Origin of the sequence: Halorubrum sp. Hd13, assembly GCF_002252755.1 — an archaeon.
GTDB lineage: Archaea > Halobacteriota > Halobacteria > Halobacteriales > Haloferacaceae > Halorubrum.
This window is the reverse complement of the sequence record NZ_NHOY01000061.1, coordinates 1-57,671: the sequence shown is the minus strand read 5'-3', so window position 1 is coordinate 57,671 and position 57,671 is coordinate 1. Positions and strand designations below refer to the sequence as shown.

The following is a 57,671-nucleotide window of genomic DNA, read 5'->3' as shown; positions in this document are numbered from 1 at the left end:
CGCGGTGATCGACTCGATGGACGAGGTCACCCGCGCGGTCGCTCCGCACCTCCCTGTCGACGTCGTCATCGAGACCGACGCCTTCACCGAGGGCCGGCTCATCGAGCACCCGCACACGCTCGAGGTGGAGGCCGGCCTGCAGGGGTCCGACGGGGCCGCGGACAACGCCTACTGGCTGACGCGGGCGTTCCTGGCCGCCACCGGGGCGCTCCCGGCGCCGGGGGCCGAAGACGTGGTCGACGCGGGCGGCCGCGACGACGTCGAGGTGTTCCGGCTCCGCGACCGGATCCCGAAGCCGGACGCCGAGCGGTACGAGGTGTTCGCGCGCAACTTCGAGCGCGTCGAGGTCGGCGAGGCCTTCGCGGCCGCCGGCGACGAGCAACTCCGCGCCGACGAGCCCTTCTATCCCGTGTTGCTGTCGCCGTACGGCTACCGCGACCAGTTCGGCTACGTCGCCGACCGGGTCGGGACGATCGAGTGAGCGGCGAGGGAGCGACGGGTCACTCGACGAGTTCGATCGCGTCGTCGCCGTTCGGCACCGCGCAGATGAACGCCCCCGTCTCGTCGCCGTCGTTCCGGTACCAGTGCTCGACGCCGGCCGGGATGAGGAGCGCGTCACCCGGAGAAACGGCGTGCTCCGTCTCGCCGATCCCGACCACGTACTCGCCGGCGAGCACGTACTGCTCGTGTTCGACCGCGTTCGTGTGACGCGGGACCGCGGCGCCGGGCGCGATCTCGAACCGCCGCATCGCGAAGTGCGGGGCGCCGTCCGACTCGTCTAAGAGCACGCCCTTCCGGAGCCCGTCCGCGGCGTCGACCGCCTCGTACCCGACCTCGTCGCCGCGTTTCAGGACCGCGTCCGATGCGCTCGCCGCTGCGTCAGTGGAGTCTCCCATACCGACCGATCGGCGGCAAGGTGTTTATAAACGACGGCGGCGCGCGTCGGCGTCGGTCGGGCCGAGTCGCCGTCGCGGGTTCTCGGGAGCGTCGGCGTCAGGACGTTTAACCTCCCACCCGACGTATTCGGAGGCATGCGTGGACTCAAGATCGGGACGGCGCTGGGGATCCCGGTCAGGCTCAACTGGACGTTCCTGATCGTGTTGCCGCTGTTCGCCTACCTCATCGGCTCGCAGATCGAGATGATCGCCGACGTGATGAACGAGTCGCTCGGCGCCGGCATCGACCCGGCCGCGCTCGCCGGGGGGCTCACGCCGTGGGCCCTCGGGCTGGCGGCGGCGGTCGGGCTGTTCGCCGGCGTCCTCCTCCACGAGTTCGGCCACTCGATCGTCGCCATGCGGTACGGCTACGAGATCGAATCGATCACGCTGTGGCTGCTCGGCGGGCTCGCCAGCTTCAGCGAGTTCCCCGAGGACTGGAAACACGAGTTCTGGATCGCGATCGCGGGGCCGGTCGTCAGCATCGCGGTCGGCGCCGGCTGTTACGCCGTGTTCGTCCTGGCGCCGGTCGGGTCGAACGCGGTGTTGTTCGTGTTCGGCTACCTCGCGCTGTTGAACGTGGTGCTCGCCGTCTTCAACATGCTTCCGGCGTTCCCGATGGACGGCGGGCGCGTCCTCCGCGCGCTCCTGGCCCGGAACCAGCCGCACGCGCAGGCGACCCAGCGCGCCGCCGCGGTCGGGAAGGCGTTCGCGTTCGTCATGGGGATCGTCGGGCTGTTCAACTTCCAGCTGCTGTTGATCGTCCTCGCCTTCTTCATCTACATCGCCGCCTCCGGCGAGGCCCAGCAGACCACGCTGAAGGCCGCCTTCGAGGACGTCACCGTCGGCGACGTGATGACCGGCCGCGAGGACCTCCACACCGTGCGCGAGAACACCTCGGTCGCCGAGCTGATGAGCCGGATGTTCGAGGAGCGGCACACGGGGTACCCCGTGCTCCGCGGCGAGAGCCTCGTCGGGATGGTGACCCTGGAAGACGCGCGGTCGGTCCGGGAGGTGGAGCGCGACGCGTACACCGTCGGCGACGTGATGGCGACGAACGTCGTCGCGGTCGGCCCGGAGACCGACGCGATGACCGCCCTCCAGACGATGCAGGAGAACGGCGTCGGCCGTCTGCCCGTCGTCGACCGCCAGGAGCGGCTCGTCGGGATCATCTCCCGCTCGGACCTGATGACCGCGTTCAACATCATCCAGACGGGCGGCACCCCGAGCATCATCAGCGGGCGGCGACAGATCGGCGACGACCCCGACGTGTTCTGAGGCGGACCGAGTCCGCGTCGCGTCCACCGACGCGCGGCGGCGCCGATCGGCGACCGAAAGCGACTCGTCGTCGACGACACTACCGGCTCGCATGAGCGATACGGACGCGTCGGTCCCGGTCCCGGTCACGGTGTACACCCGCGAGGACTGCGCCCTCTGTGACGCCGCGCGGGAGGCGATCGAGGAGACCGCCGCCGGGCTCGACGTGGCGATCGACCTCGAGATGGTCGACGTCGACGAGGACCCCGAACTCGCCGACGAGTACGGCGAACGCGTCCCCTACGTGCTGGTCGACGGGCACCCGGCGTTCAAGTACGAAGTCGACGAGCGCGAGCTGCGGCTGAAGCTGCTCGCGGCGTCCTGAACGGCTGAAAAAAAACGGCTCGGCCGGCGACCGCTACGCGACCGTCTCCTCGCCGGCGCCCGGGGCGTTCGTCTTCAGGTTCGTGACGGCCTCGACCGCGTTCGACCGGGAGGCGTACCCCTGGCCGGAGTCGGCCACGATGTTCCCGTTGCGGTGCCGGAGCCGCCAGCGCCACTCCCCGCCTGCGTCCTCGAACAGCTCGAACGTCGCCGCGCTCTCGATCCCCTCGTCCTCGCTCGGAACCGCCACGGCCGGCTCGTCGGCGTCCTCGGGTTCCGGCCCGTCGTCGGCCGCGACGGCCTCCGCCTCCTCGACCGGCGTCTCGATCCGGAGGAGCCCGGCGCCGCGCGCGTTCCGCCGGACGCTGTGGAGCCCCTGCTGTGCCTTCCCGCGGCTGCTGTACCCCTGGCCCGACGTCGCGATCACGTTCCCGTTGCGGTGTCGGAGCCGCCAGCGCGGCTTCCCGCCCGCGTCCGTGAACAGCTCGAAGCGGGCCTTGCTCTCGCGGAGCGACGCCGCCTCGTCGCGCGCGACCGCGACCTCCGCGTCGAGGTCCTCCGCGCGCTCCTCGGCGGCGGCCAACTCCTCTCGCGTCGACGCCAGTTCGTCGCGGACCGACGCCAGGTCAGCCTCCGTCGACGAGAGCTCCTCGCGGGTGGCCTCCAGTTCGGCGCTCGTCTCGTCGCGCTCCGCCGTCGCGGCGGCCGTCTCGTCGCGCATCTGCTCGTAGTCCTCGTACACCGGATCGGAGAGCAGCGGGACGACCGTCCCCGCGAGCCCGATGAGGAGCAGCCCGACCCCGTACAGCGTGATCACGGTCGAATCGCCGGAGGCGGTGAACCACCTATCGGGGAAGATGTTCACGAACCACACGACACCGAGGACGCTCACCGCCGTCCCGAGGTAGCCGAGGTACGTTCCGGTCCGGCGTAGCGGGAAGCGTATCACCGCCCCGAGCATGACGAACGGCGGCGCCAGCGCGGTCAGCGCGTACGCGATGCCGCGGGTCGTCGTCGCCGACTCGGTGACGAAGAACAGCGCGACGCCGGCGGCCCCGAGCAGCACGCCGACCCCGAACAGCCAGTAACCGTTCACCTCGTCGCTCGTGGTCGGCTCGCCGATCCGTCGCGCGTACAGTCCGCCGCCACGGTCCGGGTTGTCAGGAGTTGGCATGGGTGCGGAGACTTTGACCGTCGGTTTATTACTGATGGTGTGTGACACGATAACAAGTGTAAATTCCGGACTACCGCGACCCGAGCGTTTACCCGTCGAACGGTCCCCCATATGGTATGTACGTACTCCGAGGCGGACGGGTCGTCGACGCGGCGGGGAGTCGCGAGGCAGACGTGGCAATCGCGGACGGCGAGATCGTCGCGGTCGGCGACGACGTCGACGACGCGGGTGACGTCGACGAGGAGATCGACGCCGCCCGGAAGACCGTCGCGCCCGGGCTGATCGACGCGCACGTCCACGTGATGATGGACGGCCGCCCGGACGTCTCGACCGCGGTGTCGGAGAGCGACTACGCCGCGAGCTACCGCGCCGCGAGCAACCTGCGGGCGGCGGTCGAGGCCGGAGTCACGACGGTCCGCGACCTCGGGAGCAGAGGGACGCTCGCGCTCGACGCGGGCGAGGCGGTCGCCGAGGGCGAACTCGACGGCGCGCGGGTGCTCGCGTGCGGTCGCAACGTCATCATGACCGGCGGCCACGGCAACTGGTTCGGGCGCGAGGCCGACGGGCCGGCGGAGGTCCGGAAGGCGGCCCGCGAGCAGCTGAAGGCGGGCGCGGACGTGCTCAAGTGCATGGCGACCGGCGGCGTCCTCACCGAGGGCGCGGTGACGGGCGCCCCCGAGCTGACGCCCGAGGAGCTGGCGGCGTTCACCGACGCGGCCGCGCCGACCGACACGCCGACCGCGGCCCACGCCCACGGCGAGGCGGGGATCAAGAACGCCGTCGAGGCCGGGATCACGAGCGTCGAACACGGCACCTTCATGGACCGTGAGGCCGCCGAGATGATGGCCGACCGGGGCACCTACTGGGTGCCGACCGCGAGCGCGCTCCGCGGCATCGTCGACAACGGGATCGAGGCCGGGATCCCCGAGGACGCCGTGGCGAAGGCCGAAGACGCCGCCGACCGCTTCGACGACGCGTGGGACCACGCGCTCGACGCCGACGTGCCGATCGCGATGGGCACCGACGCGGGCACGCCGTTCAATTTCTTCGAGGACATTCCCCAAGAGCTGGCGTACATGGTCGACTACGGCCTCTCCCCGGAGGCGGCGCTGGAGGCCGCCACCGTCAACGCCGCCGACCTGCTCGGGCTCGACGACGTCGGTCGGGTCGAAGAGGGATACCGCGCCGACCTCGTCCTCCTCGACGCGGACCCGACCGAAGACATCGAGGCGTGGCGGGAGCCGGCGGCGGTGTTCGCCGCCGGCGACCGGGTCGCGTAGGGCGGGGACCGGACCGCGACCGGGGGCGGTCGACTGGAGTCCGATCGCCCGCGAACGGTCGCTTTTAACCCGAGCCGCCGCAAGGATCGGTCGATGACGAGCGCGCAATCCGGGTCGTCGCCCCGGCACGCGGACCCGGACGAGAACCCCTACGTCGAGTCGCCGCCGACCGACTTCGAGCCGGTCGAGGAGCTCTCGACCGAGGACGCCGCCGGGCAGGCCTCCCTGCTCCGGGCGGCGGTCCGGGAGCACGACCACCGGTACTACGTCGAGGCGGACCCGCTGGTCTCCGACGAGACGTACGACCGGCTGTTCGCCCGGCTCAAAGAGCTGGAGGACGCGTTCGACCTCCCGACCGACGGCTCGCCTACCCGCCGCGTCGGCGGCGAGCCGCTCGACGAACTGGAGACCGTCGAGCACGTCGCGCCGATGCGCTCCATCGACAACGCGACGGAGGCGGAGGCGGTCCGCGAGTTCGACGAGCGCGTCCGGCGCGGGCTCGACGCCGAGGGGTTCGACCCCGACGACGTCGCGTACGTCTGCGAGCCGAAGTTCGACGGCCTCTCCGTCGAGGTGGTGTACGAGGACGGCGTCTACGCCCGCGCCGCGACTCGCGGCGACGGCCTCGAGGGCGACGACGTCACCGAGCAGGTGCGGACGATCCGCTCGGTTCCGGGCCGGCTCCGCGGTGACCCGCCGGGGACGCTGGCGGTCCGCGGCGAGGTGTACATGCCCCGCGACGCGTTCGACGCGTACAACGAGGAGCGGATCGAACGCGGCGAGGAACCGTTCGCGAACCCCCGCAACGCCGCGGCCGGGACCCTCCGACAGCTCGACCCCGCGGTCGTCGCCGAGCGCCCGCTCGACGTCTTCTTCTTCGACGTGTTGGCGTGGGAGGCCGGCGACGGGGCGGCGGAAGGGGCCGAGGGCGGCGACGACGCCGAGCCGCCGGAGCGCCCCGACACCCATTGGGCCGAGTTCGACGCGTTCGACGCGTTCGGGCTCCGCCGCGCCGACCGGGTCGAGCGCGTCGGCGACATCGAGGGCGCGCTCGACTACCGCGAGCGCCTCATGGCCGAGCGCGACGACCTCGACTACGAGATCGACGGCGTCGTGATCGCGGCCGACGACCGGGCGCACCGCGAGGCGCTCGGGTCGACCTCGCGGGCGCCGCGCTGGGCGTTCGCGTACAAGTTCCCGCCCCGAACCGCGACGACGACGGTGGAGGGTATCACCGTGCAGGTCGGGCGGACGGGCCGGCTCACCCCCGTCGCCGAGCTCGCCCCCGTCGACGTCGGCGGCGTCACCGTCTCGCGGGCGACCCTCCACAACCCCGCCGAGATCGAGACGCTCGGCGTGAACGTCGGCGACCGCGTGCGGATCTACCGCGCCGGCGACGTGATCCCGTACGTCCCCGAGGTCGTCGAGAAGCGCTCCGAGGGCGCGTACGAGTTCCCCGAGGCGTGTCCGGTCTGCGAGGCCCCCGTCGAGCGCGACGGCCCGCTCGCCTTCTGCACCGGCGGGCTCGGCTGCCCGGCGCAGCTGGAGCGGGCGGTCGAACACTGGGCGCGGCGGGACGCGCTCGACGTCGAGGGGCTGGGTCCCGAGCGCGTCGAGCAGCTCCGCGAGGCCGGGCTCGTGGAGTCGCTGCCGGACCTCTACGACCTGACCGTCGAGGAGCTCGCCGCGCTGGAGGGGTGGGGGGAGACGAGCGCCGAGAACCTCGTCGCGGAGCTGGAGGCGACGAAGGAGCCGCCGCTCGGCGACTTCCTCGCCGGGCTCGGGATCCCGGACGTGGGCGCGACGACCGCCCGCGCGCTCGCGGCGGCGTTCGGCGACCTCGACGCGGTCCTCGACGCCGACGAGGCGGCGCTTCGCGAGGTCGACGACGTCGGTCCAGAGGTGGCCGAGTCGATCCGGGCGTTCCTCGACAGCGACGAGAATCGGGCGGCCATCGAGGGGCTCCGCGAACGCGGCGTCGAGCCCGAGTCGGTCGAGGTCGAGGCCGGCGACGCGCTCGACGGGCTCACGTTCGTCTTCACCGGGTCGCTGTCGGCGACGCGGAGCGAGGCGCAGGCGCACGTGGAGGCGCACGGGGCGAACGCCACGTCGAGCGTGTCGGGCAACACAGACTACCTCGTCGCCGGCGAGAGCCCCGGGCGGTCGAAGCGAAGTGACGCCGACGCCGAGGGCGTCCCCGTGCTCGACGAGGACGCCTTCGCCGACCTCCTCGCCGAGCGCGGGGTCGCGTGGCCGCCCGAGGACGACGGGTAGCGCCGAGGGTCACCCGGTCGGCGTCGGCGGGAAAACGGACGCCGAGTCGGCCGCGTCAGGCCAGCGGGAGGACCGCGGAGACGATCAGCACGGTGACGAGCCCCGTCACCGAGATGATCGTCGTCAGCGCGGTCCAAGTCTTCAGCGTCTCCGTCTTGGTGAGCCCCCCGATCTCGCTGACGAGCCAGAACCCGGAGTCGTTGAACCACGAGAAGATGTTCCCGCCGGCGCCGATGACCATCACGAGGTAGGCCGGGTGGACGGTCAGCTGCCCGGTAAGCGGCGCCATGATCCCGGCGGCGGTGAGCATCGCGGCCGTGGCCGACCCCTGTGCGATGCGCACGATCGCGGCGATGAGCCACGCCGTGACGAGCAGACCGACCCCCACCTCTTGGAGCGCGCCGGCCAGGTAGTCACCGATGCCGGAGGCCGCGAGCAGCGCGCCGAACGCGCCGCCGGCCGCCGTGATCGCGGCGATGTTCCCGCCGCTTTTCAGGGCCTCGGTGAGCTCGTCGCTCCACTCGCTCCGGCTCATGGTGTCGTAGCGGTAGAACGTGTACGCGGCCGCGAGCGCGGCGACCGTCAGTGCGACGTTCTTGTTTCCGATGAAGTCCGTGATCGGCTGTACCGAGGCCAGGGCCGGAATCGCCTCCTGGAACGTGTTAACGAACGTCGACGACGCTATCAGCAGGACCGCCAGTAGGATCGGCGCCAGCGATTCGAGCATTCCCGGAAGCTCGCTGGTCGGCCGGTCCGCGACCGCCTGTAACTCCTCCGTCGAGGTCGCCATCGTGTCACGCAGCGGGATGTCGAGTCGGCTGTTGATCCAGCGTCCGTACACGAGCCCGGAGACGATCGCCGCCGGAATGGCTGTCACCAGTCCGATGACGATCGTCGTGAACAGGTTGCTTCCGATCTGGTCGGCGACCGCGAGCGGGCCGGGCGTGGGCGGGACGAACACGTGCGTCGTCGCGGCCCCCGCGCCGACGACGACGATGAACAGGGTGTAGTCGCGGCCGACTCGGGCGCGCATCGACCGTGCGAGCGGCGCCATCAGGTAGAACACGCTGTCGAAGAAGACCGGAACCGCGAGCACCGAACTGCTCCCGAGCAGCGCGATATCGGAATTACTCTCGCCGAGTACGCCCTGGAACCCGCGAACGACCCGCTGTGCCGCGCCGCTCTCCAGCATTCCCTTCCCGATGACCGCCGCCATGAGGATCGGTATCCCGATCCCAGCCATTCCGTTCCCGAACGCCGTCGCGACCTCACTCCCGGCGTCCGCGGCGGTGAAGTCCGCGACGAAGATCGTGTTTACCACGCCGACTAGGAACGCCGAGATGATCAGCCCGATGAACGCCGGGAGGTCCAGCCACACGAGCAGCGCGACGACAAGTATCAAACTAATTATAAATGTTAATAATGGACTGTGAGCGAACTGAACAGTCGACTGGAGTGGTACGGGAAGCATCCCGATCGACCTCCCGAAGAGTATTAATTAAAATTTGTGGACTCTACCCGCCGAGTCGGCCTAAAGGTCTCAAATTCTAAATGCGTTCGATCCGTCGTCGAAGCGTCGACGGTGAGGTACGAATAATAGTCATATTATGTAGATGTATTTTTTACTTCAATTGAGCAATCACTTTCGGTTTCCGAGTCCGAGCGTCGCGGGCGTCCGGCGCGTGCTGCACCGCTCGGCTTCGCGACGCCGCTACGCGCCGCTGCCTCGCCGACGAGACCCGCAACCCTTTATCGCGAGACGCGGGAACGGGAATGTATGACCGCCATCGAGCTGCGTGGCGTGCGGAAGGAGTTCGGCGACGTCACGGCCGTCCGTGACCTCGACCTCACCGTACAGGAGGGCGAGGTGTACGGGTTTCTCGGCCCGAACGGCGCCGGCAAGTCGACGACGATCGACATGCTGCTCGACCTCGTCCGCCCGACCGCGGGGACGGTGCGCGTCCTCGGACGCGACGCCACCGGCGACGGGGTCGCGATCCGGCGGCGGACCGGGGTGCTCCCGGACGGGTTCGCCGTGTACGACCGGCTCTCCGGGCGGAAGCACGTCGAGTTCGCGGTCCGATCGAAGGAGGCCGACGACGACCCAGACGCCCTGTTAGAGCGCGTGGGGCTGCTCGACGACGCCGACCGGAAGGCCGGCGGCTACTCGAAGGGGATGCGCCAGCGGCTCGCGCTCGCGATGGCGCTCGTCGGCGAGCCCGACCTGCTCGTCCTCGACGAGCCCTCCTCCGGGCTCGACCCCGCGGGCGCGAAGGAGATGCGAGAGATCGTCCAGCGCGAGGCCGACCGCGGCGCGACCGTCTTCTTCTCCTCGCACATCCTCGAACAGGTCGACGCCGTCTGCGACCGCGTCGGGATCCTCCGCGACGGCGAGCTCGTCGCCGAGGACTCCGTCGAGGGCCTCCGCGGGGCCGTCGGCGGCGAGGAGACGCTGGAGATATCGGTCGGCGACGCGAGCGGGACGGGCGGTGCGAGCGACGCGGCAGTCGAGGCGGTCCGCGCGGTCGACGGCGTCAGCCGCGTCGACCGCGACGGCGACGCGCTCGTCGTGAGCTGCGCCGACGGCGCGAAGACACGCGTCATCGCCGCGCTGGAGGACGCCGGCGTCGACGTCGCCGACTTCCACACCCGGGAGGCGTCGCTGGAAGACCTGTTCCTGGCGTACACGGAAGGCGACGCGGCGGAGGGCGACGCGGCGGAGGGCGACGCGGCTGAGGGCGACGCGGCGGGATCCGACGGCGGACGGCCCGGCTCGGTCGCTCCGGACGAGGAGGTGGCCGAATGACCCTCGCCGCCATCGCGGAGAAGGACTTCCAGGACGCGGTGCGCTCGCGGGGGATGATCGCTCTCGTGGCGCTGTTCTCGCTACTCGTCGCCGTCTTCGCGTTCGTGATCAGGCCGACGGGACAGGGCGAGCAGTTCGCGACGGAGCTCCTCCTCCGCTTCTTCGTCAGACCGTTCCTCGTGACGACGCTCGTCCCCCTCGTCGCGGTCGTGATCGGCTACAACGCCGTGAGCGGCGAGCGCGAGTCCGGCTCCCTGAAGCTGCTCCTCTCGCTGCCGCACTCGCGGGCCGACGTCGTCTTCGGGAAGGTCGTCGGCCGCGGCGCCGCGCTGTCGGTCGCGGTGTTCGTCGGGTTCCTGCTCCCCGCCGCCGTGCTGGCCGTGCTCGCGCAGACCGGGGGGATCGCGGCGTTCAACGTCGGCTCGTACTTCGGGTTCACCGTCTTCGCCGCGGTGCTCGGGGTCGTCTTCGTCGCGATCGCGGTCGGCTGCTCGGCCGCCGCGTCGACCCAGCGGCGCGCCCTGATCGGCGGCGTCTCGATCTACGTCCTGTTCGTGCTGCTGTGGGGTGCCGTCACCGGCCAGTTCCTCGGCGCCGCCGGCGGGATCGTCGACCCGCTCCCGGTGTCGACGGAGCAGGTCCGGACGTTCCTCCGGGTGTCGAACCCGACGACCGGCGTCGAGATCCTGTCGAACGCGTTCCTCGGCGGGCAGCTGTTCGCGGGCGAGACCGTCAACCGACAGATATCGGCGGCGTCGATGCTCGTGTTCTGGACGGTCGCGCCGCCGCTGGTCGGGCTCTGGAAGTTCGACGCCGACGACTTATAAACGAAGGCGGCCGTCTCGCGGCCGGTTACGCCGTCGCGCGCTCGATCGCCGCTTCGAGGTCGGCGACGATGTCGGCGGGGTCCTCGATGCCGACGGAGAGCCGCACCATGTCACCGGTGACGCCGGCGTCCTCCTGTTCTGCTTCGGTCAACTGCTGGTGAGTCGTCGACGCCGGGTGGATGACGAGCGTCTTCGCGTCGCNNGCGACGCGAGGTCGGCGTTCTCGACGGTGCCCTTCGCGGCCTCGTAGCCGCCCTCCAGCCCGAAGGTGATCATGCCGCCGTAGCCGCCCTCCAAGTACTCGCTCGCCTCCGCGTGGGTCTCGTGGCTCTCCAGTCCGGGGTAGTTCACCCACGCCACGTCCCCGTGCTCGTCGAGGTACTCCGCGACGATGCCGGCGTTCTCGCAGTGGCGGTCCATTCGGAGGGGAAGCGACTCCGTCTGCTGGAGCGTGTTCCACGCGTCGAACGGCGACTGCTGGTTCCCCAAGTCGCGCAGCCCGCGGGTGACCGCCGCGAAGGTGAACGCCGCCTCGCCGAACGCGTCGACGTAGTTGATCCCGTGGTACGCGGGGTTGTCCTGCGCGATCTCCGGGAACTTCTCGGGGTACTCGCCCCACGGGAAGGAGCCGCCGTCGACGAGGACGCCGCCGACGGTGGTGCCGTTGCCGGTGAGCCACTTCGTCGTCGACTCCCAGACGAGGTCAGCGCCGTGGTCGAGCGGGCGGCAGAGGGACGGCGTCGCGAACGTGTTGTCGACGAACAGCGGGGCGCCGTGCTCGTGGGCGATGTCGGCGATCCGCTGGATGTCCGGCGTGACGAGGGCGGGGTTCCCGATGGTTTCGATGTGGACGTAGGCGGTGTCCTCGTCGATGGCGTCGGCGTATCCCTCGTAGTCGAGCGGGTCGACGAACCGCGTCGAGACCCCGCGCCGCTCGACGGAGTGGGTGAGGTAGGTGTAGGTGCCGCCGTACAGCGCCGACGAGGAGACGATGTTGTCGCCCGCGGACGCGAGCATGAACGTCGCCAGGTCGAGCGACGCCATCCCGGAAGCGGTGGCGATCGCGCCGACGCCGTTCTCCAGGGAGGCGAGCCGCTCTTCGAGGGCGCCGTTCGTCGGGTTCATGATCCGGGAGTAGACGTTGCCGGCCTCCTCCAGCGCGAACAGCCGGGCGGCGTGGTCGGCGTCCTCGAACTCGTAGGACGTCGTCTGGTAGATGGGCGTGGCCCGGGCGCCGGTCGCCGGGTCCGGGTCGGAGCCGGCGTGGACGCTTCGGGTGCGGAACTCGCGGTCGGGCTGGTCCTCGTCGGATGGCATGGATCGACGTGGGCCCGCCACGTATTTAACTGCGCCCGCAGTTGCCGGCGTTACCGGTTTCTCGGAGACGGCATCGTGGCGTGGCACCGCTGCCGCGCCCGACTCGTGCGAACCGTTAACAGCGTCGAACCGTAACTCAAGTTATGGGAACCCAAGGTCCGCGCGGCGAGACCCTCGAGCTAGAGGACGCGGTCGGCGGTATCCCGGACGCCGTCTGGCAGTACACGGCGCTCGGCGCCGCCCTCCTCGTCGGTTTCGCCCTCCTCAGCCAGAGCCTCGTCTTCGGCGTCGGAGCGCTCGCGGTGTTGCTGGCGGCGGTCACGGTCGTCAGCGCGGTCGAGATCGTCGACGCCTACGAAAAGGAGGCGCTCACGGTGTTCGGCGAGTACCGGAAGCTCCTCCAGCCGGGCGTCCACCTCATTCCGCCGTTCGTCTCCCGGACGTACGCGTTCGACATGCGGACGCAGACGCTCGACGTCCCGCAGCAGGAGGCGATCACGCGGGACAACTCGCCGGTGACGGCGGACGCGGTCGTCTACATCAAGGTGATGGACGCGAAGAAGGCGTTCCTCGAGGTGGACGACTACAAGAAGGCGGTCTCGAACCTCGCGCAGACCACGCTCCGGGCCGTCCTCGGCGACATGGAGCTCGACGACACGCTCTCCCGTCGCGACCAGATCAACGACCGCATCAACGAGGAGTTAGACGAGCCGACCGACGAGTGGGGGATCCGCGTCGAGGCCGTCGAGGTCCGCGAAGTGAGCCCCTCGCAGGAGGTCCAGCGGGCGATGGAACAACAGACCGGTGCCGAGCGCCGCCGCCGCGCGATGATCCTCGAGGCGCAGGGGGAACGCCGCTCGGCGGTCGAGCAGGCCGAGGGTGACAAGCAGTCGAACATCATCCGGGCGCAGGGGGAAAAGCAGAGCCAGATCCTCGAGGCGCAGGGGGACGCGATCTCGACGGTCCTCCGGGCGCGGTCCGCGGAGTCGATGGGCGAGCGCGCCATCATCGAGCGCGGGATGGAGACGCTCGAAGAGATCGGCAAGGGCGAATCGACGACGTTCGTCCTCCCGCAGGAGCTCACCAGCCTCGTCGGCCGCTACGGCAAGGCGCTCTCCGGCTCCGACGTCCAGCAGATGGAGGGGTTAGAGAGCAAGGAGTTCGACGAGGAGACGGAGAAGATGCTCGGCTTGGAGGACATCGAGAGCGCCCTCGAACAACTCGACACCGTCGCCGACAGCGATCTACGGACCGACGAGACCCGCGACGCGGACACGGCCCGCGACGTCGACCTCGCCCGTCAGGAGGGAGAGACCCGCGAGGCCGACCGGGATGTCGAGCTGGAGGCCGAGAGCGAGCGCCCGGGGACGTAAGCCCGACTCGCGGCTGCCGCACGTCGTCGACAGAGAAGCTCGCCGGAACCACGATCGCGCCGCCGCACGGGTCGCTGACGTTCCCAGAGCCGAAGACGCCCACCTCGAGGCGGACCGGGACATCGATCTGGAGTCGGAGTCTGGGAGTGACTGAGACGGTAGGCGAGCCGCCACGAGTAGCGATCAGCTTTCACAGGCTCTACACTCGAGAATATCTCGACTGAATTTCTGTGCGGCATTCACGCTGTGCTGATAGTAGAGGCTCTTGACCCCTTTTTTCCAAGCTTCTATGTAGAGCTGATTGATCTCCTTGACGCTCACTTCACTCGGATCGATCGAGATGTTCACGCTCTGTGCTTGGTCTATGTGTTTCTGTCTCTGTGCCGCCTGATTGATGATCGCCATCTGCGGTATCTCGGCGAAGGTCTTGAACACCTCTTTCTCTTCGTCCGTCAGACACTCGAGATGTCGAACGCTCCCGTCCTTATTGGCGATGCTGTCCCAGACTTCGCGGGTGTCTCTGCCCCGCTCCGCCAGTATCGCCTGAAGGAATCTGTTTTTTTGCGTCGACTTTAGCTTCGCACCGTCTCGCACGAAGTAGTTCGATTTCAGCGGCTCGATGCTCGGACTGACCTGACCCAGAATGACGCTGCTCGATTTCGTCGGAGCCACGCTCATCGTCGTCGTGTTCCGCCTGCCGTAGCCCTCGAGAACCTCCGGCTCCCCGAACTCATCCGCAAGCGCTTCACTCGCCTCGTAGCTCCGCTCTTTGATGGTCCGGAAGATCTCCCCGTTCTTCTCCATCGCCTCCATGCTGTCGAAGGGGATCATGTTGCTCTGGAGGTAGCTGTGCCACCCGAGGACGCCGATCCCTATCGCTCTGTGTCTCTTCGCGAACCGCACGGCCCGCTCCATGAACTGTACTCCCTCCGTGCGCTGGATGAATTCCTCCATCACCGCGTCCAGGAATCGCGTCAGAGTCTCCACTGCATCGGTATCCTTCCATTCGTCGTAGTGGAGAGCGTTCATACTTGAGAGACAGCAGACGAAGCTCTCGTCCGCCGTGGCCGGCAGCGCTATCTCGGTACACAGGTTGGACGCGTTTATCTGGTAATCCTTGTCCTTGTAGACCTGTGGCTTCCCCTCGTTCATGTTCCCCCGGAAGATTATATACGGAACGCCGATATTGATCCGGGTCTCGATAATGTCCGCCCAAGTCTCTCGCTTCTCTTCATCGCCGTCAATCATCGCCTGAAACCAGTCGTCACCGATGATGACTCCGTAGTAGATGTCCTGTACTGGGTCCCCTTCGGTTTTGATGTTAAGCCATTCTTCCAGGTCGTCGTGTTCGACGTCGATGTAGCCGGCGAACTGCCCCCGCCGGGTTTCGCCCTGGCTGATGACGTTGATGATCGTATCGAACAGCTCTGTGAAGCTGTAACTCCCGTTGCTCTTGCCGTTGTTCGTTATCGGACTGCCTCGCGGCCGCAGCTCACCGAAGTACCCGCTCGTGCCGCCGCCCTGCTTGGTCATCTCACCCACCTCGGCTTGGGTGTAGAGAATGCTCTCGATGCTATCCTCCATGTAGCTGCCGAAGCAACTGATAGGAAGGCCTCTGTCCAGTCCGAAGTTGGACCACACCGGGCTCGCGAGACTATAGAAGCCCCGACTCATGTACTCGTAAAACTTGTCCGCGAAGCCCTCCTCACCGAGGATCTCTTCGGCGCGCTCCGCTATCTGTCTGACTCTCTCTTCCGCTTCGACGCCCTCGATCAGGTACCCCTCTCTGAGAAACTCCCTACTGTCCTCGTTCAGCCAGTAGAACGGTTCCGTATGCTGTTGCTCAACGCTTTCGAGTTCTGTTTGTGCCATTGTTAGAACATGTCCTCGGCGGTAACGCTCTGCGTGTGTTTGTTGTACGTGGTCGACCGCTTGCTGAAGAAGTCGTTGTCCTTGGTCATCATAATGTCCTCGTCGAACCAGCGCGTCTCCTCAAGCAGGTCGTCGTCCGTCTCGAATATCGGTTCCACGCCGACGGTTTCTAGACTCTGATTGAACCGGTCTCGCAGAAACGCGTCGACGTGCGCTCGAGGAAGGAACTCCAGCTCGCCGTCAGCGAATATCCAATTCAGAATCTCCAGCTCTGCCTCGTAGGCCTGCCGACAGGCCTCTTGGACGTCCTCCTCGAAGTCGTCATCGAAGAGGTCCGGGTTCTCCTCGCTGATCGTCTCCACCAGCTCAATCCCGAACAGACCGTGAATCTGCTCCTCTTTGCTGGTTGCTTCGACGGCGTTCGCTATCCCCGTGAACTTCTTTTCGTGCTTGTCGAAGCTCGTCATTATGAGGAACTGGCTGAATAGCGAGACGTGTTCGACGAACGTACTGAACAGCAGGATGCTCATCACGTACTCCCGTTCGTCGTCGCTCTCGCTCTTCTCCAGATACTCATCGAGATACTCGATCCGCTCTTTGATCGCCGGCTCCTCAGTTACCTGCTCGAAATCGTCCGTGATTCCTAAGACGTCGAGTAGGTGACTGTAGGCGTCCATGTGCCGCACCTCGCTTTCCGCAAAGGTCATACCCACGTTCCCGACCTCGGCTTTGGGCATCTCCTCGTAGATATCCGACCAAAACGTCTTCACTTGCACCTCGATCTGCGCGATAGCCAACATCGTCCGCTTGATAACGGTCTGCTCAGCAGGAGTCGTGTTGACCCTGAAGTCTTGGACATCTCCGTCGAAATTAAACTCCGTGTGTACCCAGTAGCTGTTCCGGATCGCCTCGACGTAGTCGAGAAACTCGCTGTACTCGTAGGGCTTCAGCTGTTTTCTCTCCGAGAAGATGTCCGTCTCTATGTCTGCGCCTGTACTCGCGTTCGTGTTTGCGTTTTCGCTTTCACTCATCGTTGGTCATCTCAAACGTGACCGATTGCGTTGGATTGCCTCTGCCACTGTCTAGCATCAGTCTGGTGAGTCCGACCGCAGTCGTGTCGCTCGGGAGACGGTCTTACAGCGTGACGTGAGTGTAGCCGTGTGAACCGTATCGGACCACACAGACTCCACCGGTATAAGTATTACCAACAAAATTGTAGTATAACAAGCTCACTTTCACACTAGGAGGGCGGAGTCGTTCCTCCGATCCACGAATGGGCGGTGCCGAGACGGGGACTGAGCGGTAATCTCCGGTTACGGGTGGTCGCTACAGTGCCCAACTGGCGGCGTCAAGCACCCGCGTAGTCCAATCGCGATGACTCCGCCGAGGAGCGCGAACCCGGAGCCGGACGCGAGCGAGAGACCGACGAGACGTGAGACTCGGACGACGTCGACCTCACCCCGCAGGAGGAGGAGACCTGCGAGGCCGACCGCGACGTCGAGCTGGAGGCCGAGAGCGAGCGCCCGGGGAACTAGGGTCGGAGTCGGCCTCGAACGAATCCGGGCCGTCAGGGGCGCCAGTTCGCCGGATCGACCGCCCAGAGCGCGCCCACCGCGAGGACGCCGGCGACGCCCCCGGCGACGAGAGCGAGCACCGAGCCGGGGACGGCGACGACCGAGGCGAGCAGCAGGACCGCGGCGACGAGCAGCGCGACCGTGTCCTCCGTGGTCGACGCGCGCACGACGGGCGCCACCGCCCCGCCGACGACGGCGCCGGCCGCGACCGCGGCGGGCGGACCGGAGCGCAGCGCCGCGAGCGACTCCGGAAGGCCAAACGCGGCGAGGGACGCCCCGAAGCCCGCACCGATCCCCGCGCCGAGCGCGAGCGCGCCGACGGCACCGAGCGCGGGCGCGAGGAGGGCGGTCCGCGCGGAGAGGTCGGCGTCGACGAGCGCGGCCCCGCCGGAGACCACCAGTACCGACCCGGCCGCGAGGAGCGCGGGCGCGACCAACAGCGAGACCGGGGACGGCACGACGAAGTCTGGGGTGCCGGACGCGGTCGCCGATCCGGGGACGACCGCGGGCGCGACGGTGGCGGCGCCCGCGAACGCGGCGCCGGCGACCGCGAGCAGGACGAGTCCGAGGAGGCGGCGGCGGAGAGCTGTCATACCGACGGGAACGCCGCCGGGACACAAAACGATCGCGGGACTGAGACGGGATCGGTGCCGGGATGCGAGGGGCGCGACGCGGGTCGGCGGCGCGCGATCTGAACGCGTCGCCCGCGGCGGGGCCCTACACGGTCACGCCGGCGCGGTCGCCGTCGATCGAGACGACGACGCGCTCGGGCGGTCCCCGCTCGTCCGTCAGTCGGATCAGGAGGGTCTTGACGACCGGGTCGTCGGTGTCGACGTCGCCGCGGACGCCGACTCGGTCGACGGCGATCCGGAGCGAGCGGTCGCCGATGCGGCTGATCGCACCGAGTCGGAGCGCGACGGCCGGCGCCGTGAGCCGCTGGGCGACGACGAGCACGGCCTCCCCGTCGTCGTCGACGAAGGCGGTCGCGTCGACGAACGCTCGCGTCTCGGTCGCGTCGGGACGGAGCGCGCTCCTCGCCTCCGCGCTCGATCGGAAGGAGGCGGCGTGGGTGATGATCTCCGCGGGACGGTCGAGGACGCTCTGTCCGTCGACCAGCGGGTTCCCGTCGATGGAGCGGCTCCGGACGCCGAGGTCGCGGGGCGTCGACGCCGCGAGGTCGTGGAGGCGGTCGACGCACCCCGCCGTGGCGGCGGTGAGGGCGCCGACGACGACCGCGCGGCGGTGCATGTGACGGGCTCTGACGGTCGGGGATAAAACCCCGTCGTCGCGCGTCTCGGCGCGTGAGAATCGGGCGGACGCGGGGCGATCGGAGGCGTCGAACCGAGGGCGTGGAAGCGGGACGGTCGAGCCGGGTCGAGCGAGACGGTCGAGACGGACGACCGAGACGGATCGGCGCGCCGGCCTACTCGTCGACCATCGGCGCGGGCACGCCTCCGTCGTCGGCGTCGAGTTCGAAGGCCCGGCGGAGCTCGGCGATCCGGTCGCGGATGTCCGCGGCGAGTTCGAACTCCAAGTTGCTCGCGGCCTCCTCCATCCGGTCTTCGAGCGCCTCGATCTGCGCTTCGGCCTCGTCTTCGCTCTCGACGTCGCCGACGCTGACCGACGAGGTGTCCGTCTTCGACCCCGGGAGGTTCGTCTCGCCGACCGGCTTGTCGATCGTCGTCGCCTCGTAGCCGTGCTCGGCGTTGTACTCCAGCTGGATCTCGCGGCGGCGCTGGGTCTCCTCGATCGCCGCCTCCATCGAGTCGGTCATCCGGTCGGCGTAGAGGACGACCTCGCCGTTGACGTTGCGGGCGGCCCGCCCCATCGTCTGGACGAGAGTCGTCGTCGAGCGGAGGAACCCCTCCTGGTCGGCGTCGAGGATCGCGACGAGCGAGACCTCCGGAATGTCGAGCCCCTCGCGGAGCAGGTTGATCCCGACGAGCACGTCGATGTTGCCGAGCCGGAGGTCGCGGATGATCTCGTGGCGCTCGAGGGTGTCCGTCTCGTCGTGCATGTACGCCACGTCGACGCCGGCCTCCTCGAAGTACTCCGTGAGGTCCTCGGCCATCCGCTTGGTGAGCGTGGTGACGAGGACGCGCTCGTCGCGCTCGATCCGGTCGTCGACCCGATCGAGGAGGTCCTCGACCTGCCCGGTCGCCCCCGTCACCTCCACCTTCGGGTCGACGAGATGGGTCGGCCGGACGATCTGCTCGACGATGCGGTCGGAGGTCTCGCGCTCGTAGTCGCTCGGGGTCGCCGAGACGTAGAGGGTCCGGTCCGTCTTCTCCTCGAACTCCCCGAAGGTGAGCGGACGGTTGTCGTAGGCGGTCGGGAGCCGGAACCCGTTCTCGACGAGCGAGTCCTTCCGGGACTTGTCCCCCTCGTACTGCCCTTTGATCTGGGGGATCGTCTGGTGGGACTCGTCGATCACGGTGAGGAAGTCGTCGGGGAAGTAGTCGAGGAGGGTGTAGGGGGCGTCGCCCGACTCCCGGTCGTCCATGTGCACCGAGTAGTTCTCGATCCCCGAACAGTAGCCCGCCTCCCGGAGCATCTCGATGTCGAAGGTGGTCCGCTCCTCGATGCGCTGGGCGGCGACCAGATCGCCCTGCCGCTCGAAGTAGCTGACCCGTTTCTCCATCAGGTCCTCGATCTCCGCGATCGCCTGCTCCAGCTGGTCGTCGGGGATCGAGTAGTGCTCGGCGGGGTGAAGCATGACCGCGGGCTCCTCGCTCACGACCTCGCCTTTCATCGGGTCGACCTTGATCATGCGGTCTATCTCGTCGCCCCACAGCTCCACCCGGACCGCGTACCGCCCGTACATCGGGTAGATCTCGACGGTGTCGCCGCGGACGCGGAAGGTGCCCTGCGTGAAGTCCACGTCGTTGCGCTCGTAGTTCAGGTCGACGAGCCGGGCGAGCAGCTCCTCGCGGCCGACCTCCTCGCCGACCTCCAGGCGGAGCGCCATGTCGCGGTAGTTCTGCGGGTCGCCGAGCCCGTAGATGGCCGAGACCGAGGCGACGACGATCACGTCGTCGCGGGTGAGCAGGGAGCGGGTCGCGGAGTGGCGGAGGCGGTCGATCTCCTCGTTTATCGACATCTCCTTGTCGATGAACGTGTCCGTCTGCTCGACGTACGCCTCCGGCTGGTAGTAGTCGTAGTAGGAGACGAAGTACTCGACGGCGTTGTCCGGGAACAGCTCGCGGAACTCCTCGTACAGCTGGGCCGCGAGCGTCTTGTTGTGGGCCAACACGAGCGTCGGCTGGTCCAGCTCCTCGGCGACCCACGAGACGGTGTTCGTCTTCCCGGAGCCGGTGACGCCGAGGAGGGTCTGCTTGTCGGCGCCCGACTCGTACCCCTCGACCAGCTGTTCGATCGCCTCGGGCTGGTCGCCCGCGGGCTCGAACGGGGCGTCGACCCGGAGCGGGCGGTCGACGGTCGGGCGGTCCTCCGAGAGGGGAGAGTCGGCGTCGCTCACGATACGCGTCGTTGGGTGGCGAGACACTTGAGCGGCGCGGCTAGGTAAGTGACTGCGGCGAAATCGTCTCGCTCGGACGGTTCCGCTCCGGAGAAGACCCATTATCGATCGGGCTGAACACCAGATCGTGTCCCTCCCGTTCTCACCCGCCGTCGCGTTCGGCATGGCCCTCTTCCTGTTCGTTCTGTTGGCGACAGGCGTCTGGGTGAACTTCGACGCACACGCTCGCGGAAGCGATTATCCGACCGTCTGGGCCGTCTTCGCACCGCTCTCGGGGATCGTACTGGCGTACTACCTCCTCTGGTGGCGTCGCGGGCGGCCCCGCGAGCGGCCGCCGGGCCGAGTGGAGCGAGCCGCCGTTACCGTCGTCGTCGCCGGAATCGGCGGGATGATCGCCGGAAGCCTCGTGTCGCCGCCCGACCCGGCCGCGCAGCTGACCGTCTGGCCGATCGCGTTCGCCTGCTGTCTCCCCGTCGCGTATTGGGTGGTCAGACGGCGGTTTGGCGCGGCCGGAGGCGGGAACGCCGGTCGGTAGAGAGGATCGAGGTCTCCAAAGTTCCGGCCGCTCGGTTATAAACCGTTGGCTGCCGATCGACGGTGAACACCGCCGAAGCCCCAGCCGCGAGGACTCGCGCGCTTTGCTGCGCTCCTCACCCGCGTTGCTCGCTGCGGTGCTTGCTGCAGCGTGCTTCGTCCTCGCGACAGCGAGGCGCTTCGCGCCTCTGGCAGCCGGCGGCGAAGCCGCCGGCGACTGCCCCTTTGAGTCCCGCCCCCGCACGGCCACCGTACCTCACGCCTCCCCAGCCTCGTCACCGGCGCTACGCGCCGGTTGCAAGCGAGAGCTTTGCTCTCGCCCTGTCGCTGGCGCGTCCACACGCCAGCGACTCCCTCGCGCGCGCTGACTCACGGCCTGTCGGCCGCTCGTCGGCACGCGCCGCCGCCACGGTGTCTGATTAGTCGGCTGCGCATGGATCCCGTCCGCCGCTCACCGGACGAAAACGTTTCCCCGTCGCCCCGCGACGCTCTCCGTATGCGCATCGCCGTCCCCAACAAGGGCCGCCTGCACGACCCGACGCTCTCGCTGTTGGAGCGCGCGGGGCTCCACGTCGAGGAGACCGCCGACCGCCAGCTGTACGCCGACACCGTCGACCCCGACGTGACGGTGCTGTTCGCGCGCGCGGCCGACATCCCCGAGTACGTCCGGGACGGCGCGGCCGACCTCGGGATCACGGGGCTCGATCAGGCGGCGGAGTCCGGCGGCGTGGCGGACGGCGCCGCGTCCGCGGCCGACGGCGACCTCGTCGACCTGCTCGATCTGGGGTACGGCTCCTGTAAGCTCGTCCTCGCGGCCCCGGAGGACGGCGCGGTCGAGACCGTCGGCGACCTCGCCGGCGGGACCGTCGCCACCGAGTTCCCGGCGGTCACCCGCGACTACCTCGACCGCGTGGGGGTCGACGCCGACGTGGTCACCGTGACGGGCGCGACGGAGCTGACGCCCCACGTCGACATGGCCGACGCCATCGTCGACATCACCTCGACGGGGACGACGCTGAAGGTGAACCGCCTCGCCGTGATCGACGACGTGCTCGACTCCTCGGTGCGGCTGTTCGCGCGCCCCGACGTGGTCGACGACCCGAAGGTCGAACAGGTGTTGACCGCGTTCGAGTCCGTGCTCGCGGCCGACGGCCGGCGCTACCTGATGATGAACGCGCCGACGGAGCGGCTCGACGAGGTCAAAGACGTGATCCCCGGGCTCGGCGGCCCGACGGTGATGGACGTCGAGGCCGACGAGGACGGGAACGGGATGGTGGCGGTCCACGCCGTCGTCGAGGAGCGCGACGTGTTCGCGACGATCTCGGAGCTGAAGGCTGTCGGCGCGAGCGGCATCCTGGTCACCGAAATCGAACGGCTCGTGGAGTAGCCGGGAGCCGACCGACACCGGCCGAGCCCCCGCGGATCGGCCGCCGTGACTCAGTCGTTCTCCGCCCCGATCAGCGCCTCCTTCTGCGCGCGGGTGAGCGACTTGATCTCGTGTTCCCGCGACATCGCCGCCGACTTCGAGTCGAACGACTCGACGTGTCGTAAGGTCACGGGAGTCCGTCCCCTGGTGTACTTCGCGCCCTCTCCGGCGTCGTGCTCGGCAACGCGCCGCTCCACGTCGGTGGTGTAGCCGGTGTACAGCGTCCCGTCCGCGCACTCGATCACGTAGACGTGGTGCGGCGCGTCCTGACTCGGCGTCGACACGGCGCCCGGTCGGCGCGGGCGCGAGGAATACCTGCCGGTCTCGGCGCGGTCGGGGAAGCCGGACGCGCGGGCGGCGCGAACGCGGTCGGGTGCGGTGTCGCGGCGGGATCGACCGGGTCAGTCCCCAGTACGAGCGCGTTCTCGGGAGACTTCGGCGATCCCGGCGTTCGCGGAACAGTCCGGACAGGCGTTCAGGTCGCCGTACTCGTCCGCGAAGACGCGTGCGAAGCGGTCCGAGACGTGCGACCCGCAGTGGTCACAGAGTGGCATTCGGTACCGGTGGTTACCGGCGATAGATCGTAAGGTTTCGACGGACAAATACCCTTTCTCACCCCCGCCAGCTTCCGGAAATCTACATATAAAGCCCCGTCATGAGACGGGTGGGGAGCCGGCGGTCAGTCGCGCCGCGCCGCGTCGACCGCGCGCGCTATCAGCCCCGCCTGCGCCCCGGCGACGAAGCCGGCGTCGACGTTCACCGTCGTGAGCACCGAACAGGACTGGAGCGCACCGTGGAGCGCGGCGACGCCCTCGCCGCCGACGCCGTATCCCGTCGACACCGGGAGCGCGATCACCGGCGCCGCGACGAGTCCCGCGACGACCGTGGGGAGCGCCCCCTCGCGGCCCGCCGCGACCACGACGACGTCGGCCTCGCGGACCCGGTCGCGCTGGTCCAGGATCCGGTCGAGGTTCGCGACGCCGACGTCGTCCACGCGGTCGACGGTCGCGCCGATCTCGCCGGCGACCACCGCCGCCTCGCCCGCGGCCGCCGCGTCGGCGGTGCCCGCCGCGACGACCGAGAGCGTCGCGTCGAGCGCGGGCGGGTCGAAGTCGGCGGCGTGGACGACGACGGTCCCGGCCCGCTCGTCGTGGTCGACGGTGGGGTCGAGCGACGCCGCGGTCTCGAGATCGAGGTCCGCCATCGCCGTCCGGATCGCCGCCGCGTCCTCGGCGTCGGCCCGGGTGACGAGCGCGCGGCCGGTCGTCTCGACCGCGGTCGCCGTCAGCGCCGCGACCTCCGCCGGCGTCTTCCCCTCCGCGAGGATCGCCTCGGGGATCCCTCGTCGGTGCTCGCGGGCGGCGTCGAACCGGCCGGCCGCCGTCGTCGCGTAGCCCGCGAGCCGCGATTCCGCCTCCGCGACGCCGATATCGCCGGCGTCGAGCGCCTTGAGCGTGTCGCGCATGCGTCCCCGTCAGGGGCCGAACGGGTCGAACCTATCGGTCCGCGGCGGGCGAGCGGCCCCGCTCGCCGAGCGGTCTCACAAAGCTTATAAGGAAGCATTCCGGCACCCCCTCGCGAACGGGCCGCAGGGCGCCCCTCGCGGTCGAATTCAGGAACTCTTATTAACTGTCGATGGATATCACCGATCGCATGGCAGACCTTATTGTCAAAGCGGCCGTCAAGGAAGCGCTGGACGACAAGAACGTCGCTTCGGACTTCTACGACGCGCTCGACGACGAAGTGGACGAGCTGCTCGAAGACGCCGCGCGCCGCGCCGAGGCCAACGACCGGAAGACGGTCCAGCCGCGCGACCTCTAAGGCGGACGCGACTCTCGACCCGATTTTTTGACCGCGCGCCGACCGCAGAGCGGCGCGACCGCCGCGCACGTCGGTAGCGACCGCGTCCCGGAGATCAGCGCGTGAGCACCCGAACCCCGGAGTCCGTTCCGACGTGGACCTCGTCGGCGAGGTCGACGAAGAGGCCGTGTTCGACGACGCCCGGCGTCGCGGAGAGGGTCGTCGCGAGCGCCGAGGGCTCCGCGATTTCGCCGAACGAACAGTCGAGCACGAGGTTCCCGTTGTCGGTGACGACCGGGCCGTCCTTCCGCTCCGCGCGGCGGAGGGTCGGCTCGCCGCCCGCCGCGCGGACCGCCTCGGCCACCGCGGATCGGCCGGCGGGAAGCACCTCTACCGGAACGGGGCGGTCGAGAGCCGCGGCCTCCTTCGACGGGTCGGCGACGACGAGGAAGCGGTCGGCCGCGGCGTCGACCAGCTTCTCGCGGGCGTGCGCGGCGCCGCCGCCCTTTATGAGCGGGCCCGCGGTCGGCCCGCCGTCGCCGACCGCGACCTGGTCCGCGCCGTCGATCGCGACGTCGATCCCGGGCGCGTCGGGCCCCGTCGCCTCGTCGAGGCCGAGCAGCGGGATCCCGCGGTCGGCGGCGAGTTCGCGGCTCGCGAACGAGGTCGGAACCCCGCGGACGTCCAGCCCGGCGTCGACTCGTTCGCCCAGTCTGCGGATCGCGTGGGCCGCGGTCGAGCCCGTTCCGAGGCCGACGACGTCGCCGTCGTCGACCGCCGCCGCCGCCGACTCGCCGGCGCGTCGCTTCGCCGCGTCGCTCCCGCCGCTCGTCTTCATACCACCGACTCGACGGGGAGAACCGAAAAGGCGTCGGCGTCGATCACTCCAGCCGGTCCAGCACCGCCTCCGCGTCGTAGGCCAGGGAGAGCTCGCGGGAGCGGCCGCGCCCCTCGACGTCGGCGTACTCGGCCTCGATCACGCCGAGCTGGTCGAGCTTGTTGATGATCTCGGAGTAACGGGTGTAGCCGAGGTCGGTCTCGTCGCGGAACGCCTCGTACACCGTCCCGGCGCGCTCGCCGTCGTTCTCCGCGAGGACGCGGACGAGGGCGCGCTCGGACTCCGAGAGCCCGCGGAGCGACCGCGAGAGGTGGACGTGTTTCGACTTGTCGTACGCCGACTCGACGTCCTCGTCGGCGATCGTCTTCGAGGCGCGCATCTCGGCGTTCAGTCCGGCGCGGCGGAGCAGGTCGATCCCGACCCGGAGGTCGCCGCTCTCGGCGGTGAGGTCGGCGACGCGCTCCAGTTCGGCGTCGGCGATGACGCCGTCGTGGAAGCCGCGCTTCGCGCGCTCGAAGAGGATGTCGTAGATCTCGGTGGCGTCGTAGACGGGGAAGTACACCTCCTCCGGGCGGAACACCGACTGCACGCGGGTGTCGAGGTCGTCGATCACGTCGAGCCCGAGGTCCGAGGAGACGACGATGACGCCGATCTTCGCGCCCGAGTGCGCCTCGTGGGCGCGCAGAAGCGAGTAGAGGGTGTCCGACGCCTCGTTCTCGTAGAAGAGGTAGTTCACGTCGTCTAAGGCGACGACGAGCACGTCGTCCTCCTCGACGAGCCGGTCGGTGATCTGACCGAACAGCTTCTTGAAGGAGATCCCCGAGGAGGGCGGCTCGTAGTCGAAGATCCCCTCGAACAGCCGGGAGAAAACGGCGTACCGCGTCGAATCGACCTGGCAGTTGACGCGGACCGTCCGGACGTCGGTGCGGGCGCCGAGCTCGCCGAACAGCTTCTGGACCGCGGTCGTCTTGCCGGTGCCGGGCGGGCCGCGCACCATCGTGTTGAGGGGGCGAGAGCCGCGCACCGCGGGGCGGAGCGCGTACTTCAGGCTCTCCAGCTGGCTCTCGCGGTGGCGGAACGTCTCGGGGACGTGGTCGATCTCGAACACCGACTCGTCGCGGAACACCGACTCGTCCCACGAGAGCATGTCGCCGCCGGCGTCCCCGGTCATGTGCACACCACGAGAGGCCGTCCACTTAACCGTTGCCCGGAGGGAGAGTGAAACTGAAACTTGTCGGTTGCGACGCTCAGATGCCGAGTATCACCGACCGGTCGTTCACTCTCGGGACGGTGCGAACGCGGCGTTGTCGCGGCGGTCACGGGCCGAGATCGGACGCGCTCACGACCGATCGAGCACCAGCACGTGTCGGGTGAGCGACCGGTGGACGCGGCGCTCGAAGGCGGCGTCGACCGTCCAGCCCGCCGCGCGGGCCGACCCGCGCCAGTCCCGGTCGGCGACGACGACGGCGCGGGGCGCGACCCGGGCCGCCTCCGCGAGCGCGCCCGAGACGAGGTCGGCGAGGTCGTGGGTGGCGATCTTCGACTGGCGGCCGTACGGCGCGTCGAAGGCGACGCCGTCGACGGCGTCGTCGCGGAGCGGGAGGGCCGTGGCGTCGCCGCGGGCGACGTGCCAGCTCGGGTGCTCCGGGGAGTCACCCACGTACTCGCGGAGGTTCTCCCGCGTCCCGCGGACCATCTTCCGCTGGGCGTCGCAGGCGACGACGTCGGCGCCGACGAGCCCGGCCTCCAGCGGGAGCCCGCCGGTCCCGCACATCGGGTCGAGCAGGGTCCGGCCGGGCGCGGCGCCCGCGAGGTTGGCGTACGCGCGGGCGTCGGCCGGCGCCATGCTCCCCGGCTGGAAGAACGGGCGGTCGGTCGGTTTGGGGGCGAAGTCGCGAGCGGCCTCCGCGGCGACCCAGCCGAGCGCGCAGACGGACGCGTCGCCGCCGTCGGCGCCGGGAATCGCGTCGTGAACGGCGCGCTCGCCCGCCGCGAACAGCGCGCGCAGGACGTGGTCGGGGTCGTCGAGGTCGACGTCGAACCCGCGGTCGACGAGGACGCCCCCGAGGGCGCGCTCGGCGTCGCTCGTCGAGACGGTCGCCGTGTTCCGGACGTTCCGGGCCCGCACCGCGACCGTCCCCGAGCGGTCGAGCGGCGCCGCGTCGAGCGCGGCGACGGCGGCGGCGAGGTCGGCGTCCGTGCGGGCGACCGCCTCGTGGGCGGCGCGGGTGTAGGCGAGCCGGCGCACTCCGGCGCGATCGGTCGCGGCACTCGCGGCGCCCGGGGCGTCACCGCCGGCGCGTGGGTCGTCGCCCGCCGCGTCGCTACGGGTGAGTCCGACGCTGCCGGCGGCGGCGACCCCGGGCGCGAGCAGCTCCACGCCGGTCGCGGCGGTGGCGGCCTCGCGGGCGGCGAAGGCGTCCGTCTCCCCGGCGAGTTCGAGCCAGTACACGCCCCGGAGTCGGGGAGCCGCTCGCAAGAGGATAGCGGTTCCGACCACGCACCTTTTTAAATGAATCAACCGATCGTGTTAGTAGTAATGGCCGATCCGAAGGAGACGATCACGATAGAGAACGTCGTTGCCTCCACGGGGATCGGGCAGGAGCTCGATCTCCAGAGCGTCGCGATGGACCTGGAGGGCGCCGACTACGACCCCGAGCAGTTCCCCGGGCTCGTGTACCGCACCACGGACCCGAAATCGGCCGCGCTGATCTTCCGGTCCGGGAAGATCGTGTGCACGGGCGCGAACTCGATCGACGCCGTCCACGAGAGCCTCGCCATCGTGTTCGACGAGCTCCGCGCGCTCCAGATCCCGATCGAGGACCCCGAGATCACGGTCCAGAACATCGTCACGTCCGCCGACCTCGGCGAGAGCCTCAACCTCAACGCGATCGCGATCGGGCTCGGGCTCGAACACATCGAGTACGAGCCGGAGCAGTTCCCCGGGCTCGTCTACCGGCTGGACGAACCGGACGTCGTGGCGCTGTTGTTCGGCAGCGGGAAGCTCGTCGTCACGGGCGGGACGAGCCCGGACGACGCGGCGGCCGCCGTCGACGTGATCGTCGAGGAGCTGGACGGCCTCGGGCTGTTGGCGTAGGCGGGCGACGCCGCGCCGCTCGCGACGGACCGATCCCGCGACCACTTTTACCCGCCGTCCCGTAGGTCGGGTATGCTTCTTCAGACGGTGACGCCGATCACGGTGCTGGGGACGACCATCCTGTTCGCGCTGTTCCTCTCCGTGACCGCACACCTCGCCGCCCGGAACGTCCTCGGCGACGTCGACCCGCGCCGCGCCCTCTACGTCGGTCCGCTTCCCGCGGTGATCGGCGTCGTCGGCGGGGCGTTCGCCGTCTCGGAGGCACTTCTCGTCCCGGCCGCGCTCCTCGTCGACGGCGCGATGTTCGCGTGGAGCTACGACCAGCCCCGGCGGGTCGTGGCCGGGATGACCGTGATCCACGCCGTGATCACGACGCTGCTCACGATCGTGCTGTTCGGGATCACGGCGCTGCTCGCGACGATGCCGGGGTAGCCGACATCCGGTGTGGATCGGCACGGCGGCGGCCCCGCAGCCTCGCTGCCCGACGCAGTGGCCCCGGCACGGCGGCCCCACAGCCTCACGGCTCCGGCGGCGCCCCGTCGTACGCGTCGTGGTCGCCGTAGAAGTTGAGCATCGCGAACTTCAGCTTCGCGGGGTCGATGTCGAGCAGCTCCGCCCGCTCCTCCGGCGGAAAGGCGGTCCGGACCGAGTACTTCCCCATGTCCGCCGTCGTGTACCGGCGGTCGGCGAGGATCCGGACGCCGAAGTCGTCGGGACCGCGGACCACGCGCCCGAGCGCCTGCCTGGTCTTGCGGATCGTCGGGATCTCGACGGCGTACGCCCAGCCGGGGTCGCGGGCGCGGTCGCGGTCGGCGAACGCCCGGTCGTAGGCGTCCTGGACCGCCTCCATCCGGTCGGAGAGGTGCGGGTACGGGACGCCGACGACCACCACCGTCCGGGCGTCGTCGGCGTCGAAGCTCACTCCCTCCGCGAGCGTTCCCCACAGCGAGGTGAACAGCGCGGCGTCGTCGCTCTCGACGAACGTCCGGCGCAGGTCCTCCTCGTCCTGCCCGGGCCCGTCGAGGTAGAGCGAGCCGAGGTCGGCGCCCGCGAGCCCGGCCCCGGCGCCGACGTCGCCTCCGGCGCCGGTTCCCGCCGAGCCGCCGAGCCGCTCGTAGTACCGCTCGGCCTCGGCGTACGAGGGGAAGAAGGCGAGCGTGTTGCCCGGCGTGAACCGGATCGCGTCGCGCAGCAGCGACGACACCGCCTCCTGGGTCTCCGGGTCGTTGCGCTCGGAGGCGAACAGCGGCGGGACGTCGACCGCGAACGTCCGGCGGTTCTCCTCCGGGTACCCCATCTCGTACGCGAGCGACACCGCGTCCTCCAGCCCGAGCACGTCCTCGGTGACGTCGAAGGGGCGGAGCGTCGCACTCATCAGCACCGAGGCGGCGACCTCGTCGAACAGCGCCTCGGTCACTCGACGGGGGATGCAGGTGTACAGCTCGGCGCGGCCGTACACCTCGTCGGTGGCGCCGTCGCGACGCACGGAGACGACCGGGTACTGACCGAGCTCGGTTCCCTCCTCCATCCACGTCGAGACGAACCGAGCGACCTGCAGGGTCTGACACTCGGTCCGGGTCGTCGTCTCGCCGTCCCGGTAGCGCCGCTCGTACTCCTCGTCTAACGCCTGCCCGAGCTGGACGGCGAGCTCCGTCTCCGTGTCGATCCCCTTCCCCTCGTAGTTCCGGAGGAACGCCAGCGTCAGGTCGTCGCGGCGGTCGTCGTTGGCGACGGAGAGGTCCTCCCAGTTCTCGCCGACCGACTCGCGCTCGCCGAACCCGAGCGCGTCGTCGTACGTCTCGACCACGGCGTCGCGGAACGCGCGGACGACGTTCTCGGCGGCCTCGGCGCGGGAGTCGTCGCTGTCGGCGAGCTCCTCCAAGGCGGCGTCGAGGGTGGTCTCCGTGAGCGTGCGGGTGGCGTGGTCGCGGGCGGCGTCCTCGACGTTGTGCGCCTCGTCGAAGACGGTGATTATCTCCGACGGGTCGCGGTCGATCCACCGGAAGAACTGCTCGCGGATGTTCGGATCGAGCAGGTGGTGGTAGTTGCAGACGACCAGGTCCACTCCCTCCATTCCCTCCTTGAGCAGCTCGTAGCCGCAGAGCTCGCGCTCGTCCGCGTACGCGTACACGTCCTCTGGGGTGCGGACGTCGTCGAACAGCCACCCGAAGAACTCGTCGGTGTCCTCGACGAGGTTGTTCCGGTAGTGCGCGCAGACGTTCGCGGCCTCGTACTCGTCGATCGCCGTCTCCAGCTCGTCGAGCTCGTCCATGATCGCCTCGCGGGCCTCGGCCGCGCCGGCGTCGCCCTCGCGGCTCTCGGCGAGCAGCTCGCGCTGGCGGGTCTCCAGCTCGCGGACTTCGCTCTCCGTTTCGACCAGCTCGCGGGTGGTGTCGCGGAGGGTCTGACACTCCTGGTAGTCGACGTCGATGTGACACATCGACGACTTCCCCTTGAACACGACCGCGCGGATGGGCTCTTCGCCGGTGATCGCGCGGGCGTCCTCGACGAACTGCCGCATCTGCTGGTGGACGTTAGTCGTGATCACGACCGTGCGGTCGTGCTCGCGGGCGTGCTCTAAGGCGGGCACGAGCGCGGAGAGGGTCTTGCCCGTTCCGGGCGCCCCCTCGAACAGCACGTCCTGTCCCCGGTCCAGCGCGTTGGCGATCCTGTCCATCGCCTCGCGCTGGTTCGGATACGGCTCCTCGTACGGGAAGAACCGCAGATGCGGCGACTCTGACACGGGCCGAGGTTCGTCGCCATCGGCTAAAAGGGGTGGGGTGCCGCGGCGGAAGTGGTCGAGGGACGATCGGCGTCGCTGACGGGGTATCGGAGTATTAATTTACTAACGAAAACCTAACGAATATATAAGTTTGGGTCGAGTGTACGGCGAACGCATTTTACCAGCACGTATTACCGGTTCTTTCGCGAGGTAGGAGACGACATGGCGACTGAAACCGCGACAGCGACGAGCGAAGTATCGACCGAGGCCGGTAACTGGAAGGCGGGCGTGGCGAGCGGGCTCGTCGGCAGCGTCGTCTTCGGACTCGTGATGACGTACGTGATCCCCGCGCCGCTGTTGGAGGTCGTGATCCCGTCGATGTACGGGCTCGCGCCGCCGGCGGCGCCGTTCCTCGGCTGGGTGGTCCACATGTCCCACGGTGCGGTCATCGGCGTCGGCTTCGCCGCGCTCGTCGGGGTGCGGCCCTCGATCGGCGAGAGCACCGGAGCGTCGCTCGGCGCCGGCGCGGCGTACGGGCTCGCGGTCTGGGTCGCGCTCGCCGTGCTGGTGATGCCGGTCTGGCTCTCCGCGGTCGGTTCCCCGGCGAATCCCCCGCTTCCCAACGTCAGCGCGCTGAGCGCGATCGGTCACCTCGTGTACGGCGTCGCGCTCGGCGGCGCGTACGCCGGGCTGGTCGACTGAGGCCGGTCGTCGCTCCCGCGACGCGAGCCGACGGGCGCGACGCACCGTCATTTATACCGGCGCGCCGCGACCGCCCGTAGTAACGAATGTTCGACGAGATCCTCGAGAAGTTCGAGGGGTCACCGAGCCAGCAGGCGGTCATCCGGCTGTTCTTAGAGCGCGGTTTCTCCGTCAACGAGGAGGGCCGCGTCGTCTCGGGCGGAATCGAGATCCCGTACACCGGGATCGCGCGCGAGCTCGACGTCGACCGGCGGGTGGTCGACTCGACGACCGACGCCATCCTGGACGACCCCGAACTGAAGCGCATCTTCACCAACATCTCCTCGGTGCCGAGCCTGATGGACCTGGCGCCGGTCCTCGACCTCACGGTCCTCACCATCGAGGTCGCCGCCGCCGACGAGGCCGGGATCGTCGCCGAGGTGACCGGCATCCTCGCCGAGCACGACATCTCGATCCGGCAGGTGCTGAGCGAGGACCCCGAGTTCACCGACGACCCGAAGCTGTACGTGATCACCGACGCGGAGCTGCCCGGCGAGCTGCTCGTCGATATCCGCGAGCTCGGATACGTCCGCCGCGTGGGGTTCTGACCCGAAGAGCGGCGTGACGACCGCGTCGGACGCCGAGACCGGTTTACCCGTGAGCGACCAGTTTCGCCCGCGGATCGGTGGCCCGGTCTCGTCCGGAGCCTTACGAGCGAAGCCGACGCAGCACCGAGCGCGTCTCCGGCGGACGTTTCACTTTCACTCGGGTGTAAACCAGTCTTTATACGGGATGGCGAACAAGAGTCGTGTACATGCCAGAAGACGAACTCGAGGACCTCCCCGGAGTCGGCCCAGCGACCGCGGACAAGCTCGTCGAGAACGGGTTCGAGAGCTACCAGTCGATCGCCGTCGCCAGCCCCGGCGAGATGTCGAACACCGCGGACATCGGCGAGTCGTCCGCCAGCGACATCATCAACGCCGCCCGCGACGCCGCCGACGTCGGCGGCTTCGAGACGGGCGCGACCGTGCTCGAACGCCGCGAGGAGATCGGGAAGCTCTCCTGGCAGATCGACGAGGTGGACGAACTGCTCGGGGGCGGCATCGAGACGCAGTCGATCACCGAGGTGTACGGCGAGTTCGGGTCCGGGAAGTCGCAGGTGACCCACCAGATGGCCGTCAACGTCCAGCTCCCGCCCGAGCACGGCGGCCTCAGCGGCGGCTGTATCTTCGTCGACTCCGAGGACACGTTCCGGCCGGAGCGGATCGACGACATGGTCCGCGGACTTGACGACGAGATCCTCGCCGACGAGATGGAGCGGCGCGAGATCGAGGGCACGCCGAGCGACGAGGAGGCGATGGAGGAGCTGATCGGGGCGTTCCTCGACCAGATCCACGTCGCCAAGGCGTTCAACTCCAACCACCAGATCCTGCTCGCGGAGAAGGCCAAGGAGCTCGCCGGGGAACACGAGGAGAGCGAGTGGCCCATCCGGATCGTCTGTGTGGACTCGCTGACCGCCCACTTCCGCGCCGAGTACGTCGGCCGAGGCGAACTCGCCGACCGCCAGCAGAAGCTCAACAAGCACCTCCACGACCTGATGCGGATCGGCGACCTGTTCAACACCGCCATCCTCGTCACCAACCAGGTCGCGTCGAATCCAGACTCTTACTTCGGTGACCCGACGCAGGCGATCGGCGGCAACATCCTCGGTCACGCCTCCACGTTCCGGATGTACCTCCGCAAGTCGAAGGGCGACAAGCGGATCGTCCGCCTCGTCGACGCGCCGAACCTCGCCGACGGCGAGGCCGTGATGCGCGTGCAGGGCGAGGGGCTGAAGCCGGAGTAGCGGAACCCGATCCCGGTCCGGCGCCGTCTGTACCCGATTCGAACGCGAACGTGCGGCCCTGCTCCCGGATCCGGAACTCGAATGCGGATCCGGTTGACAAACGTAAACTTCCGTTCGGAACGCCCGAACTGCTCGAAATCGGGGGTCTGACACCCCCACGACGGTAACGGCGGAGATCCCGCGTGGCAAAAATCGCCAGAAGCGGCCGCGCCCGGCGCCACGCACCCCGATATCGCCCGATCCGTCGCTTATTGCCAATTATTTTACAAAACGTCCGTCCGATTCGATCGCAAGGATTGCAATAGATCCGCCGAGAATATAACCTTATACACCATGTATTCGTCCTTATATCTGACATCCGCCGTATTATCAAAGCAGTTTTTTGTGAAACCCAACTCGAACGTTTATATATCCCTGTTACTCCATGCCAGAACGTGATTCAGCACATGAACACGGACGAAACGCGCAGTTCGAAGGACGTATGTTCAGTTGAGGTGGTCGAATCGTGATGACCAGCGTACTCGCGACGATCGATCCGAGCACGTTCGCGTCCGCGATGAACGGGACGTGGATCCTCATGGTGACGTTCCTGATTTTCTTCATGCACGCGGGCTTCGCCATGCTCGAGGCCGGGCAGGTTCGCTCGAAGAACGTCGCCAACCAGCTGACGAAGAACCTCCTGACGTGGAGCGTCGGAGTGGCGGTGTTCTTCCTGATCGGGACCGCGTTCACGAGCGTCATGAGCGGCTCCGGCGGCCCGGTCTCCGCCGCGGGGACGCTGTTCTCCGGGGGCGAGCTCGCCGTCGAGTCCGGCGCGGTCGGACCGTACGTCAACTGGCTCTACGGCGCGGTGTTCGCCATGACCGCCGCGACGATCGTGTCCGGCGCGGTCGCCGGTCGCGCGAAGCTCCGCGCGTACGTCACGTACACGTTCCTGCTGGCCGCGGTCATCTACCCAATGGTCATCGCGTTCACCTGGTCGGCGTCGGGCGACGGGCTCGTCGCGCAGCTGACCGGTGTCGCGTTCCACGACTTCGCCGGCGGCATGATCGTCCACGGCATGGGCGGTATCGCGGGTCTCACCGCCGCCGCCGTGCTCGGTCCGCGGATGGACCGCTACGCCAAGGACGGCTCGACGAACGTCATCCCCGGCCACTCGCTGACGTTCGCCGTGCTCGGGACGCTCATCCTCGCGTTCGGCTGGTACGGCTTCAACGTCGGGACGGCCTCCGTGGTCAGCGGCGGCGTGTTCAACACGCTGACCGTCAACCTCGTCGCGATGGGCACGACGATCGCGATGGCGGCCGGCGGAATCGGCGCCGCCCTCGTCGTGTGGCTCCGCACCGGGAAGGTCGACACGCTGTACGTCGCCAACGGCCTGCTGGCCGGGCTCGTCGGCATCACCGCCATCCCCGACACCACGGCGTGGTGGGGCGCGCTGGTCGTCGGTCTCCTGGCGGGCGGACAGCTCCCACTCGTCTTCGAGTTCGTCTCGGACACGCTCAAGATCGACGACGTCTGCGCGGTGTTTCCGGTCCACGGCAGCGCCGGCGTGCTCGGGACCCTGCTGTTCCCGTTCGTCGCCGCGCCCGGCGCCCTCAGCGCCGGCGTCGGCGCCCACTTCGTCGCCCAGCTGACCGGCGTCGTCATCATCGGCGGCTGGACGCTCACCGCGACCGCGGCCGTCTGGTACGCCCTCAAGCTGAGCGGCGAGGCCCGCGTCACGCCCGAACACGAACAGGAGGGGCTCGACATCTCCGAGCACGGCGTCGAGACCTACCCCGAGTTCGGCGGCGACCGCGTCGCGACCGACGGCGGCCCCGCCGTGGTCGACACCACGGACGACTCCCCGCGCGCCGACGGCGGCGAGGAGGCGGGCTCCCAGATCAAGATGGTCACCGCGGTCGTCCGCCCGGACAAGCTCGGGGCCATCAAGCAGTCGCTCGCGGAGGTCAACGCGCCCTCGCTCACCGTGACGAACGTCTCCGGCCGCGGCAGCCAGCCCGCCAAGAAGGGCCAGTGGCGCGGCGAGGAGTTCACGGTCGACCTCCACCAGAAGGTGAAGGTCGAGGTCGTCGTCGCCGACATCCCGGCCGACGAGGTCGCGGACGCGATCGCGGACGCCGCGAAGACCGGCGAGCCCGGCGACGGGAAGGTGTTCATCATGCCGGTCGAGGACGCGCTGCAGGTCCGCACCGGCGCGACCGGCCCGGAGGCGGTGTAGTCTGGTAGCGGCGCGACCGGCCCGGAAGCGGTTCGGAGCGGCGAACGAGCGGTTTCGACGCGCGCTTTTTCGACGACGCCACGGCGCCGAGCCGCGGCGCCCTTCGACGCGGGGTCCGACGGCGCGTCGCCGATCTCGGGGGCGGTCGGCAACTACTTTCATCCCGCCGTCCCAACCGATCGGTATGAACCACGAGCGCTCCCGCGGGCTGTACGACCGCGCGCTGTCGGTGATGCCCGGCGGGGTCAACTCCTCCGTTCGAGCGACGATGCCGCACCCGTTCTTCGTTGAGCGCGGGGACGGCGGGCACGTGATCGACGCCGACGGGAACCGGTACGTCGACTGGGTGATGGGGTACGGCCCGCTCCTGTACGGCCACGACCTGCCCGGCCCGGTCGAGGCGGCGATCCAGTCGCACGTCGCGGAGGGGCCGATGTACGGCGCGCCCACGGAGATCGAGGTCGAGCACGCCGAGTTCGTGGCGCGGCACGTCCCGAGCGTCGAGTCGATCCGGTTCGTCAACTCGGGGACGGAGGCGACCGTGTCGGCGGTGCGGCTCGCGCGGGGCCACACCGACCGCGACAAGATCGTCGTCATGCGGGGCGGCTACCACGGCGCGCAGGAGTCGACGCTCGTCGAGGGGGCGCCGGGAGACGCGCACCCGTCGACGGCCGGGATCCCCGAGGAGTTCGCGCAGCACACCCTCCCGATCCCGTTCAACGATCCGGAGGCCGCCAAGGAGGTGTTCGAGGAACACGGCGACGAGATCGCCGCCGTCCTCGTCGAGCCGATCCTCGCCAACACGGGGATCGTGGCGCCGATCGACGGCTACCACGAGACGCTCCGGGAGCTGTGCGACGGCCACGATTCGCTGCTGATCTTCGACGAGGTGATCACCGGGTTCCGCGTCGGCGGCCTCGGCTGCGCGCAGTCGAAGTTCGGCGTCACGCCGGACGTGACCACCTTCGGCAAGATCATCGGCGGCGGGTTCCCGGTGGGCGCGATCGGCGGGCGCGCCGACGTGATCGAGGGGTTCACGCCCGCGGGCGACGTGTTCCAGTCCGGCACCTTCTCCGGGCACCCGGTGACGATGGCCGCCGGGAAGGCGAACCTGGAGTACGCCGCCGAGAACGACGTGTACGAGCACGTCGACCGGCTCGGCCGGAAGCTCCGGGAGGGGATCGCCGAGATCTGCGCGGAGCGCGCGCCCGAGTACACCGTCGTCGGCACCGACTCGATGTTCAAGACGATCTTCACCCGAGAGGCGCCGGACGACCCGGACGCCTGCTGTGCGGGCGGCTGTCGGCAGGACCCCGACTGCGCCCGGTACGACAGCTGTCCGAAGACCGGCGCCGACGTCGCCAGCGCCGCGACCGACCGCTGGGAGCGCGTGTTCTGGCAGGAGATGAAAGAGCGCGGCGTGTTCCTCACCGCCAACCAGTTCGAGTGCCAGTTCACCTCCTACGCGCACACGGAGGAGGACGTCGAGCGGACGCTGGAGGCGTATCGGGAGGCCTTGTAGGCGCGGTCGGTCCGCTCGTCGACCGACGCGGCCGGACCTCTCCGCGGGCGGCAAGGCTTGCGATCGGGCCGCCGGTGCGGAACGTTTTTATCTCGGAACGAAACTAGGTACTGGTGATGACCGCGGAGGCTCGTCTCGACGCCGCCCTCTTCCGAGGCCGACGAGCCCCGCGACCGCGACGAGGCGTCCGACCGCCGCGACCGGCTTCCGGCGCGGCGCGACGACGGGCCCCCTCGGGCCAGTAATCTTCATCCCTCGTCGCGTTCGCGCCGTTTCGTCCCGTAGAGTGACAGCTGTGTCCGCCGATAGCGTCGCCGCTGCCTTTTTCTTACTACATCTAAAGCGGTGAATTTAAGAGTGTGAACCCAGTGTACTCCTGTAATGGCAACCGTTGCACTCGCGTTCAGTGGGGGACTCGACACCACAGTCTGCGTGCCGCTGTTGAAAGAGGAGTACGGCTACGACGAGGTCATCGGCGTCAACGTCGACGTCGGGCAGCCGACCGAGGAGTTCGACGAGGCCGAGGAGACCGCCGAGGCGCTGGGGCTCGACCTCCACGTCGTCGACGCGAAAGCGGAGTTCGCGGACCTGTGTTTCGACGCGGTGAAGACGAACGCGACGTACCAGGGCTACCCGCTCGGGACCGCCCTCGCGCGCCCCGTCATCGCCGAGGCGATCCTGGGCGTCGCCGAGGATCAGGGCTGTGACGCCATCGCGCACGGCTGCACGGGGAAGGGGAACGACCAGCTCCGGTTCGAGGCCGTCTGGCGCGGCTCGGATCTGGAGGTCATCGCGCCCGTCCGCGAGCTCGGGCTCACCCGCGAGTGGGAGATCGACTACGCGGCCGAGAAGGACCTGCCCGTCGAGGCCGGCGACGGCGGCGTCTGGTCCATCGACGAGAACATCTGGTCGCGCGCGGTCGAGGGCGGCAAGCTGGAGGACCCGGACTACGAGCCGCCGGAGGACATCTACGAGTGGACCGCCGAGCCGGAGGGCGAGACCACCATCGAGGTGACGTTCGAGGAGGGCGTCCCCGTCGCCGTCGACGGCGAGGCGATGGACCCGGTGCCGCTCATCCAGCACCTCAACGAGTACGCCGGCGGCTACGGCATCGGCCGCACCGACGTGATGGAGGACCGCATGCTCGGGCTGAAGGTGCGCGAGAACTACGAGCACCCGGCCGCGACCGTCCTGCTGACGGCCCACCAGGCGCTGGAGGACCTCGTGCTCACGAAGAACGAGCGCTCGTTCAAGAAGGGGATCGAGCAGGAGTGGTCCGAGAAGGCGTACCAGGGCCTCGTGTTCGCGCCCGTCGTCGACGCCCTGAACGCCTTCGTCGACGAGACGCAGGACGTGGTGACCGGCACGGCCACGGTGAAGGTGTCGGGCGGGAACTGCCGCGTCGTCGCCCGCGACTCCGAGTACGCCGTCTACTCCGAGGAGATGGCCTCGTTCAACACCGAGGACGTCGCCGGCATCGCGCAGGCCGACGCCACGGGCGTCGCGAAGTACCACGGGCTCCAGGAGCGCCTCGCAAACGACGTGAAGAAAGCGGTCTCGAAGCCCGAACTGGCGACGGACGGGAGCGGAACCGACGACGAGTCCGAATAGATGACCGACGACGATCCCGGCACCGCCGTCCGGCGCGACCGCTTCAGCGGCGGCCCCGCCCGCGAGTTCCTATCGAGCCTCACGGCCGACGCGGCCATCTTCGAGGCGGACCTCGCGGTCGACCGCGCGCACACGGTGATGCTCGCCGAGCGGGCGATCGTCGACGACGCGGTCGCCGGCGAGATCCTCGGCGCGCTCGACGACGTGGAGGCCGCCGGTCACGGCGACCTCCCGGACGGCGAGGACGTTCACGAGGCGATCGAGACGGCCGTCATCGACCGCGTCGGGCCGGACGGCGGGCGGATGCACACCGCCCGCTCGCGCAACGACGAGGTGGCGACCTGCATCCGGTACCGGCTCCGTGAGGACCTGCTCGCGGCCGCCGAGGCCACGGTCGCGCTCCGCGAGGCGCTCGTCGAGGTGGCGAGCGAGCACGCCGAGACCGTGATGCCCGGCTACACGCACCTCCAGCCGGCCCAGCCGACGACGGTCGCGCACTACCTGCTGTCGTACGAGGGCGGGGTCGCGCGCGACACCGAGCGCCTGCTCGACGCGTACGACCGGGTCAACCGGTCGCCGCTCGGCGCGGCCGCCTTCGCCGGGACGCCGTTCGATATCGACCGCGACCGCACCGCCGAGCTGCTCGGGTTCGACGGTCAGGTCCGGAACTCCACGGACGCGGCGTCGGCCCGCGACTTCCTCGCGGAGGGCGCGACCGCCTGCGCCACGCTCGCGACGACGCTGTCGGGGCTCGCGGAGGACCTCATCCTCTTCTCGAACAAGGGGTTCGTGGAGCTGTCGGACGCGTATTCGTCCACGTCGTCGATCATGCCGCAGAAGAAGAACCCCGACACGCTGGAGCTGACCCGCGGCGTCGCCGGCGACGCGATCGGGGAGGCGACGGGGACGCTGAGCCTGCTCAAGGGGCTCCCGCGCGCGTACAACCGCGATCTCCAGCGCGCCCACGCGGGCGTGTTCGAGATCGCCGACGACGTGCGGGAGGCGACCGAGGTCGCGGCGGGCGCGGTCGCGACGGCCGACTGGGACGCGGCGGCGCTCGCGGGCGCCGCGGGCGACGGCTTCTCGACGGCGACGGGGGTCGCCGACCTGCTCGCGATGAGCGGGCTGCCGTTCCGGACGGCCCACGAGATCGTCGCGACGGCCGCGGAGACGGTGGGTGACGACGACTCGCCAGACGCGGCGGCCGCAAAAGTTGACGAGGCCACTCGAAACGTGACCGGTGAGCCCCTCTCGGCGTACGTGAGCCGCGAGGAGTTGGAGTCGGCGCTCGACCCCGCGGCCAGCGTGGCGAGCCGCGATTCCGCCGGGGGACCGGCCCCCGAGGCGGTCGCCGAGGAACTCGCCGTCGTCGAGTCCGGGATCGAGGCGGACCGCGACGCGCTGGCGGCGGAGCGCGACGCGCTCGCCGCCGCGAGCGAGGCGCTGGGCGCGGAGGTCGATCGCTATGTCTGAGCCGCGACGACCGCTCGGCGTTCGTCGCCTCGGTCGGCGCCCCCCCGACCGACGTCGACGACCGTCCCCGTAAGGGGAACACATTTACTACCGAGATCTGACATCCGATCTCGATACGGCCCGATTTCGCCGAACTGCTTCCGTTAGCGGCCGATCCATTTTATGTAAACTATCCAATAAGTTCGAAGCCTTTATCACCGTTCGCAGTCGAGTGTCTGCCACGATGACGACCGACACCGACACGCTGCTGGCAGAGGACCCGATCACGGGCGAGGAGATCGAGCTTCCGGCCGACGTCGAGGTCGGCGAGATCATCGACAGCCCGGTCACCGGGACCGAGCTGGAGGTCATCTCGCTGGACCCCGTCGTGTTAGAGGAGGCCCCCGAACTCGAGGAGGACTGGGGCGAGTAGATGGCGACGATCGCCGCGACCGCGACTCCCGAGTGGTCGACATGCGCGTAGGGATCCTCTACTCCCGGATCCGGAAGGACGAGAAGCTCCTGCTCAACGAGCTCCGCGACCGGGACCACGACGTCGAGAAGATCGACGTACGCAAGGAGCGGTTCGGCCTGGAGTCGACGACCGCGAACGTCGACGGCCTCGATCTGGTCGTCGACCGCTGCCTGTCGACGAGCCGCTCGCTGTACGCGGCGCGGTTCCTCGACAGCTACGGCGTCCCGGTCGTGAACGGCCCGGAGACGGGCGACGTCTGCGCCGACAAGGCGAAGAACTCGCTCGCGCTCGCCGAGGCGGACGTCCCGACCCCGGCGACCGAGGTCGCGTTCACGAAGGAGGCCGCGCTGGAGGCGATCGAGTCGTTCGGCTACCCCTGCGTGCTCAAGCCCGTCGTCGGCTCGTGGGGCCGGCTGATGGCGAAGATCGACACCCGAGACGCGGCCGAGGCGATCTTAGAGCACAAGGAGACGCTCGGCCACTACGAGCACAAGGTGTTCTACGTGCAGGAGTTCGTCGACAAGCCCGGCCGCGACATCCGCGTGCTGGCGGTCGACGGCGAGCCGATAGCCGCGATGACTCGGTCGTCTGACCACTGGCTCACGAACGCCGCGAAGGGCGGCGAGACGGCGTCGTTCGACCTCGACGACCGCGCGCTGGAGCTGGTCGAGCGCGCGAGCGAGGCGGTCGGCGGCGGGATGCTCGGTGTCGACCTGATGGAGGTCGGCGGGACCGACTCCGGCGAGTACACCGTCCACGAGGTGAACCACACCGTCGAGTTCAAGGCGCTCGACGCGGCCACCGACGTCGACGTCCCCGCGGAAGTCGTCGACTGGCTGGAGGCGAAGGCCGCCGCGGCCGCCGACGGCGACGCCGCGGACGACGACGCCACGGAGGCGACCGCATGACGGCGGAGTCCGGAGCGACCGCCGCGGACGACGCGACGCCCGACGAGACGTACACCGCGAGCGTCGTCGGCGGCACCGGGTTCACCGGCGGCGAGCTGCTGCGGCTCCTCACCGGCCACCCCGCGTTCGACGTGGTGCAGGCCACGTCGCGGTCGGCGGACAACATGACCGTCGGCCGGTCGCATCCGAACCTGCGCGGGCTCGACCTGCGTTTCTCCGACCCGGACGACTTGGAGTCCGTCGACGTGCTCTTCTCGGCGACGCCGCACGGCGTCTCGATGGGGCGGATCGACGAGTACTTCGAGGTCGCCGACACCGTCGTCGACCTCTCGGCCGACTTCCGGCTGCCCGAGGCCGACGCCTACGACGAGTGGTACGACGGCCACGAGTCGCCGGAGTACCTGGAGCGCGCGGAGTACGCGCTCCCCGAGATCAACCGCGAGAACCTCCCCGGCGCCGACCTGATCGCCGGCGGGGGCTGCAACGCGACGGCGACGATCCTCGGGCTGAAGCCGCTCGTGGACGCCGGCGCGCTCGGCCCGGACGCGGGCGAGGTCGTCGTCGACGTGAAGGTCGGCTCCTCGGAGGGCGGCGCCGGCGGCGGCGCGGCCTCCTCGCACCCGGAGCGCTCCGGCGTGGTCCGCCCGTACGCCCCGACCGGACACCGCCACGAGGCGGAGATCGAGGCGTACCTCGGACTCGACGTCTCCTTCACCGTCCACGCGGTCGACATGGTGCGCGGCGCGAGCGCGACCTGCCACGTCTTCCCCGACGAGCCGGTCTCGAAGGGGGACCTGTGGACGGCGTACCGCGGCGCGTACGCCGACGAGCCGTTCATGCGGATCGTCTCCGGCGGGGGCGGCGTCTACCGTTACCCAGAGCCGAAGTCGGTCGCGGGCACGAACCACGGCGAAGTCGGCTTCGAGCTCGACCCCGGCAACCGGCGCGTCGTCGTCTTCTCGGCGATCGACAACATGACCAAGGGGTCGGCGGGCCAGGCGGTCCACGCGGCGAACGTCGCGCTCGGACTGCCGGAGACCGCCGGTCTCGAGTTCGGGGGACTCCACCCGGTGGGATCGCCATGAGGGGCGGGCGCGACGCGACGGTCGCGGTCGCCGACGGCGGGGGCGACCCCGCCGACGAGCCCCCCGTCGTCGTCAAGATCGGCGGCGCGAAGGCGGTCGACCCGGCCGGCGCGGTCGGCGACGTCGCCCGCCTCGCCGCCGACGGGCGGCGGATCGTCGTCGTCCACGGCGGCTCCACGGTCGTCGACGAGACGATCGAGCGGCTCGGCATGGAGCCGGAGTACGTCGAGTCCGCCTCCGGCGTCACGGGCCGGTTCACCGACGCGGACGCGATGGAGGCGTTCACGATGGCGATGGCCGGGAAGCTCAACGCGGAGCTGACCGCCCGGTTCCGCGAGGCCGGTGTCGACGCGGTCGGCCTCTCGGGCGTCGACGGCGGGCTCCTCTCTGGGCCTCGCAAGTCGGCGGTCCGCGTGGTCGAGGACGGCAAGAAGAAGATCCGCCGCGGCGAGCACTCCGGGCGGATCGAGTCGGTGAACGCCGGTCTCCTCTCGGGACTGCTCGGCGACGGCTACACTCCCGTCGTCTCGCCCCCGATGGAGGGGAGAGAGAGCGACGGCGGCGTCACGCCGGTCAACGCCGACGCCGACCGGGCGGCCGCCGCGGTCGCCGGCGCGCTCGGCGCCGACCTCGTCCTGCTGACGGACGTGGCGGGCGTGTACGCGGACCCCGACGATCCCGACACGCTGATCGAGTCGGCGTCGACGCCCGACGAGCTGGCGGCGGTCGAGGACGCCGCCGAGGGGTTCATGGGCAAGAAGGTGATGGCCGCGACGGAGGCGCTCTCCGGCGGCGCCGGGCGCGTCGTCGTCGCCGACGCCAACGTCAACGACCCGATCGTCGCCGCGCTCGGCGGCGAGGGGACGGCGATCGAGCGGTCGGCGGTCGCAGATCAGGCCGAGAGCGGAGGTGAGACCGCGTGAGCGGCTTCGTCTTCTCGGAGAAGCCGATCGAGATCGCCTCGGGCGACGAGGTGTACGTCACGGACACCAACGGCACCGAGTACCTCGACTTCGGGGCGAGCTACGCCTGCACGCCGGTCGGTCACTGCCACCCCGAGGTCGTCGACGCCGCGACGAGCCAGCTGGAAGAGCTCATGTACGTGCAGGCGTCGTACCCGCACGCGGCGCGGACGGCGCTGTACGAGCGGCTCGCCGAGACTGGGCCGGTCGACGTCGACAACGTCTGGCTCTGTAACTCCGGCACGGAGGCCAACGAGGCCGCGCTGAAGTTCGCCCGGCACGCGACGGGCCGCGAGAAGATCGTCGCGACGACCCAGGGGTTCCACGGTCGGACGATGGGCGCGCTCGCGACCACCTGGAAACAGAAGTATAAGAACGGGTTCGAGCCGCTCGCGGGCGGCGTCGAGTTCGTCGAGTACGGCGACGCCGAGGCGATGCGCGAGGCCGTCGACGACGAGACCGCCGCGGTGATCCTGGAACCCCTCCAGGGCGAAGGCGGGATCAACCCCGCCGACACCGAGTACCTGCAGGCGGTCCGCGTCGCGACGGCGACGTCGGGCGCGGCGATGATCCTCGACGAGATCCAGACCGGGCTCGGCCGCACGGGGTCGCTATGGGCGGCCGATAAGCACGACGTCGTCCCGGACGTCCTCACGACCGCGAAGGGGCTCGGCAGCGGGCTCCCGATCGGTGCGACGCTGTGCCGCGACTGGATCGCCGAGGACGCCGGGAACCACGGCTCGACGTTCTCGGGCGGGCCCGTGGTGTCGGCGGCGGCAGGCGCCACGCTCGACGTCATCGAGCGCGAGGGGCTCCCGGACCACGCCGCCGAGGTCGGCGCGTACCTCCGCGGGCAGGTCGAGGAGCGCCTCGGCGACGAGGTCCGCGACGTGCGCGGCGACGGCCTGATGATCGGCATCGAGGTGAAGCGCGGCTCGAACCGCCTGCTTCGCGACCTCGCGATCGACCACCAGATCCTCGCGCTGCCGGCGGGCCGGACCGTGTTGCGCCTGCTCCCGCCGCTGACGATCGAGCGCGAGCACGCCGACGCGGTCGTCGACGCCCTCGCGGAGGTGATCGGGTGATGGCGACCGGGAAGGGACGCGAGAGCGGCGCGGAGTCGGACGCCGAGGACGCGGCGGCCGAGTCGTCCGCGGCCGGGACCGACGTCGTCGCCGGCGGGGGCTACCCCGCCGCCTGCGACACGCCGGCCCGGAAGCTGCTGTACGACATGGTGTCGATCCCCTCGCCCTCGGGCGAAGAGGAGCGGGCCGCGGAGCGGCTCGTCGACTTCTTCGAGGCGAACGGTCGGGACGCGTGGGTCGACGACGGCGGGAACGTCCGGGCGCCCGCCGACGACGCCGTCCTCCTGACCTCGCACGTCGACACGGTCCCGGGCGACATCCCGGTCGAGGTGCGGGCGGCGCCCCCCGAAGGCGAACTGCCCGAACCGTCCGACGTCCGCGTCGGCAAGCCCGGCGAGCCCGTGCTGTGGGGTCGCGGGGCGGTCGACGCGACGGGACCGCTGGTCTCGATGGCGGTCGCGGCGGTGAAGACGGGCGTCTCGTTCGTGGGCGTCGTCCGCGAGGAGGTCGACTCCGGCGGCGCGAGACACCTCATCGACGACCGCGACGCGCCGGAGGCGGTGATCAACGGCGAGCCCTCCGGCTGGGCCGGGATCACACTCGGCTACCGCGGCCTGCTCGAGGGGACGTACGTGAACACGAGCGAGTCGGGCCACTCCTCGCGGCCGGAGCCGAACGCGATCCAGCACGCGATCGACTGGTGGCACGGCGTCGAGGAGGCGTTCACCCCCGAGGACCCGGAGACCGCGGTGTTCGATCAGGTGACGACCAAGCCCATCTCGATCGACGGCGGGCTGAGCGACGACGGGCTCGCGGTGGAGACGACGATGGACGTCCAACTGCGGGTGCCGCCCTCCCGACCGGTCGACGAGATCCACGAGCTCGCGGAGGCGGAGCTGTCGACCGGGTCGGTCCACTGGGGCGACCCGATGCCGCCCGTGATGGAGAGCCCGCGGACCGGCCTGGCGCGGGCGTTCCGCGTCGCGATCCGGGGCGCCGGCGGCGGCGTGCGCCTGCTCCGGAAGACCGGGACGAGCGACATGAACCTCTTCGCGGCGGCGTGGGACTGCCCGATGGTCACCTACGGCCCCGGGAACTCGGACCTGGACCACGCGCCGGACGAGCGGCTCCCGCTCTCCGAGCTGGACCGCGCCGTGACCGTCCTGACCGACGTCTGTCGGAAGCGACTGTAACCCGACGCCTCGCGAGCACCGACACGCGACCGTTTTCGAACGACACCACGGACCACACGCACCACACACCACACGATGCCACTCGCCACCGACGACTTCCTCGACATCGACGACGTGACGCCCGCCGAACTGGACGCCCTGCTCGACCGCGCCGCCGCGATGAAGGCGGGCGAGACCGACCCCCGACTGGGCGACGCGACGCTCGGGATGATCTTCGAGAAGCCCTCGACGCGCACGCGGGTCTCCTTCGAGACGGGGATGACCCGGCTCGGCGGCCACGCGATGTTCCTCGGGCCGGACGACATCCAGCTCGGCCACGGTGAGCCGCTGAAGGACACCGCGCGCGTGCTCGGCCGGTACGTCGACGGCGTGATGGCCCGGCTGTTCGACCACGAGGACGTCGAGACGCTCGCCGAGTACGCCGACTGCCCCGTGATCAACGGGCTCACTGACGAGGCGCACCCCTGCCAGACGCTCGCCGACCTGCTCACCATCCGCGAGACGGTCGGAGAGGACGCCACCGTCGCGTGGGTCGGCGACGGCAACAACGTCGGGCAGTCGTTCGTCGTCGGCGCCGCGATGGCCGGCGTCGACGTCTCCGTCGCCACCCCAGCCGACTACGGGATGGACCCCGACGTCTTCGACCGCGCCGCCGAGTTCGGGGCGGACGTGGAGCCGACCACGGACCCCGAGGCCGCGATCGACGGCGCCGACGTCGTCTACACCGACGTGTGGATCTCGATGGGGCAGGAGGACCTGCGCGAGGAGAAGCTCGCCGCCTTCGACGGGTTCCAGCTGAACGCGGACCTGCTGGCGGGCACCGACGCGAAGGTGATGCACTGCCTGCCCGCGCACCGCGGCGAGGAGGTCACCGACGACGTGCTGGAGTCAGACCGCGCCCTCGTCTGGGACCAGGCGGAGAACCGGATGCACGCGCAGAACGCGCTGCTCGTCGAACTGCTCGGCGGGGAGTGAGGAGGAGCGGAAGTCGGTCGTTGCACAGGACTATTGATAAGTGATGTGCGGTGGCGCGTGCCTGCGAGCGCCCCACGGCCGCGAGCAGCACGCACGAGGGAGGCGGCGAACGTAGTGAGCCGCGGGGTAGGGGAGGCGTGAGGTACGGGGCGGTGCAGTCGGGTGAGACTCAAGCAGACAGCGGCGAGGACGAGGCGCAACGAATGAGATTGCTGGCGGTCAAACCAAGAGATCAGCCACTGGTTTCTCGCCATTGCGCTGGTCGAACCCGGTTGCCAGAGCCGGTCTGTGCAGCCGAAAATTCGTTAAGCGATTTACCAAACGCTCCTCTATCACCGAATCGGGTGAAAGCCGGGTATCCACCGGTTAGCACGTTTCTAACAGCGGGCGTTCTCTGAACGCTCCGATTAGCTTAAGACGGATAGGTGCACAATTGAGGTTCTTATCACATGAATTATCTGATGAAGTGTCAAATAATTATATAATGTGCGACAGTGTCGTTTGTTAACATGGTAGAACAGCTATCAGGGCGAGTGGCAGCTTCGCACGAATGGGGCGAACTCGAGCTACCGTCGGCAGCACCCGACCGGGTCGTGCTCGCGTCGATCGACACGTACGCCGGCCACAACACCGCCGACGTCCGCATGCGGAACGCCGAGTCCGAGACGATGGAGCTGTTCGTCGAGGAGGAGCGGTCGGCGGACGACGAGATCAGACACAACGTCGAAGAGATCGGCTTCTTCGCGACCGAGGCCGGCCCGATTACTGACCAATCGGGGACGACCATCGGCGAGGCCGGAGTCGTCACGACCGACCAGACCGACGAGGGCGAGTGGCACACCGTTAGCCTAGAACGGGAATTCACGAGCCCGGTCGCGTTCGCGCAGGTGATGAGCTACAACGGCTCGGACCCGTGTCACGTCCGGCTCCGATCGGTCAGCGGCGGCTACGGTTCCGAGTTCGAGTTCCAGATTGAGGAGTGGAATTACCTCGACGGCCAGCACACCACCGAGCGGATTGGGTACGTCGTGCTGGAGTGGGGGACCCACCAGCTCGACGGCGGCGTCCCGCTCGTGGTCGGGACGAGGTCCGAGACGGATGCCTGGTCGGACGCCCTCTTCGGCGAGGACCTCGGAACAGACCCGGTACTCATTACGCGGTGTCAGACCCGGAACGGAGCTCATGAGGTCGTCACGCGGAATCGCCGCGTCTCCGGGTCCGGTGCGGCGGTCCGGCTGCAGGAGGAGGAGGCACGCGGCGGCGCCCACGTGAGCGAGACGGTCGGCTACCTCGCGATGCCGCAGCTCCGCTCGGCGATGCCCGCCGAGCACGTCGCTACCACGCACGAGAGAGCGGGTGTCCGTTTCTCCGGGTCCAGACCGTCCGACCCCGTCGTGCTCGCGTCGATCGACACGTACAACGGGACCGACACCGCCGACGTTCGGCTGCGAAACGTCCACCGCGGCGGGATGGAGCTGTTCATCGAGGAGGAGGCCTCGAAGGACGACGAGATGAACCACAACGAGGAGGCGATCGGCTACCTCAGGACCGGGACCGGACCGCTGTACGACGACGCCGGCGCCCGGATCGGCGAAGCGGGCGTGCTCAGAACCGACCAGCCGGGGCGCGGAGAGTGGCATGCGGTCGATCTCGAGGGGAGCTACGCGAACCCGGTCGCGTTCGTGCAGGTGATGAGCCACAACGGTTCGAACCCGTGTCACGGCCGCATCCGAAACGTCTCCGCGGACCGGTTCGAGTTCCAGATCGAGGAGTGGGATTACCTCGACGGCCGACACGACGAAGAGGAGATCGGGTACGTCGTGCTCGAGGAAGGCGTCCACGACCTCGCCGGCGGTGAGACCGTCGAGGTCGGGACGACACGGGGCGACGACGGCTGGACGAACGTCGGCTTCAGCGGCCCGGTCGGACACAGCCCGGTCTTGGTGTCGCGATCGCAGACGTATAACGGGACGAACGAGATCGTCACGCGACACCGGAACGTGTCGGCGAGCGGCGCGGAGATCCGCGTGCAAGAAGAACAGGGTCGTGACGATGAACACAAAACCGAGACGATAGGATACGTCGCCGCACCGCGGAGCACGCCCCCCGTCACGACGGGGCTCGTGGAGGCGACCGAGGAATGGGTCGACAGCAGCCTAGCCGGCGTGCCGTCGACCGACCCGGTTGCGCTCGCATCGGTCGAGACGTTCAACGGCGGCAATCCTGTGGGGGTTCGGATGCGCAACGTCGGCTCCAGCGGGTTCGAGCTGTTCCTCGAGGAGGAGCAGTCCGCTGACGACGACATGGCTCACACGATCGAGGACGTCGCGATCTTCGCGACAGCCAGTGGGCGGATCCACGACGACGCCGACACGCTCATCGGCGAGGCCGGCGTACTCGCGACAGACCAACCCGATCGTGAGACGTGGCACACCGTGTCTCTCGATGGCAGTTACGCGAACCCGGTCGCGTTCGCGCAACTCATGACGTACAACGGGGAGAACCCGTCTCACACCCGCATACGGAACGTCGACTCGGGCTCGTTCGACGTCAAGATCGAGGAGTGGAACTACCTCGACGGCAGCCACGATCGAGAGGAGATCGGGTACGTCGTACTCGAGGAAGGCGTCCACGAGCTCGAGGGCGAGCTCCCGATCGAGGCCGGCACCACGGTCGCGGACCACGAGTTCGACGACGACGAGGACAACAACGACTACTCGTACGCCGAGACGTTCGAGTGCAACCCGGTCCTCGTCAGTCACTGCCAGACGTACAACGGATGGCACGAAATCGTCACGCGAAATCGCAATGTGAACAGGCGCGGCGCCGATGTCCGGGTTCAAGAGGAGGAGAACCGCGACGGCGCCCACAACGACGAGACGATCGGCTACTTAGTCGCGCCACAGCTCGTGCTCGGCAATCGCCGCCCGATCGACGAGTTCCGGCCGAGCTGTCACGGCTTCGAATTCGGCAACTCGTTCAACGAGATGCCGAACATCCCGGATCTGCCGGCGAACATCGACAACCAGATCGAGAACATCGACCGAGAGTACGGGCTGTGCGGCGGAATGGCGCTGGCCGCCAAGGACTTCTTCATGCACGACCGGGCGATTCCGGAGGGAGTAAGGACGCCCCAGTCCGGTCGGCTGTTCAACTACCTCTGGGAGCGCCAGCTCGATACGTTCGACCACGCCAGCGGATGGAACGACCTCGCGAAGTTCCTCAAGTTCTACCTCCCGTCGACGTTCACACGCGCCAAGTCCGTCTCGGAGTTCCGCCGGGTGAAGGACGCGCTCGACACCGGCCGGCCCGTCGTGGTCGGACTCGTGTACGTCCGCGCGGGTGACGGCCAACTCTGGGACAACCACCAGGTGCTCGCGTACGACTACACGGAGTCGGGCGGCAAGACGTATATCAATATCTACGACCCGAATCACCCCGGCGCTAACGACGTCGTCATCCGCGTCGACGTCGAGGACCAGAACTGGTACGACCCGGCGCCCGGCGGTGCCAAGATCAGCGCCGAACAGCGGCGCGGTAACACCAAACAGCACAACGTCATCGGGATGATCTACATGGACAAGCCGGCACAGAACCCGCCACAGAGCCTGTGAGATCGAGCCGCACGGGGCGGCGGCAAACCGACTGAACCGGATCTCAAGGGGCATCGGGCCCCACCGGTCACGGCTCCGTAAGCGACGGGAGCTCACCGACGTATCCCAGCCTCTCCCCCTTCGTCGATCGCGAATCAGCCATCGGAGAGCACGTCGACCGTGTCGTTTGTCGCCTCCAAGGCGATACCGACGAGGAGCGACCGCGTCCAGAGATAGGCGACGTCCGGGACTTATCTTCGGACTTATTTGCCTGATCGAACTTGCGAGTGATTCCGTCTGACACGCGCGCACCGTGTTCGCGTTCGACCGACACTAGGGATTCAGTACCGAAACCGATCCACCGTATGGGGGTACTAACGAGGCCAGAAATTCGAACCGCGATCTAGTTCCCGGTCCAGCGCAGTATCGCGAGCGTCCCCTCGTACAGGGCGATCATCGTGAGCGTCACGATGATCGGCGCCATCCCGGTCGGGTCGGGGCTGAACAGGAACGCGATCCCGAGGAACGCCCCCCAGAACAGCAGCCGCTTGGCCTCCAGCCACTGCCGGGTGACGAGGTTCATCATGATCGCGAGCATGATGAACAGCGGGATCTGGAAGACGATCGCCATGAACGCGAGCATGATGACGATGAGGTTGAACGTCTCCGCGAGCCCGAACGCGATCGTCGCGGCGTCGGAGGTGTAGGTGGTGAAATACGAGAAGATGGCCGGCAACACGAGGAAGTGCGCGAACGCGATGCCGATCCCGCCGAGAATGAGGCTCGTCGGGACCGCCGCGAGGTAGTAGCGCCGCTCGTTCTCGTAGAGGCCGGGCTTCATGAACCGGTAGGTCTGGTAGACGAACGCCGGGAGCCCGACGACGACGCCCGCGAGCCCGGCGACCTTCAGCCGCGTGAGCGGGAGTTCGAGGGGGCCGTACAGCCGCGGGCGGTTCTCCAGCGGCGCGGGGATGTGGTAGCTCCAGAAGTAGTTGATGAGCTCCGTCGACTCCGTCACCACGACGAGCGTCGCGAGCCCGCCGAAGAGGAAGACGACGGCGAGCCGCCGCATCATCTCCTCGATGTGGGCCGCCAGCGGCATCTCCTCGTCCGACTCCGGCGCCTCTAACCCCTCGAAGGAGTCGTCGGCGCCGTCGCCCACGATCGTCGCGTCCTCGACCGCACCGGCCGCGGCCGCGTCCTCGGCCGTCGCCGGCGTCCCGCCGTCGCCGAGGCTCTCCGCGGTCGCGGCGTCGTCGTCGGGGACGAAGGACGGATCGTCGGGGTCCTCGCTCTCGTCTCGCTCGCCCGTCTCACCGGTGGCGTCGTCAGCGCCGTCGGTCCCGCTCCCGTCTTCGTCGTCGGTCGCATCGGCGTCCTCGGCCGCGTCGCCGGCCTCGTCCGTGTCCGAGGCCCCGTCGACTTCGGGCGTGACTTCCGGGGACACCTCGGGCTCGACGGAGTCCGTCCCGACGGAGTCCGGCTCGTCTCCGCCCGCGTCGGTGCCGCCGCCGTCGCTGGTGGCGTCGTCGGCGACCGAGCCGTCCTCGGGGGCCGATGGCTCGTCGCGCGACCGGTCCGAGTCGTCCATTCACTTCACCTACGCGACCGGGCGACTATAGGCCTTTTCGGATGGAGCCGAGCGCGACCCCGCGGCTCGCGGCGCGCGGGGCGGGTCGAAAAGGTTGATAACGGGGACGGACATCCCCTTTCGTATGGCGAGTGCCCTCGACGAGGATACCCAGCAGTCGCTCGCGGAGGGACGCGAGTCGGCGAAGGCGTTCCTGCGGTCGATCCAGAAGGACCTTCAGAAGGTGTTCGTCGTCTTCCTGCTGGGTTTCCTCGCGACGTTCTGGGCGCTCCGCACGTACATCTGGGAGTTCCTGTACACCGTCACCAAGTCGAACATGTCGCCCGCGGTCGCCGCCGAGGCCGACGTCATCGCGACCACCCCGTTCGAGGTGATCCTCCTCCAGGCGAAGATCGGACTGATCGTCGGCGCTATCGTCGCGATCCCGCCGCTGATCTACGTCTCCCGCGACGAGCTCCGCGCCCGCGGCGCGTGGCCGCAGTCGCCGATCCCGCGCTGGAAGCTCGCGGGGATCGGCCTCCTCGGCGTCGGACTGTTCAGCGTCGGCGTCGGCTACGGGGTGTACGCGTTCTTCCCGATCATGTTCTCCTTCCTGGCCGGCTTCGGGCTGGAGGCGGGGATCCAGCCGACGTACTCCATCGTCATGTGGACGGAGTTCATCGTCTTCCTCTCGCTGTCGTTCGGCCTCGCCGGTCAGATGCCGCTCCTGATCACCGGGCTCTCGTACTCGGGGATCGTCCAGTACGAGACGTTCCGCGACAAGTGGCGCTACGCGGTCGTCGCCATCTTCGTCTTCGGCGCGGTGTTCTCGCCGCCGGACCCGTTCACGCAGCTGATGTGGGCGTTCCCGCTGATCGCCCTCTACGGCTTCAGCCTCTACCTCGCGAAGCTCGTCGTGACGGCCCAGCGGAGCTCCGACCGCATCGACGTGCTCGGCGCGGCCCGGAACCACTGGAACGTCGTCGGCGGCGCGGCCGTCCTCGGCGGCGGGCTCGTGTACGCCTTCTACGAGTACGGCGGTCGGACCGCGGTCAACGACCTCCTCCGGCTGGTCAACAGCGACTGGCGGTTCCTCGAACCGGGCGCCGGCCTCGGCGTCGACACCGCGACCGCCGCGGGGATCTACGCCGCCGTCTGGGCGCTGGTGTTCGTCGCCGTCGCGACGCTGTGGGCCGTCTACGCCGACCTCGACACGACGAGAGCGGGGTACCAGTACGGCGATCCGGCCGCGATCGACGTGGGCGAACTCGACGCCGCGGGCGTCCGGGCCGCGCCCGCCGCCGCCTTCGCGGAGATGGACGAAGAGGAGTCGCTCGCGCTCGCGCAGGCCGCCATCGACGACGACGACCCGACGAAGGCGCAGGCGATCCTCGACCGCTTCGACGAGGTGAACGGGGACGGCGACGGCGGAGACGAGAGCGCCGACGGCGACGAGAGCGGCGACGCCGACGCGACCGGGTCGGGCGGGACCGGCGGCGCGGGCGGCGGCGACCAAGGCGGGCTGATGGGGACGATGCAGGACCGGACCTCGCGCGCGAGTTCGACGTTCCTCTCCGAGCTCACCGACGGCGAGGAGGAGGAGGCCGAAGACGACATCGGGGGGTACTACACCGACCTCAAGTTCATCTTCGACTCGCTGCGCTCGCGGTCGTTCCGGCTCGTCGCCGTCTTCGGTTCGGTGATGGCGGCGGCGTTCACGTGGCTGTACCTCGGCGGGCTCGAGACGGTGCGCAACGACCTCGAACGGCGCGTCCCGGCCGAGGTCGAGGGCGGGATCAACATCATCACGCTCCACCCCGTCGAGGCGCTGATCTTCATGGTGAAGTTCTCGATACTGCTGGGGATCGTCGCGGTGTTCCCGGTCGCGCTCTACTACGCGTGGCCGGCCCTGCGCGACCGCGGCTTCGTCGCCGGACGGATCTGGAAGGTGTACCTCTGGGCGGGCGCCCTGCTCGGCGGGCTCCTCGGCGGCTTCGCGCTCGGGTACGCCTACATCGCGCCGGGGCTCATCGGCTGGCTCGTGACCGACGCGCGGCTCGCGGACATGGTGATAACCTACCAGGTGAGCGACTTCCTCTGGCTCGTCGTCTACACGACGATCGGGATCGGCTTCCTCGCCGACATCCCCATCGCCATGATCCTGCTGAACAACGCCGGCGTCCCCTACCGCGTCTTCCGGAGCCGCTGGCGCGAGGTCACCGTCGGGATCATGCTGTTCGCGGCGGTGTTCACCCCCGCGGACGTGATCACGATGTTCCTCGCCACCCTGCCGCTGATGGCGGCGTACGGGCTCGGCGTCGGCCTCCTGTTCCTCGTCACGTTCGGGGGGCGACGGAACCTCTCGCCGCCCTCGCGGGTCATCGAGCCCTGACCGGCGCTGGCGTCGGGGGTAGCTGAGCGCGGGCGTCGGGTAGCTGGGCGCGGGCGTCAAGGGTAGCTGAGCGCGGCCGTCGAGGCCGACCGAGCGCGGGTACCGCGGCCCGCGAGACCGAGCGAGGCGCCGCCGCGACCGACGAGTATTCCCGCGCGCGCACGCTATGAGCGGACGAAATGAGTAAGGACTACATCGAGGTCCGCGGCGCCGAGGAACACAACCTCAAGGACCTCGACGTCCGGATCCCGCGCGAGGAGTTCACCGTCGTCACCGGGCTCTCCGGGTCGGGGAAGTCGTCGCTCGCGTTCGACACGGTGTACGCCGAGGGACAGCGCCGGTACATCGAGTCGCTGTCGGCGTACGCCCGTAACTTCCTCGGGCAGATGGACAAGCCGCAGGTGGAGGCCGTCGAGGGGCTCTCGCCCGCGATCTCCATCGACCAGAAGAACGCCGCGAACAACCCCCGCTCGACCGTGGGGACCGTCACCGAGCTGCACGACTACCTCCGACTGCTGTACGCCCGGATCGGGACCCAGTACGACCCCGTCACCGGCGAGGAGGTCGGCGAGCAGTCCGCGCAGGATATGGTGAGCCAGATCCTCGAACTGCCCGAGGGGACCCGCGCGAAGATCGCCGCGCCGGTCGTCCGCGACCAGAAGGGCGCCTTCGAGGAGCTGTTCGAGGAGCTGGTCTCTGACGGGTACGCCCGCGTCGAGGTCGACGGCGAGCCCGTCGACCTGACGCTCGACGACCCCGAGCTCGACCAGAACTACGACCACACCATCGACGTGATCGTCGACCGCGTGACCGTCTCGCCAGACGCTCGCTCGCGGATCACCGACTCCGTGGAGACCGCCTTGGAGGAGGCCGGCGGCGCGCTCAAGCTGATCGTCCCGGAGCCGCCGGCGGACGTCCCCTTCGCCTCCAACACGCGCTCGACCGGGTCGCTCGCCGAGGACGCCGACGGCGACGACCGACTGGTCGTCGAGTTCTCCGAGGAGCTCGGCAACCCCAACTCCGACTTCCAGTTCTCCGAGATCGAGACGCGCTCGTTCTCCTTTAACAGCCCGTACGGTGCCTGTCCCGAGTGCGAGGGGATCGGCTCCACGAAGGAGGTCGACGAGGACCTCGTGGTCGAGGACCCCTCGAAACCCCTCAAACACGTCTTCGAGCCGTGGAGCTACGACCGCACCTACTACTCCCGGCAGCTCGACAACGTCGCCGACCACTTCGGCGTCTCGCTGGAGACGCCCTTCGAGGCGCTCGACGAGGGGATCCGGCGGCAGTTCCTCTACGGCACCGACGGCCTCGTCCACTTCGAGTGGAGAACGAAGAACGGCACCCGCGAGAAGACCGAGCGGTTCGAGGGCGTCATCCCGAACTTAGAGCGACGCCACGTCGAGACCGACTCCGAGCGCGCCCGCGACCACATCGAGGAGTTCATGGCCGTGACGACGTGCCCGGAGTGCGAGGGCACCCGTCTGAAAGAGCAGTCGCGCCACGTGCTCGTCGACGGCACGCCGATCACCGAAGTGAACCAGATGTCGATCGCCGACGCCCGGGCGCACTTCGAGGGGATGGAAGACCGGCTCGGCGAGCGCGACACGACGATCGCCGAGGAGATCTTAAAAGAGATCCGCGCGCGGCTCGGCTTCATGGAGGAAGTCGGCTTGGAGTACCTCACGCTCGACCGCGAGGCGTCGACGCTCTCCGGCGGCGAGAGCCAGCGCATCCGGCTCGCGACGCAGGTCGGCTCCGGGCTCGTCGGGGTGCTGTACGTCCTCGACGAGCCGTCGATCGGGCTCCACCAGCGCGACAACGACCGTCTGCTCGACACGCTCACCGGGCTCCGCGACCTCGGGAACACCCTCGTCGTCGTCGAGCACGACGAGGAGACGATGCGCCGCGCGGACGAGATCATCGACATGGGGCCCGGCCCCGGTAAGCGCGGCGGCGAGGTGGTCGCGCAGGGCGACTTCGACGACATCGTCGCGGCCGACGAGTCGGTCACCGCCGACTACCTCGCGGGCCGAGAAGAGATCCCGGTGCCCGAGGAGCGCCGCGAGCCGGACGGCGAACTGACCGTGCGGGGCGCCCGCCAGCACAACCTCACGGACCTCGACGTATCGATCCCGCTGGGCACGCTGACGACCGTCACGGGCGTCTCCGGCTCCGGGAAGTCGACGCTGGTCCACGACGTCCTTTATAAGGGGCTCGCCCGCGAGATGAACGACAACACTTCGGTCGACCCCGGCGAGCACGACGCGATCGAGGGGATCGAGAACGTCGAGACGGTGCGGCTCATCGACCAGTCGCCCATCGGGCGGACGCCGCGCTCGAACCCCGCGACGTACACCGACGTGTTCGACTACGTCCGCGAGCTGTTCGCGGAGACGAAGCTCTCCAAGCGCCGCGGCTACGAGAAGGGTCGCTTCTCGTTCAACGTGAAGGGCGGGCGCTGCGAGGAGTGCGGCGGCCAGGGGACCGTGAAGATCGAGATGAACTTCCTCTCGGACGTGTACGTCCCCTGCGAGCAGTGCGGGGGGGCGCGCTACAACGACGAGACGCTCGACGTCACGTATAAGGGCGCGACCATCTCCGACGTGCTCGACATGAGCGTCGAGGAGGCGTACGACTTCTTCGAGAGCCACCAGGGGCTCCAGCGCCGCCTGAAACTGCTGAAAGACGTCGGGCTCGGCTACATGGAGCTCGGTCAGCCCTCCACCACGCTCTCGGGCGGGGAGGCCCAACGCGTGAAGCTCGCCGAGGAGCTCGGCAAGAAGGCGACGGGGGACACCCTCTACCTCCTCGACGAGCCGACGACGGGGCTCCACAAGGAAGACGAGCGCAAGCTGATCGACGTGCTCCACCGCCTCGTCGACGGCGGCAACACCGTGGTCGTCATCGAGCACGAGCTCGACTTGGTGAAGAACGCCGACCGCATCGTCGACCTCGGGCCCGAGGGCGGCGAGGGCGGCGGCGAACTCGTCGCCAGCGGGACTCCGGAGGCCGTGGCCCGCGAGGACGACTCTCACACGGGGCGGTACCTCCGGGATCTGCTCCCCGACGTCGACATCGCCGGGCCGCGCGACGACCGTCGGAAGCCCGCGGCCGCGGACGACGACT

At 69.1% G+C, this 57,671-nt stretch carries 45 protein-coding genes and 2 pseudogenes (1 of these 47 running past the window's edge); 30 read left to right on the top strand and 17 right to left on the bottom strand.

Annotated elements, in window-relative coordinates; translation table 11 throughout:
- On the top strand, positions 1–481 hold the 3' portion of the coding sequence (locus tag DJ81_RS08495) for a succinylglutamate desuccinylase/aspartoacylase family protein (RefSeq protein WP_094523779.1). Its footprint begins 323 nt before the window's first position; only the last 481 of its 804 coding nucleotides appear in the window; its start codon lies beyond the left edge, outside the window; the stop codon is at positions 479–481.
- Between the two features lie 19 nt (positions 482–500).
- Here DJ81_RS08495 and DJ81_RS08490 read toward each other — a convergent pair whose 3' ends face one another.
- Positions 501–896, bottom strand: coding sequence for a cupin domain-containing protein (locus tag DJ81_RS08490; protein WP_094523778.1), 396 nt, complete (start codon positions 894–896; stop codon positions 501–503).
- Positions 897–1,031: 135 nt separating this feature from the next.
- Between DJ81_RS08490 and DJ81_RS08485 the strand changes: the two genes are divergently transcribed.
- Together DJ81_RS08485 and DJ81_RS08480 are read left to right on the top strand one after the other, a co-directional pair.
- Complete coding sequence (locus DJ81_RS08485; RefSeq protein WP_094527308.1) at positions 1,032–2,213, top strand: M50 family metallopeptidase; 1,182 nt, start codon at positions 1,032–1,034, stop codon at positions 2,211–2,213.
- A gap of 91 nt (positions 2,214–2,304) precedes the next feature.
- Positions 2,305–2,577 carry a glutaredoxin family protein gene (locus DJ81_RS08480; RefSeq protein WP_094589269.1) on the top strand — a complete coding sequence of 91 codons (273 nt, stop codon included), beginning with the start codon at positions 2,305–2,307 and terminating at the stop codon, positions 2,575–2,577.
- Positions 2,578–2,631: 54 nt separating this feature from the next.
- On the opposite strand, the pseudogene DJ81_RS08475 reads toward DJ81_RS08480, so the two are convergent.
- Positions 2,632–3,750, bottom strand: a pseudogene (locus DJ81_RS08475) (DUF1508 domain-containing protein); the annotation flags it as partial.
- Between the two features lie 116 nt (positions 3,751–3,866).
- Here DJ81_RS08475 and DJ81_RS08470 point away from each other — a divergent pair.
- A complete protein-coding gene (locus DJ81_RS08470; RefSeq protein ID WP_094589267.1) occupies positions 3,867–5,030 on the top strand; it encodes an amidohydrolase family protein in 1,164 nt (387 codons plus the stop codon).
- A gap of 93 nt (positions 5,031–5,123) precedes the next feature.
- A complete protein-coding gene (gene ligA / locus DJ81_RS08465; RefSeq protein ID WP_094589266.1) occupies positions 5,124–7,304 on the top strand; it encodes an NAD-dependent DNA ligase LigA in 2,181 nt (726 codons plus the stop codon).
- A gap of 55 nt (positions 7,305–7,359) precedes the next feature.
- Here the strand turns inward: ligA and DJ81_RS08460 are convergent, their stop codons facing one another.
- Complete coding sequence (locus DJ81_RS08460) at positions 7,360–8,775, bottom strand: GntP family permease (RefSeq protein ID WP_094523772.1); 1,416 nt, start codon at positions 8,773–8,775, stop codon at positions 7,360–7,362.
- Positions 8,776–9,081: 306 nt separating this feature from the next.
- Between DJ81_RS08460 and DJ81_RS08455 the strand changes: the two genes are divergently transcribed.
- Together DJ81_RS08455 and DJ81_RS08450 are read left to right on the top strand one after the other, a co-directional pair.
- Complete coding sequence (locus DJ81_RS08455; protein ID WP_249269104.1) at positions 9,082–10,110, top strand: ABC transporter ATP-binding protein; 1,029 nt, start codon at positions 9,082–9,084, stop codon at positions 10,108–10,110.
- Positions 10,107–10,937 (top strand): ABC transporter permease, encoded by an 831-nt coding sequence (locus tag DJ81_RS08450; RefSeq protein ID WP_094523771.1) that lies wholly within the window; start codon positions 10,107–10,109, stop codon positions 10,935–10,937. The genes DJ81_RS08455 and DJ81_RS08450 overlap by 4 nt, the downstream gene beginning before the upstream one ends.
- Before the next feature lie 25 nt (positions 10,938–10,962).
- On the opposite strand, the pseudogene DJ81_RS08445 reads toward DJ81_RS08450, so the two are convergent.
- Positions 10,963–12,254 (bottom strand): annotated as a pseudogene (locus tag DJ81_RS08445) (O-acetylhomoserine aminocarboxypropyltransferase/cysteine synthase family protein).
- Positions 12,255–12,397: 143 nt separating this feature from the next.
- On the opposite strand from DJ81_RS08445, the gene DJ81_RS08440 reads away from it, so the two are divergent.
- Positions 12,398–13,627 (top strand): SPFH domain-containing protein, encoded by a 1,230-nt coding sequence (locus tag DJ81_RS08440; RefSeq protein WP_094527302.1) that lies wholly within the window; start codon positions 12,398–12,400, stop codon positions 13,625–13,627.
- Positions 13,628–13,810: 183 nt separating this feature from the next.
- Here DJ81_RS08440 and DJ81_RS08435 read toward each other — a convergent pair whose 3' ends face one another.
- The 5 genes from DJ81_RS08435 to uvrB all read right to left on the bottom strand — a co-directional run bounded on the left by DJ81_RS08435 (position 13,811) and on the right by uvrB (position 20,551).
- Positions 13,811–15,499, bottom strand: coding sequence for a ribonucleoside-diphosphate reductase subunit alpha (locus tag DJ81_RS08435; RefSeq protein ID WP_094589265.1), 1,689 nt, complete (start codon positions 15,497–15,499; stop codon positions 13,811–13,813).
- Between the two features lie 2 nt (positions 15,500–15,501).
- Positions 15,502–16,530, bottom strand: a complete 1,029-nt coding sequence (locus tag DJ81_RS08430) for a ribonucleotide-diphosphate reductase subunit beta (RefSeq protein WP_094522870.1) — start codon at positions 16,528–16,530, stop codon at positions 15,502–15,504.
- Positions 16,531–17,066: 536 nt separating this feature from the next.
- Positions 17,067–17,666: a hypothetical protein gene (locus tag DJ81_RS08425; RefSeq protein ID WP_094522868.1), complete on the bottom strand. Its 600-nt coding sequence runs from the start codon at positions 17,664–17,666 to the stop codon at positions 17,067–17,069.
- A 124-nt stretch (positions 17,667–17,790) separates the two neighbouring features.
- The gene (locus DJ81_RS08420; protein ID WP_094527299.1) at positions 17,791–18,321 is read right to left on the bottom strand and encodes a hypothetical protein; all 531 of its coding nucleotides are present in this window, start codon (positions 18,319–18,321) and stop codon (positions 17,791–17,793) included.
- 175 nt (positions 18,322–18,496) lie between these two features.
- A complete protein-coding gene (gene uvrB / locus DJ81_RS08415; protein ID WP_094589264.1) occupies positions 18,497–20,551 on the bottom strand; it encodes an excinuclease ABC subunit UvrB in 2,055 nt (684 codons plus the stop codon).
- Positions 20,552–20,678: 127 nt separating this feature from the next.
- Here uvrB and DJ81_RS08410 point away from each other — a divergent pair, with 127 nt between their 5' ends.
- Positions 20,679–21,086 (top strand): hypothetical protein, encoded by a 408-nt coding sequence (locus DJ81_RS08410; RefSeq protein ID WP_094527298.1) that lies wholly within the window; start codon positions 20,679–20,681, stop codon positions 21,084–21,086.
- A 495-nt stretch (positions 21,087–21,581) separates the two neighbouring features.
- Positions 21,582–22,472, top strand: a complete 891-nt coding sequence (hisG, locus tag DJ81_RS08405; RefSeq protein WP_094527297.1) for an ATP phosphoribosyltransferase — start codon at positions 21,582–21,584, stop codon at positions 22,470–22,472.
- 50 nt (positions 22,473–22,522) lie between these two features.
- On the opposite strand, the gene DJ81_RS08400 is transcribed toward hisG, so the two are convergent.
- From DJ81_RS08400 to larB, 3 genes are all read right to left on the bottom strand, one after another.
- Positions 22,523–22,795 (bottom strand): GIY-YIG nuclease family protein, encoded by a 273-nt coding sequence (locus tag DJ81_RS08400; RefSeq protein WP_094522858.1) that lies wholly within the window; start codon positions 22,793–22,795, stop codon positions 22,523–22,525.
- A 117-nt stretch (positions 22,796–22,912) separates the two neighbouring features.
- The gene (locus DJ81_RS19165; RefSeq protein ID WP_170938278.1) at positions 22,913–23,065 is read right to left on the bottom strand and encodes a hypothetical protein; all 153 of its coding nucleotides are present in this window, start codon (positions 23,063–23,065) and stop codon (positions 22,913–22,915) included.
- 125 nt (positions 23,066–23,190) lie between these two features.
- On the bottom strand, positions 23,191–23,976 hold the full coding sequence (gene larB / locus DJ81_RS08395) for a nickel pincer cofactor biosynthesis protein LarB (RefSeq protein ID WP_094522856.1): 786 nt from the start codon (positions 23,974–23,976) through the stop codon (positions 23,191–23,193).
- A 188-nt stretch (positions 23,977–24,164) separates the two neighbouring features.
- On the opposite strand from larB, the gene DJ81_RS08390 reads away from it, so the two are divergent.
- Entirely contained in the window at positions 24,165–24,332 is a 168-nt protein-coding gene (locus tag DJ81_RS08390) for a DUF1931 family protein (RefSeq protein WP_004047560.1), read from the top strand.
- A gap of 94 nt (positions 24,333–24,426) precedes the next feature.
- On the opposite strand, the gene rpiA is transcribed toward DJ81_RS08390, so the two are convergent.
- The 3 genes from rpiA to DJ81_RS08375 all read right to left on the bottom strand — a co-directional run bounded on the left by rpiA (position 24,427) and on the right by DJ81_RS08375 (position 27,601).
- Positions 24,427–25,149: a ribose-5-phosphate isomerase RpiA gene (rpiA, locus tag DJ81_RS08385; RefSeq protein ID WP_094527296.1), complete on the bottom strand. Its 723-nt coding sequence runs from the start codon at positions 25,147–25,149 to the stop codon at positions 24,427–24,429.
- Between the two features lie 43 nt (positions 25,150–25,192).
- Positions 25,193–26,320: an ORC1-type DNA replication protein gene (locus tag DJ81_RS08380; RefSeq protein ID WP_094522852.1), complete on the bottom strand. Its 1,128-nt coding sequence runs from the start codon at positions 26,318–26,320 to the stop codon at positions 25,193–25,195.
- Positions 26,321–26,488: 168 nt separating this feature from the next.
- On the bottom strand, positions 26,489–27,601 hold the full coding sequence (locus DJ81_RS08375; protein WP_094522850.1) for a methyltransferase domain-containing protein: 1,113 nt from the start codon (positions 27,599–27,601) through the stop codon (positions 26,489–26,491).
- 87 nt (positions 27,602–27,688) lie between these two features.
- Between DJ81_RS08375 and DJ81_RS08370 the strand changes: the two genes are divergently transcribed.
- Positions 27,689–28,246 (top strand): TATA-box-binding protein, encoded by a 558-nt coding sequence (locus DJ81_RS08370; protein WP_094527295.1) that lies wholly within the window; start codon positions 27,689–27,691, stop codon positions 28,244–28,246.
- Between the two features lie 72 nt (positions 28,247–28,318).
- On the top strand, positions 28,319–28,678 hold the full coding sequence (locus tag DJ81_RS08365; RefSeq protein WP_094589262.1) for a hypothetical protein: 360 nt from the start codon (positions 28,319–28,321) through the stop codon (positions 28,676–28,678).
- An 85-nt stretch (positions 28,679–28,763) separates the two neighbouring features.
- Here the strand turns inward: DJ81_RS08365 and DJ81_RS08360 are convergent, their stop codons facing one another.
- Positions 28,764–30,989: an ATP-dependent DNA helicase gene (locus DJ81_RS08360; protein ID WP_094589261.1), complete on the bottom strand. Its 2,226-nt coding sequence runs from the start codon at positions 30,987–30,989 to the stop codon at positions 28,764–28,766.
- A 201-nt stretch (positions 30,990–31,190) separates the two neighbouring features.
- Between DJ81_RS08360 and DJ81_RS08355 the strand changes: the two genes are divergently transcribed.
- The 15 genes from DJ81_RS08355 to DJ81_RS08285 all read left to right on the top strand — a co-directional run bounded on the left by DJ81_RS08355 (position 31,191) and on the right by DJ81_RS08285 (position 50,601).
- Positions 31,191–31,670 carry a histidine kinase gene (locus DJ81_RS08355; protein ID WP_094522842.1) on the top strand — a complete coding sequence of 160 codons (480 nt, stop codon included), beginning with the start codon at positions 31,191–31,193 and terminating at the stop codon, positions 31,668–31,670.
- 86 nt (positions 31,671–31,756) lie between these two features.
- Positions 31,757–32,257: an ACT domain-containing protein gene (locus DJ81_RS08350; RefSeq protein ID WP_094527292.1), complete on the top strand. Its 501-nt coding sequence runs from the start codon at positions 31,757–31,759 to the stop codon at positions 32,255–32,257.
- Positions 32,258–32,463: 206 nt separating this feature from the next.
- Positions 32,464–33,495, top strand: coding sequence for a DNA repair and recombination protein RadA (radA, locus tag DJ81_RS08345; protein WP_094522838.1), 1,032 nt, complete (start codon positions 32,464–32,466; stop codon positions 33,493–33,495).
- A 508-nt stretch (positions 33,496–34,003) separates the two neighbouring features.
- Entirely contained in the window at positions 34,004–35,719 is a 1,716-nt protein-coding gene (locus DJ81_RS08340) for an ammonium transporter (RefSeq protein WP_094589260.1), read from the top strand.
- Between the two features lie 184 nt (positions 35,720–35,903).
- Entirely contained in the window at positions 35,904–37,241 is a 1,338-nt protein-coding gene (locus DJ81_RS08335) for a glutamate-1-semialdehyde 2,1-aminomutase (protein ID WP_094589259.1), read from the top strand.
- A gap of 381 nt (positions 37,242–37,622) precedes the next feature.
- Complete coding sequence (locus DJ81_RS08330) at positions 37,623–38,852, top strand: argininosuccinate synthase (RefSeq protein ID WP_094527290.1); 1,230 nt, start codon at positions 37,623–37,625, stop codon at positions 38,850–38,852.
- Positions 38,853–40,325 (top strand): argininosuccinate lyase, encoded by a 1,473-nt coding sequence (argH, locus tag DJ81_RS08325; RefSeq protein WP_094589258.1) that lies wholly within the window; start codon positions 38,853–38,855, stop codon positions 40,323–40,325. It begins immediately after the preceding gene.
- Between the two features lie 223 nt (positions 40,326–40,548).
- Entirely contained in the window at positions 40,549–40,737 is a 189-nt protein-coding gene (lysW, locus tag DJ81_RS08320) for a lysine biosynthesis protein LysW (RefSeq protein WP_094522830.1), read from the top strand.
- A gap of 41 nt (positions 40,738–40,778) precedes the next feature.
- On the top strand, positions 40,779–41,687 hold the full coding sequence (gene lysX, locus DJ81_RS08315; RefSeq protein WP_094527339.1) for a lysine biosynthesis protein LysX: 909 nt from the start codon (positions 40,779–40,781) through the stop codon (positions 41,685–41,687).
- Positions 41,684–42,772, top strand: coding sequence for an N-acetyl-gamma-glutamyl-phosphate reductase (gene argC, locus DJ81_RS08310; protein ID WP_094589257.1), 1,089 nt, complete (start codon positions 41,684–41,686; stop codon positions 42,770–42,772). Before lysX ends, argC begins: the two co-directional genes overlap by 4 nt.
- The gene (locus tag DJ81_RS08305) at positions 42,769–43,695 is read left to right on the top strand and encodes an acetylglutamate/acetylaminoadipate kinase (RefSeq protein ID WP_094589255.1); all 927 of its coding nucleotides are present in this window, start codon (positions 42,769–42,771) and stop codon (positions 43,693–43,695) included. The genes argC and DJ81_RS08305 overlap by 4 nt, the downstream gene beginning before the upstream one ends.
- On the top strand, positions 43,692–44,819 hold the full coding sequence (locus DJ81_RS08300) for an aspartate aminotransferase family protein (RefSeq protein WP_094522824.1): 1,128 nt from the start codon (positions 43,692–43,694) through the stop codon (positions 44,817–44,819). The genes DJ81_RS08305 and DJ81_RS08300 overlap by 4 nt, the downstream gene beginning before the upstream one ends.
- Entirely contained in the window at positions 44,819–46,012 is a 1,194-nt protein-coding gene (locus DJ81_RS08295; RefSeq protein ID WP_094589254.1) for a [LysW]-lysine hydrolase, read from the top strand. Before DJ81_RS08300 ends, DJ81_RS08295 begins: the two co-directional genes overlap by 1 nt.
- 75 nt (positions 46,013–46,087) lie before the next feature.
- Positions 46,088–46,987 (top strand): ornithine carbamoyltransferase, encoded by a 900-nt coding sequence (gene argF, locus DJ81_RS08290; RefSeq protein ID WP_094522820.1) that lies wholly within the window; start codon positions 46,088–46,090, stop codon positions 46,985–46,987.
- Between the two features lie 509 nt (positions 46,988–47,496).
- On the top strand, positions 47,497–50,601 hold the full coding sequence (locus DJ81_RS08285) for a hypothetical protein (RefSeq protein WP_094589253.1): 3,105 nt from the start codon (positions 47,497–47,499) through the stop codon (positions 50,599–50,601).
- 382 nt (positions 50,602–50,983) lie between these two features.
- On the opposite strand, the gene DJ81_RS08280 is transcribed toward DJ81_RS08285, so the two are convergent.
- Positions 50,984–52,171 carry a twin-arginine translocase subunit TatC gene (locus DJ81_RS08280; protein WP_094589251.1) on the bottom strand — a complete coding sequence of 396 codons (1,188 nt, stop codon included), beginning with the start codon at positions 52,169–52,171 and terminating at the stop codon, positions 50,984–50,986.
- A gap of 124 nt (positions 52,172–52,295) precedes the next feature.
- On the opposite strand from DJ81_RS08280, the gene DJ81_RS08275 reads away from it, so the two are divergent.
- Together DJ81_RS08275 and uvrA are read left to right on the top strand one after the other, a co-directional pair.
- Positions 52,296–54,542: a twin-arginine translocase subunit TatC gene (locus DJ81_RS08275; protein ID WP_094589250.1), complete on the top strand. Its 2,247-nt coding sequence runs from the start codon at positions 52,296–52,298 to the stop codon at positions 54,540–54,542.
- Between the two features lie 179 nt (positions 54,543–54,721).
- On the top strand, positions 54,722–57,671 hold a 2,950-nt coding region (uvrA, locus tag DJ81_RS08270), incomplete at its 3' end, for an excinuclease ABC subunit UvrA (protein WP_094527281.1).

Excerpts from the sequence above, each read along its gene's own strand:
- DJ81_RS08490 (WP_094523778.1), bottom strand. The coding sequence starts at position 896 with ATGGGAGACTCCACTGACGCAGCGGCGAGCGCATCGGACGCGGTCCTG.
- DJ81_RS08485 (WP_094527308.1), top strand. The coding sequence starts at position 1,032 with ATGCGTGGACTCAAGATCGGGACGGCGCTGGGGATCCCGGTCAGGCTC.
- DJ81_RS08480 (WP_094589269.1), top strand. The coding sequence starts at position 2,305 with ATGAGCGATACGGACGCGTCGGTCCCGGTCCCGGTCACGGTGTACACC.
- DJ81_RS08470 (WP_094589267.1), top strand. The coding sequence starts at position 3,867 with ATGTACGTACTCCGAGGCGGACGGGTCGTCGACGCGGCGGGGAGTCGC.
- ligA (WP_094589266.1), top strand. The coding sequence starts at position 5,124 with ATGACGAGCGCGCAATCCGGGTCGTCGCCCCGGCACGCGGACCCGGAC.
- DJ81_RS08460 (WP_094523772.1), bottom strand. The coding sequence starts at position 8,775 with ATGCTTCCCGTACCACTCCAGTCGACTGTTCAGTTCGCTCACAGTCCA.
- DJ81_RS08455 (WP_249269104.1), top strand. The coding sequence starts at position 9,082 with ATGACCGCCATCGAGCTGCGTGGCGTGCGGAAGGAGTTCGGCGACGTC.
- DJ81_RS08450 (WP_094523771.1), top strand. The coding sequence starts at position 10,107 with ATGACCCTCGCCGCCATCGCGGAGAAGGACTTCCAGGACGCGGTGCGC.
- DJ81_RS08440 (WP_094527302.1), top strand. The coding sequence starts at position 12,398 with ATGGGAACCCAAGGTCCGCGCGGCGAGACCCTCGAGCTAGAGGACGCG.
- DJ81_RS08435 (WP_094589265.1), bottom strand. The coding sequence starts at position 15,499 with ATGGCACAAACAGAACTCGAAAGCGTTGAGCAACAGCATACGGAACCG.
- DJ81_RS08430 (WP_094522870.1), bottom strand. The coding sequence starts at position 16,530 with ATGAGTGAAAGCGAAAACGCAAACACGAACGCGAGTACAGGCGCAGAC.
- DJ81_RS08425 (WP_094522868.1), bottom strand. The coding sequence starts at position 17,666 with ATGACAGCTCTCCGCCGCCGCCTCCTCGGACTCGTCCTGCTCGCGGTC.
- DJ81_RS08420 (WP_094527299.1), bottom strand. The coding sequence starts at position 18,321 with ATGCACCGCCGCGCGGTCGTCGTCGGCGCCCTCACCGCCGCCACGGCG.
- hisG (WP_094527297.1), top strand. The coding sequence starts at position 21,582 with ATGCGCATCGCCGTCCCCAACAAGGGCCGCCTGCACGACCCGACGCTC.
- DJ81_RS19165 (WP_170938278.1), bottom strand. The coding sequence starts at position 23,065 with ATGCCACTCTGTGACCACTGCGGGTCGCACGTCTCGGACCGCTTCGCA.
- larB (WP_094522856.1), bottom strand. The coding sequence starts at position 23,976 with ATGCGCGACACGCTCAAGGCGCTCGACGCCGGCGATATCGGCGTCGCG.
- DJ81_RS08390 (WP_004047560.1), top strand. The coding sequence starts at position 24,165 with ATGGCAGACCTTATTGTCAAAGCGGCCGTCAAGGAAGCGCTGGACGAC.
- rpiA (WP_094527296.1), bottom strand. The coding sequence starts at position 25,149 with ATGAAGACGAGCGGCGGGAGCGACGCGGCGAAGCGACGCGCCGGCGAG.
- DJ81_RS08380 (WP_094522852.1), bottom strand. The coding sequence starts at position 26,320 with ATGACCGGGGACGCCGGCGGCGACATGCTCTCGTGGGACGAGTCGGTG.
- DJ81_RS08370 (WP_094527295.1), top strand. The coding sequence starts at position 27,689 with ATGGCCGATCCGAAGGAGACGATCACGATAGAGAACGTCGTTGCCTCC.
- DJ81_RS08365 (WP_094589262.1), top strand. The coding sequence starts at position 28,319 with ATGCTTCTTCAGACGGTGACGCCGATCACGGTGCTGGGGACGACCATC.
- DJ81_RS08355 (WP_094522842.1), top strand. The coding sequence starts at position 31,191 with ATGGCGACTGAAACCGCGACAGCGACGAGCGAAGTATCGACCGAGGCC.
- DJ81_RS08350 (WP_094527292.1), top strand. The coding sequence starts at position 31,757 with ATGTTCGACGAGATCCTCGAGAAGTTCGAGGGGTCACCGAGCCAGCAG.
- radA (WP_094522838.1), top strand. The coding sequence starts at position 32,464 with ATGCCAGAAGACGAACTCGAGGACCTCCCCGGAGTCGGCCCAGCGACC.
- DJ81_RS08340 (WP_094589260.1), top strand. The coding sequence starts at position 34,004 with ATGACCAGCGTACTCGCGACGATCGATCCGAGCACGTTCGCGTCCGCG.
- DJ81_RS08335 (WP_094589259.1), top strand. The coding sequence starts at position 35,904 with ATGAACCACGAGCGCTCCCGCGGGCTGTACGACCGCGCGCTGTCGGTG.
- DJ81_RS08330 (WP_094527290.1), top strand. The coding sequence starts at position 37,623 with ATGGCAACCGTTGCACTCGCGTTCAGTGGGGGACTCGACACCACAGTC.
- argH (WP_094589258.1), top strand. The coding sequence starts at position 38,853 with ATGACCGACGACGATCCCGGCACCGCCGTCCGGCGCGACCGCTTCAGC.
- lysW (WP_094522830.1), top strand. The coding sequence starts at position 40,549 with ATGACGACCGACACCGACACGCTGCTGGCAGAGGACCCGATCACGGGC.
- lysX (WP_094527339.1), top strand. The coding sequence starts at position 40,779 with ATGCGCGTAGGGATCCTCTACTCCCGGATCCGGAAGGACGAGAAGCTC.
- argC (WP_094589257.1), top strand. The coding sequence starts at position 41,684 with ATGACGGCGGAGTCCGGAGCGACCGCCGCGGACGACGCGACGCCCGAC.
- DJ81_RS08305 (WP_094589255.1), top strand. The coding sequence starts at position 42,769 with ATGAGGGGCGGGCGCGACGCGACGGTCGCGGTCGCCGACGGCGGGGGC.
- DJ81_RS08295 (WP_094589254.1), top strand. The coding sequence starts at position 44,819 with ATGGCGACCGGGAAGGGACGCGAGAGCGGCGCGGAGTCGGACGCCGAG.
- argF (WP_094522820.1), top strand. The coding sequence starts at position 46,088 with ATGCCACTCGCCACCGACGACTTCCTCGACATCGACGACGTGACGCCC.
- DJ81_RS08285 (WP_094589253.1), top strand. The coding sequence starts at position 47,497 with ATGGTAGAACAGCTATCAGGGCGAGTGGCAGCTTCGCACGAATGGGGC.
- DJ81_RS08280 (WP_094589251.1), bottom strand. The coding sequence starts at position 52,171 with ATGGACGACTCGGACCGGTCGCGCGACGAGCCATCGGCCCCCGAGGAC.
- DJ81_RS08275 (WP_094589250.1), top strand. The coding sequence starts at position 52,296 with ATGGCGAGTGCCCTCGACGAGGATACCCAGCAGTCGCTCGCGGAGGGA.